Source organism: Sphingobium sp. CR2-8 (assembly GCF_035818615.1).
Classification (GTDB): Bacteria; Pseudomonadota; Alphaproteobacteria; order Sphingomonadales; family Sphingomonadaceae; genus Sphingobium.
The window spans coordinates 503,008-560,678 of the sequence record NZ_JAYKZY010000001.1 but is presented as its reverse complement, the minus strand read 5'-3'; the positions used below and the strand labels follow the sequence as shown (position 1 = coordinate 560,678).

Below are 57,671 nucleotides of genomic sequence, written 5' to 3'. Positions count from 1 at the left end.
GAAATTGACCTGATATCTTCGCGCAATCGCAATGCACGAAGGGGCTGGCGGACATATCCGCCAGCCCCTTCGTGTCTGGACCTCAAATCAGGTCAGGCACGGATAAAATGATAGTCGCCCGACCCTATTTCGATATGCACGATATCCGCATGCGGTCGCGATACGCTGAAGTCAGGATGGCCTTCCACTCTGTGCCCTGCTTCGGTCCACTGTCCAGCGGGCAGCTCGACCAACGCCGTGCAATTGGCCGGGATGGTGACGGTCAGGCTGGATAGACCTGCCGCATCGCCTTCGACCTTCGTCGCGATAAGGCCCGTGATCGCTTCATACCGCGCCGACACATCGCCCGCCTCCTTAAACCACAGGGGTTTGATATCGACCCGCCTAAATCCCGGCGCGGCAGGCGCAATGCCCGCGAGGCGGCGATAAAAGAAGCCGACCACCGCGCCGAATGCATAGTGATTATAGCTGTTCATCGACAGATCGCCGACATCCCCGTTCCAGCGCTCCCACACCGTGGTCGCGCCGACGCTGGGCATGTAGCCCCAGGACGGATAGGCGGTCTGGAGCAGAAGCCCAACGACCTCTTCCCATGCGCCTGCCTTCGCCAGCACGTCGAGCAGATAGGGCGTGCCCAGGAACCCGGTCGACAATGTCATGCCGCGATCGCGGATATCCTGCGCCAACAGGTGCGCTGCCGCCGCCCGCTGGCCTTGCGGCACCAGACCCATATAGAGAGCCAGCACCTGGCTGCACTGGCTGCCATTGCCCGCTTTCCCATCACCGTCGATGAGTTCGGCGGCAAAGGCTTTCCCAATCTCCGCGCGTAGCGCCTCGTACCGCGCGGCGTCTCCGTCACGGCCCGTCGCGCGCGCCATGTCGGCCATCAACTGCGCGCTATAGGCCCAATAGGCGGTCGCACACAGGATGCGCGGCGTCGTTTCGTCATCGGGCTGGATCGCATCGACGGACAACCAATCGCCCAGGTCCAGCCCCCGGTCATTCCGCCAGATATGATCGGGATTGTCCCGCGCGACGAACGCCATCCATCCTTCCATCGCATCCCAATTTTCATCGATGACGGCGGTATCGCCATAGCGCTGCCACAACCCATGGGGCAGGATGATGCCCGCCTCGCTCCATCCCGCCGTCACGACATCGGGGAAGGAAAGAGGTTGCGGTACGACGATGGGATAGGCGCCGTCGGGCCGCTGCGCTGCCCGCGCTTCCAGCAGGAAGCGACGGATGAAGGGATCGACCTCCATGTTGAACGCGGCGGCGTCCAGGAAAACCTGAATATCCCCCATCCACCCCATACGCTCGTCGCGCTGGGGACAGTCGGTGGGAACGGCAAAGAAATTGGACCGCTGGCTCCATAGCGCATTGTCCCAGATGCGCTGGAGGAGGGGCGAGGCGAAGTCCATCGTGCCGGTTTCGCGGCAGTCGCTATGGACGACGATGCCCTCGATATCGTCCAGCGTGGGTGTACCAGGATACCCCTCCACCTCGACATAGCGAAACCCATGATAGGTAAATTGCGGCGCGAACGTCTCGCCTGCCGCGTCGCCGCGCAGAATGACATGATCGGTGCATGCGGCCCTGCGCAGGTTGGACTGGTCGGCCGTACCATCGGGATTGAGCAGTTCGGCAAAGCGCAGGGTGATGCAGCGTCCCGCTTGCCCCTTGGCATATAGCTTCACCCATCCCGGCATATTCTGGCCGAAATCGAACACGAAGCGGCCAGGCGCAGGTTCGGTGACCGACAAAGCGCGCATGGTGCGGGTCGCGCGCAGCGGCGGCGCTGTCTGGGCGATCAACTGCGCCGGTGGCGTCGCACCGATACGGACTGTCCGCCACGCGCTGTCGTCGAAACCGGGCAGATCCCAGCCGGGCTGTTCCTGCCGCGCATCATATGTCTCGCCGCCATAGATGTCGGACTCCAGGATCGGACTACCGCCGATCCGCCAGTCGCTCCCGGTCTTGACCCAGTCGCTCGATCCGTCGGCATAATCGATGCGCAACTGCGCCAGCAACCGGCGCGGCGCAGGCCCGAATCCATAGCGCTCCATGCGCCAACCAAAAGCGCCAGCATAAAAGCCATCCGCCACGGTGAAGGCCAGCGCATTGAGGCCTTCCTGCAGCAGCGGCGTCACATCATGGCATTGGTAGAGGATATGGCTCTTGGCGACACTGATTTCTGGCGCCAGCACATGGTTCGATACCGGCTGCCCGTTGATCCGCGCTGCATACGTCCCCAGCGCCGTAGCATAAAGACGCGCCTCCACCACGGGACCGCGCGCATCGAATTCGGTGCGCAACCGGATCGCCGGTTCCTTGGGGCGTGGGTCGCCCTGCGCGTGCGAACCCGATGCCTGGGCAGCGTCCCAATCGGCAGCGTCATAGTCTGCGGTGGTCCAGTCTTCTGGCGGATCGGTCTTCACCCGCCATTGCGGCCCGCTCACCAGCCTCTCAATGTCACCATTGCCGCGATTTAGCCGGATCAGGGCGGCCATAGCCCCGCCATCGACGGGAAAGAAGCCGCTGGTGTCCGCCGACGCCAGCAGGCAGAGGCTGTTACGCCCGGGCCTTACCTGCCCCTCAGTCGGCAGCAGCGTCCCCCAATAGACAAGATCGGGAAGCGCGGCGGGTTCGCCGTTCAACCAGACGCCCAGCAGATTGTCCTTCGCGGCGATCAGTATCTCCGCGTCGATCAGGTCGGCGGGCGCATCGAAATCCAGCCGAAAGCCATGGAGCCGCGGATCGAGCGGATCGGCGCTCCATATCCATTGCAGCCCCGCCGCGCGATCGGCGGCCGCCCCCTCGTCCTCCGCCTCGATCCAGCTTGCCCGCCAATCCTCCGGAGCGATCAACCCGCCTTCGAACCAGCTGCGTTCCGATCGTGCCCGCCGACCCCGATTGTCGCTAATCTCGACATCCCACCAGATGCGCTGCATCGACTGGAGCGGGGGGGCGCCATAGGTGATGTCGAAACAGGCGTCGCTGTCCACAACGCCGCTGTCCCACAGCAGCGTTTCGCCATCGGCGTCGGCGCTCGCCCGAATGCGATAGCTCGCTTGCATGACGCCCCGGCCCTCGCTTTCCAGACGCCAGGACAGGCGCGGATGCCGAACCTCCATCCCCAAAGGTTCGACCAGATAATCCGCGCGCAGATCCAGGACATGCAAGGCATTGGGGGTGGTCATGCTGTGGCTTTCAATAGGATGTGAAGAGGGCGTCGCGGGCCAGCTTCATCGCGGCGACCGCATCCTGCCGATCCTGCGCCGCCTGCATCGCCTCGAAATCCAGCTTGTCGAGTGCGCGCTCGATGACCTTGAGGAAGCTGATGGCGGCATTGGCGGCTTCCACGCTGTCTTCGCGGAAAGGGAATTGATCCAGTTGCCAGACCCCATCCCATTTATTCTTGCGCAGTGTGTAGAAGAATTCGAACAGCTCGATCGGATGCACGGATCCGGCGATCATGTCATCGTCCCAGCTGCGGAAATTGTCGTTCACGTCCATCCCGAACAGGCGGCCATGATCGATCGCCAACTGCGCCGCATCCGCAGGGGATTCCCCGCCATAGAGCGAATGGCCGAAATCGAGCAGGATGCCGACATTGGGCAGGCCGATCTTCTCGATACCCAGCAACGTGCGCGCCACGCTGTCATAGCTCATATGATTGCGCGGTTCGCGCGGCTTATACTCGATGACGAACTTGAGGTCCGGATTCTGGCTCGCCAGTTCGCCGACGCCGTCCATGCTCATCTGCCACAATTTGCGGTGGTCGCACTGGAAGGGATAGTCCCAGCCATCCTGCCCCGGCCACAGCTTCACATAGTCGGCGCCGAAATGGCGCACCACATTGGCCGCGTCGTTGACCATCTCGTTCGCCAGGCGGCGGACGCCGGGATCGGGATTGGTGAAAGCGCCTTTGGCGAACTGTCGCGTGTAGATTTCAGGGGTGATACCGATCACGGACAGGCCGTTACGCTTCAACGCGTCGCCCACCGTATCCAGCGACAGGCTGGGATCGACGAAGGGATAGTTGATATCGACCACCGTCAGATCCTGAACCTGCCCGGCCAGGTCGATCATCTCGATCAATGACCGTGGCGGGCCGTAGCCGTCGGTGGCGTAGCGATCCACATAGGTGGCGAAATGCCAGATCCCGGCGCCATATTTTTGCGTGCTCATAGCCTGCTCCTCATCTTATGATTGTCGCTGTCACGCCGATCGGCGCCGATGCCCGCCCCTGATCGGGGTCAGGCGATGATGATTTTCACGCCGATAGCTTCGATGGCCTTGCGGTCCTGATCGCGGATGCCGTCGTCGGTGATGAGGACATGAACCAGGTCCAGCCCCCCCAGCGATGAAAAGGACCGCTGGCCGATCTTGCTGCTGTCTGCGACCAGGCAGACCTGATCCGCCGCGCCGATCATCGCGCGCTTGACGGCGATGTCCGACAAGGCGGGATAGGTCAGGCCATTATCGATATCGATCGCCGCCGTCGCCAGGAACAGGCGCTGGACGTAAAGGCCCTTGAAATAGTCCGCCGACCTTTCGCCCGACAGCGACAATGTCGGCGCCTTGAAATGGCCGCCGGTCATATGGACTTCGAACCCCGGCTCCGCACCCAGCATCAGCGCGATGTTGAGCGCATTGGTGATGACCGTCAGGTCACGCCGACCCAGCAGATGCGTGGCGACGGCCGTGGTGGTCGACCCGCTGTCCAATATGACCGTCTCGCCATTGCCGACCAGCGCGGCGGCGGCGCGACCGATACGGTCCTTTGCATCCAGATGGCTTTGATGCTGCAATGCCATGGATCGCACCTGTTGCGGCACGGATTTCAGGAACGCGCCACCATGTTCGCGCTCGATATGGCCCTCGGCCTCCAGTTTCTCCAAATCTTGGCGGACAGTGACTTCCGACACGCCGAAGGCCTCGGCCAGCGTGCGAACCCGCGCGCTGCCTTCTTCCTGCAACCATTCCAATATCTTGAGCCGACGCGTCTCGCCGAGAAGCCGGGTTTGCGCGCTATCCTTCATCGCCCTATTCTCCAGATCATGGAAAGGGACGGTTCAGACACGATACTCTCCCAACACCGCCGCACGCTTGCGGCCTTTGTGCACCACTAATCCAGTTTCTCGACGCTTGTCAATTTCTAGCAAAATTTGCTGAAACGAAAGAAAACGAAAGTTAAAAGCTTGCGTATTTTTTTACATATCGGTACGAACCACCGCAGGGAGAGTTTGCCAGATGACAATGATGTCCGTTCACGCGGCTGGGGAAAAGGGCGTTCAAAGCCCCCAAGCGCGCGCCGATCATGTGCGGGAGCGTGCGAACTGGATGCGCCGCCGCCTGCTCAAGATGATCGTCGACGCGGGGCAGGGGCATCCGGGTGGCGATCTTTCGGCCACGGACATCATCGCTACGCTTTATTTCGATATTTTGCGCTTTGATCCGTCGGAACCAGCGGCGCCGGGTCGCGATCGCTTCGTGATGAGCAAGGGGCATTGCACCGGCGCGCTCTATAGTGCGCTAGCCGCGGCCGGCTACTTTCCCGAAGCGGAGCTGGACACCTATCTGAAGCCGGAATCGCGGCTGAACGGCCATCCCAACCGCACCTATCTGCCGGGCGTTGAAACCAACACCGGGCCGTTGGGCCATGGCCTGCCGGTCGCGGTCGGCATCGCCGTCGCGGCGCAGATCGACAAGGCCGACTATCGCGTCTTCGCGTTGACCGGCGATGGAGAATTGCAGGAAGGATCGATGTGGGAGGCGGCGATGTTCGCTGGCCACCGGGGGCTTGGGCAACTGACGGTCATCGTCGATCGCAACCGGCTGCAACAGGGCGCGGGGACCGAGGACACCAATGCCCTGGAGCCGCTGGCCGATAAATGGCGGGCTTTCGGGTGGGAGGTGGCGGAGGTGGACGGGCACGACCATGCCGCATTATTGTCGGCGTTCGACGCAGCCTGCCTGCCTCGTTCGAAGCCGCTCTGCATCATCGCCAATACGCAAAAGGGGCATGGCGTCAGCTTCATGGAAAATCAGGCCGGATGGCATCATGGCGTGCCCAATGCGGATCAATATGCGCAGGCCCTTGCCGAACTGGAAGCGGAGATCGTCGCATGAGCGCCGCTGCCGCACCCGCTGGCCTGTTCGATTGCCGCGACGCTTATGTCCGCGCTGTCGAGGAACTGGCGATGGCCGACGATCGCATCGTCGCCGTCGTCAATGATTCGGTGGGGTCTTCCAAACTCGGCAAATTCCGGGATCGCTTCCCCGAACGGCTGGTCAATGTCGGTATCGCCGAACAGAATATGGTCGGCGTCGGTGCAGGTCTGGCCAATGGCGGCAAGATTCCCTTCGTCAGCGGAGCATCCTGTTTCCTCAGTGCCCGTGCGCTCGAACAGATCAAAGCGGATTGCGCCTATAGCCACGCCAATGTGAAACTGTGCGGCATTTCCAGCGGTGTCGCCTATGGCGAACTGGGCGCGACCCATCATAGTATCGAGGATATTGCCTGGCTGCGCGCCATCGATCGCCTGACCGTCATCGTGCCCGCCGACCCATGGGAAACGGCCGAAGCGATCAAGGCGGCCGCCGCCTATGACGGCCCGGTCTATATCCGCATCAGCCGCATGCCGGTCCCGGAACTGGCCCGCGACCATGCGCACTTCCGGATCGGTAAGGCGGAGCAACTGAGGGCAGGAAACGACATCGCGATCATCGCCAACGGCACACTGGTTCATCGCGCCCTCGCGGCCGCGCAAGCCTTGGCTGCGGATGGCATTTCCGCCCGTGTCATCAACATGGCGACCGTGTCTCCGATCGATACCGACATGTTGGCGCAAGCCGCCGAAACCGGCGCCATCATCACGGCGGAGGAGGGGCTGGCCCATGGCGGGCTGGGCGGAGCCGTGGCGGAATATTGCGCGATCAACAGGCCGGTGCCAATGCGCATGATCGGCTTCCCGGGTTTCCTGCCGACCGGATCGGCCGCATGGCTGATGGATCGCTTCGGCCTTAGTGCCGATGGCATCGCTGCTGCCGCGCGTGATCTGCTCAAGGTTAAGGCACGCTGATGCGCAGCCCGGTCATCCTGGCGATCGATCAGGGCACGACCAATACCAAGGCCCTGCTCGTCTCCCCGGCGGGCGAGATCGTTCGGTCCGCATCACGCGCCATGCAGATCGCGCATCCCCATCCGGGCTGGGCCGAACAGTCGGCGACCGACATCTGGGATGCGGTGACGGCGTTGATCGCGGAACTCGTCGCGGCCGAACCGACGGCAGAAATCGCCGCACTGGCGTTGTCCAACCAGCGGGAAACGATCCTGCTGTGGGATGCTCGCACCGGGGAGCCACTGGCGCCCGCGATCCTCTGGCAATGCCGCCGATCGGAAGCGCGCTGCGCTGCGCTGCGCGATGGAGGGCATGAGGATAATATCATCGCGCGCAGCGGCCTCGGCATTGATCCGCTTTTCCCTGCGGCAAAGATTGGCTGGCTGCTCGACAATCTGCCCGATGCCCGCACACGTGCGGCGCGGGGCGAATTGCGGTGCGGTACGATCGACAACTGGCTGTTGTGGAAACTGACCAATGGTGCGGTGCACGCCACCGACTATAGCAATGCGTCCCGCACGCAGTTGTTCAATATCGACACGCTGTGCTGGGATCCTGCGCTCGCCGCCCTGTTCGACGTGCCGATGAACCTTCTCCCGCATGTGCGCGGATCGGACAGCCGCTTCGGCACCGTCGCCGCCGGTCTGACGCCGCTCGCCGCCGATACGCCCATCCACGCCATGTTGGGCGACAGCCATGCCGCACTGTTCCACCACGGTGCGACGCAAGCGGGTGCGACGAAGGTGACGATCGGCACCGGCAGTTCGATCATGACGGCCACGCCCGAAGCCGTTCGGTCCGCCCATGGCCTTTCCAGCACGATCGCCTGGCATCGGGGCGGCGCCGCCCAATATGCGCTGGAAGGCAATATCTCCATTTCCGGTCAGGCGGCCGCCTTCGCTTCCAATCTGTTGGGCTTGGCGGACGAGGACGCTCTCACCACGCTGGCCGCCAGCGTTCCCGACAATGGCGGCGTCGTCTTTCTGCCTGCACTGGTCGGGCTGGGCGCGCCGCACTGGTGCAGCGAAGCGCGGGGCGCGATTTCCGGCCTGTCGCTTGGCACCAGGCCCGCGCATATCGCCCGCGCCACGCTGGAGGCGATCGCCCTCCAGATCGCCGATGTCGTCGCCGCGATGGAGGCGGACCTTGCCTTGGACATGCCGCAGATTGCGGTAGATGGCGGCGCAACGCGCAATGCGCTGTTGATGCAGTTGCTCGCCGACCTCACCGATCGCCCGGTCCTGCGCCCGCATGTCGCCGAGGCCAGCGCCCTGGGCGTCGCACACCTTGCCGCCGAAGCGATCGGCCTGGCGACGCCACGCCTGCACGGCACGCAGACCGACCGCTTCATGCCGGCCATGTCGAGGGAAGAGCGACAGCGGATCAAGGCGCAATGGCGGACCGCTTTGGCCAGCGCAGTGCGTGTGGCGAAGACGACACCAGCCGATCAAGAGATGCCGACATTCAGGGAAGCCAAGGCGGGGTGATGACCTGATCTGCCAAGACGGACTGCCGCCAAGATAAAGAAATCAGCGGTTTATCATTACAAAGGAGGGGATTGACCATGACAATTCATGCTATCAGCCGTCAACGTAGCCAGGCGCTGCGCGCCATCTGGCTAGGTGGTTCGGGCATAGTCGCTTTGCTTGCGACACCGGCCTACGCGCAAATCGCGCCGCAGGAAGCACAGGACGGCAGCAGTGCCAGCGCAGCGGACATCGTCGTCACCGGCAGCCGTATCGCATCGCCCGCCCTGACTTCGCCCAGTCCGCTTCAGGTGCTGACATCCGAAACGCTGGAAAATAACGGCATCGTCAACGTCCAGGACGCCTTGCAGCAGAATCCGGCGATCGGCCTTCCCGGTTTCAGCCGGACCACGACCGGCAACACCACCAATCCCGGCCTCGCCACCGTCAATCTGCGTAACCTGGGTGCGGATCGCACCTTGGTGCTGATCGACGGGCGGCGTTCGGTCGCCGGCGTGCCCGGCACGGCGCAGGTCGATCTGTCGATGATTCCCACGCCCTTCGTCGATCGGGTCGACGTGCTGACCGGCGGCGCATCCGCCGTCTATGGGTCCGATGCCGTCGCCGGCGTCGTCAACTTCATCTACAAGAAGAAGTTCGAGGGTCTGCAACTCAATGCCCAGGGCGGCATTTCGGAGCGCGGCGATGATCGCCAGATCGCGCTCAACGCGACCTATGGCCATAATTTCGCCGACGGTCGCGGCAATTTCATGATCTATGGTGGCTATGTCAACGAAGGCCCGGTGGATGCGCGCGGTCGCGACTTTTCGCGCTTCGACTATACCAGCCTCGGCACCATTCAGCGCGCCGCAGGCAATAACGACGCAAACCTGACCGCCGCGCAGAATATCTTCACGCGTTTCTACAATCCTTCCAACGTCGGCCCGGGCGGCATCTTCGTCATCGGGTCGCAGACGAACCGGGTCATCCTGCCCGATGGCAGCTTCCGCGCCTATAATGCGGCGACCGACGGCTTCAACCGTGCGGAATGGGGCCTGCTGGCCTCGCCGTCCGAACGCTTCACCTTTGCCGGACGCTTCAATTTCGACGTCAGCGACAGCGTCAATGTCTTTACCGAGGTCACCTACTCCAATGTCGTGACCCAGGGGCGAATGGAAGCATCGCCGATGCGCACCGACGGCGCGCTGGGTGCTTTCACCGGGACCAACGGTTTCTATCCCATACAGTCCCGCGTTCTGGTGCCGGGCGGCAATGGCGCGACCGTGCTGGTCAACAATCCCTTCGTACCGCAGGCTGTCCTGAACGCCGCGACCGATCGCACCGGCGATGGCCTGAAGGATCTGAGCTTTCTTCTGCGCACCACGGCCTTTGCGCCGGGCACGCGCACCATCCCGACCGAGCGCGACAATTTCCGCGCCGTGCTGGGCACGACCGTGGATTTGAGCAGCAACTGGAAGTTCGACGCCTATTATCAATATGGCTTTACCAAGCAGAAGCAGTCGATGTCGGGCCTCGCCAACCTCTACAACCTGGCGGACGGGTTGCAGGTCATCACCGATGTCTACGACTTCGACCGCGACGGCAGCACGACCGATGCGGTGTGCGCCAATGCCGACGCACGGGCACGCGGTTGCGTACCGGTCAACGTCTATGGTGAGGGCAAGCTGACACAGCAGATGGTCGACTATCTCAAGGTCAGCCTGCAACGCGATTCCAAACAAACGATGCATGTTCTGGCCGCTAACCTGACCGGAACGCTCTTCACTCTGCCGGGCGGCCCCGTACAGGTCGCCGTGGGCGGCGAATATCGCAAGGAAGAAAGCCGCGACATCTTCGATCCGCTGACCAATGCGGCGCGCAATGGCTATGTCCAGTTGACCGATACGGCGGGCAGCTTCGACGTCAAGGAAGCCTATGGCGAACTGGTCGTGCCGATCCTGTCGGACACGCCCTTCTTCCACAGCCTGTCGCTGCGCGGTGCGGCGCGCATGTCGGATTATTCGACCGTGGGCACTTTCTATGCCTGGAACGCCGGCGTGGAATGGGCGCCGGTCGAGGATATCCGGTTCCGCGCCGTTTACGCCCATGCGGTGCGTGCGCCCAATATCGGCGAACTCTTCGCGGCGCCTGCGGCGGGTATCGTCACCATTACCGATCCGTGCCAGGGCATCACCCTGACGACGCCGGGGGCGATCGCCGACAATTGTCGTGCAGTGCCAGGCATCCTCGGCAACATCCAGCAAAACGGGTCGTTCGTCCTGACCCAGGCCGATCTGTCCGGCGTGGGCGGGGTGACGGCCGCCAATCCCGGCATTCGGGAAGAAACCGGAAAGACGTTGACACTGGGCCTGGTCATCAACCCGAAGTCGATCTCAGCGCTGCGCAACCTGACCTTCACCGCCGACTATTTCGATATCAAGCTGGAAGACGCCATCAGCCGCGTACCTGCGGCGACCGTGCTCAACAAATGCTATCGCGAAGGCCTGTCGGACTTCTGTCAGTTCGTCACCCGGCGCACCGTTGCTTCGGGCGCCTATAGCCTGGGTTCGGTCGAACAGGTCGTGCGCGGCCTTATCAACAGCGGCGGCTCTTTCTCGCGCGGGCTGGATTTCACGTTGAACTATAGCCACGAAATGCTGGGCGGCCGCGCCAACGTCTCGGCGGCATGGACCCATCTGCTCAAGAACGGGTTCCGGGCGCTGACCGGCGACGCCTATGACAATACCAAGGGCGAACTGGGTACGCCCAAGGATTCGGTGAATGTCGGCGTCAACTGGGCCAATGATGCGTTCGGCATCACGATCAACAATGAATATATGGGGCCGCAGGTTCTGGATTATGAGAATTTCCAGACGCTCTATCGCCTGGCCGATGGATCGGTGCCGGATTCCAAATATTTCCGCATCAAACCGAAAATCTATACCGACATGCAGATTCGCTTCACATCGATCGCGAACTTCGAATTTTACATCGGCGCGAAGAATATGTTCGACGTAAAGCGTCCGCCCGTCTGGGGCGGGCTGCCTGGCAACGTCAATGGCACCTATGACGTGCTGGGCCGCCGCTTCTACACCGGCGTGCGCGTCAAGCTCTGAACCTTATAGGTCGGGCGGCGCCGATAACGCCGCCCGACCCTCTTTCGGATCATATAAGATCAGACGTCGGCGAGATGCCGTGCCCGCATGAGCGCACCGGGATCGGGCGCGCGGCCCAGAAAGGCCTGGAAGGATTCCATCGGATCGCGACTGTCGCCTGGCGCTAATATCTCCGTGCGGAAACGCGCAGCCAGCGCGGAATCGAAAATATCCCCGCTTGCCACGAACGCCTCGAAAGCGTCAGCGTCCAGCGCCTCGGACCAGGCATAGCTGTAATAGGCGCTGGCATAGCCGCCGTCGAAAATATGTGTGAAATAGGGGAAACGGTGGCGCAACCCGATCTCGGGCGGCATGCCCAGCCGCTCCAGTTCGGCTTCGACAAAGACCTGCGGATCGGCACCCGCCGCCGCCGCGCGATGCAGTGCCAGATCGACCAGCGCGCAACTGATCAGTTCCACCGTGGCGAAACCCTGACCATAGGCGTCCGCGTTCCGAATGGCATCGATCAGACTATCGGGCACGCCAAAGCCCGACAGCACCTCGCGACTGACGATCCAGTTTTCCATGAATTTACTGGGAAATTCGACAAAGTCCCGCGCGACCGCCGTGCCCGATTGGCTGGGATAGGTCACGTGCGACAGCAGGCCGTGCAACGCATGCCCGAATTCATGGAACAGCGTGCGCGCTTCGTCGATCGACAGATGCGTGGCAGCCGTATCGGGCGGCGGCGCGGCGGCGAAATTGGCGACCAGATAAACGACGGGTCGCACGTCCCCGTCCATCGCCTCCTGCACACGCAGGCTGCCCATCCACGCGCCGCCATGCTTTTCCGGCCGCGCCAGATAATCGGTGAACAACAGGCCAACCGGCCCACCCTGTGCGTCCGTCACTTCCCATGCCCGGACATCGGGATGATAGCCCGCAATGTCGTCACGCCGCGTGAAGACCAAACCATAGAGCTTTGTCGCCGTGTCGAACGCTGCCTGCCGCACCGCGTCCAGCCGCAGATGCTGCGCCACCGCCGCGCCATCCAGCGCATAGCGGGCGCGACGCACCTTTTCCGCATAGAAGCGCCAATCCCATGGCGCGAGCGCGAAGCCGCCGCCTTCCGCGTCGATCAGTGCCTGCAACTCCGTGGCTTCCTCTGAGGCCCGGCGTTTGCCCGGCTCCCACAGGCGCGCGAGCAGATTGGCAGCGGCGGCAGGATCGTGCGCCATGCTGTCTTCCAACGCATAATGAGCATGGTCGGCATAGCCCAGCAAAGCCGCCCGCTCCTGCCGCAGTGCCAGCGTCTCCGCGATGATCGGCCAATTGTCGTGCGGACCATCGTCGCAGCGGTCGGTAAAGGCCCGCCAAAGCGCCTCGCGCAGATCACGCCGCGTCGAGAAGGTCAGGAAGCTCTCATAATCGCTGCGATCCAGCGTTACATGATAGCGGCCTGTCTTTCCTTTGGCCGCCGCGCGCCCGGCAGCGGCGTCGCACAAAGCCGGCGGCAGGCCTGCCAGATCGTCCGCGCCGATATCCAGCACCCAGTCCGCCGTCGCGGCCAACACATGATGGCCGAACGCTACCGACAATGCCGCCAGCCTCGCATCGATGGCCGCGAAGCGCGCTTTCTGCTCGGGGTTCAGTTCCGCCCCACCGCGCCGAAATCCGGCATGGCTGCTTTCCACCAACCGGATCTGATCGGGCGTCAGTCCGGCATCGTGCCGGTCGGCATGTACCGCCGCCACCCGCACGGCCAGCGCGCTGTCATGGCTGATCGCCGTCCCATGGGCGCTTAGCATCGCGGACACATCGCCCTCTATCGCACGGATGCCGGGCGTCGACTGCGCGGACGACAAAGTCCAGAACAGGCGACGCACCCGCGCCAGCGCCTCGCCGGACCGTTCAAGCGCGGCGATCACATTGTCAAAGGTCGGGGAGGCGCCCTCCGCCGTGATCGCTGCAATTTCCTGCTGATGCCACACGATCGCCGTTTCGAACGCAGGCAAGAAATCGTCTTCTCGCACCTGCGCGAAGGGCGGTGCGCCCAGCGGCCCATCCCAGGGTTGCAGCAATGGATTGGTGTTACGATCAGTCAATGGATGGAACCTCGTCGGTATGCACTTCGAACCGCACCAAATTCGCCGGGCCGAAGGCCGTGGTCAAGGCGACATCGGTCGCATCGCGCCCGCGCGCCATCAGGATGCGGCCGATCCTGGGCTTATTGTGGCGCGCATCATAGGTGTACCATTCGCCGTCGATATAGACGTCGAACCACGCGCTGAAATCCATCGGCGCATCCACCGGCGGGATGCCGATATCGCCCAGATAGCCGGTGCAATATCGCGCGGGTATGTTCATGCACCGGCACAGGGTGATGGCGAGATGGGCGAAATCACGGCACACACCTTGTCGTTCCTGATAGCCGTTCCAGGCCGTCTTGTCCGACCGGGCGTGGTGATAGCCGAACTCGATATGGTTGTGGACGAAATCCACGATGGCATCTACCCGCGCCCGTGCCGTGCCATGATGCGCGAAATTGGCCCATGCCACGTCCATCAGCCGATCCGTCTCGCAATAACGGCTGCCCAGTAGGAAAGGCATCACAGCATCGGGCAGATCCTCCACCGCCGTCTGCGGCGCGTCGGGCGCGCGCGCATCGGCCAGGCCGCTATCCTCGATCACGAAATCGCATGACAGCGTAACGCCGCCGACTGGAATGGTCAGGCGGGTCGCGACATTCCCGAAGCCGTCTTCGAAATGATAGAGTGGGATGTCGGGGCTGGCCATCAGTCGCTGGGGCGTCTGCAAATCATGATGTCGCGACGGATGCAGGCTCAGCATCGCCATCATGGCGGTCCGGCTATCGGTCTCGAACCGTATGTCATATCCGCAACGGATCAGCATGCACGTCACTTTCCTGCAGCGCCGACGGATCGGCTGTTGATGGCGCCATGGGTCGTGGCCGGGAACAGACTGGGATCGGTGCGCCGCACATCGACGGTCACATCCATCCCCAGGAAGCTGGCGGGCAGGCCAAACCAACTGCCCGACAAAGGCAGCGCCTGATAGGGATCGCGCGCGACGGCGACGCGGATCAGTCCGCGATTGCCGATGATGCCATTGGTCGGATCGAACTCCACCCAGCCCGACCCCGGCAGAAATATGCGCACCCAGGCATGGGTGTTCCCGCCGCCGACCACATCTTCGGACCGTGAGGGGTTGTAGACATAGCCCGATACGAAGCGCGCCGCAAAGCCCAACGCCCGCACCGCCTCGATCATCAGAACGGCGAAGTCGCGGCAGGTGCCCTGGCGCTTCTTCAGCGTTTCTATCGGCGGCTGGGTGCCTTTTTCATGACGCGGCACATAGGTGAAGTCGCGCTGGATGCCCGTCGCCATACGGGTCAGCAGGTCTACCGTCCCGGTGTCGCCATGATTGCTGACGAACGCGCGCGCCCAATTGTCGACGATCCGTTCGGGGTCGTGATAGGCCCGCTCGATCGACCGCAGCAGGTCGGGCATGTCTTCCGACGAATAGGTAAAGGGGAACAGCCGGGCATAGGCTTCAACATCCACCTGCCGCTGCGCCAGCGGCGCATGTTCCAGCATCGCTTCGCTGGTCACGACCAGATGGGATGCGCGCCGCGTGAACGAAGCGATCGCTACCGAATTGCCGAATACGTCGTGCAGCCAGCGCAGTTCGCTCGGCACAGGATCGATATCGAGCCGGGCGGACAAGAGGCGCTGGTCAAATGCCTCGCGCGGGCGCATCATGATCCGATGTTCACCCAGCGACACCGGCTGCTGATAGCGATAGCTGGTCACATGATGGATTGTCAGCAACGGCATGAGGGAAAGTCCTGATGGCCGGTGGCGCGGCGGATGATCTTCTGGGTCCGGACGATCCGGTGCCGTTCGGGCTATTCAACGCGACAGGACGATCCTCGTTCCTGCTGATCGGCGATCATGCCGGATCGGCGATCCCGAAGGCGTTGGGCGACCTGGGCCTGGCCGCGACCGATCGCGCTCGCCACATCGCTGTCGATATCGGGACGTACGGCCTGGGGCGGACCTTAGCCACCTTGCTCGACGCGCCTTTCCTGCATCAGGTCTATTCACGCCTCGTCATCGATTGCAACCGGGACATGGATCACCCGACCGCCATCCCGACCGTGTCGGACGGCAGCCGGGTCGAGGGTAATGAGGCCCTGGACGTCGCCGACCGCGCCAGGCGCATAGCGGCGATCCACACGCCCTATCATGCAGCGATCGCCGCGACGATCGCTGCCCGACAGGCGGCTGGGCGGGAGACGATTCTGCTCTCGCTGCACAGCTTCACGCCGGTGATGGACGGGATTGCACGTCCCTGGGACGTAGGCGTGCTTCACTGGGACGGACGCACGGATTTCGCACTGGCGCTATTGGAAGCGCTCAAGCAGGAAGCGGATCTGACCGTGGGAGACAACCAACCCTATCAGATGGACGCCACCGACTACACGGTGCCGCTGCATGCGTTTGCGCAAAGCCTGCCTTATGCAGAAATCGAGGTGCGACAGGATCTCATCGACGGCCTGGAAGGCCAGACCGTCTGGGCAGGCCGCTTGCATCACGTCGCGGAGGCGGCGCGCCGTCGGCTTATCTAATGCTCACCTGATATAGAGCGATCCGACAATCTGCTTAACTCGCGCGCGCCCTTGCGCCGCAACCGTCGCGCGTTCGCCATCGCCTTGCGATGCACCGGCGCCAAACTATCCGAACCCAGGTTGGCACCCGCTTCGATGGATTCCAGCGTAAGGGAGGCGGTACGGCTGCCAAGATCGGCCAGTTCGGTAAGCGTTGGCGCCCGGCCCCGCATCGCCATCGACCCGATATGCTGCATCTGTCCCATCCATGCGACCTGCATCGACCATAATGCCGCGACGGTGACGGACCCGGCCTGGCTGAAGGCGTCGACCTTTTCAGGCACCATCCGGCCAAGCTCGGCCAGATCCCCTGTCAAGGGCGACTGCATCGCCGACCCAATAACCTGCGATCGTTTGGCGATGACCTCGTTGGAAGCGTTGATCGTTTCATAGGCGCGCATGCCCGTCTGCGCCATCGAATAGCCAGAAGCCATCAGGCGGGTCCATCCGGACAAAATGTCATACGTCATCTTGGGGATCTTTCCTGGATATCTGTTGCTCGGCCATGTCGGCGGCGTAAATCAGGCTGCTGCCCGTCTGTCTTGCAGCATCCACGGTCATCGTGATCGCGACCCCATTGGGACCATCCAGCACAACAAGCCCGTCTTCCGCGCTGGCGACCCCGGGCTGGGTCTGGGGCTGGGGGGTGTTGGGCGATATAGTCATGACGGGGGCCTTTGGCGCGAGGACGAAGCTTCGGCGGTTTGGAGGTCGATGTAAAGATAGGCTGGATGAAACTGCCCGCGAACGGCCAATTGCTCCGGCTCCAATATGTCGACGAGGGACGAGCGGAAGACGCACAGCTTCTCCTCGCGAAGCTGCCGCAACACCCGGTTGATATGGACGTTGGTCAGGCCGCAGATTTCTGCCAGGTCCGACTGGATCAGCCCCAGCGCGAACCGCCGACCGTCGCTCAGGCCCGCCGACATCAAACGCACGTTGGTTTCGCTGATGAAATGCGCGACCCGCCCGACGGCGTCGAGCCGACCGAGGCGGAACAGCCAGGCGCGATGGATGGCCGCATCGATCAGGGTGGAGAACCAGAGCTTGCGCATCATGTCGGGATGGTCGCGTGAGATCGCATCGATTTCATCATGCGGCACGATGGCCACGGTTGCGGCTGTCATCGTTGCGACGTCATGATCCAGCACCTTGAGCGGAAAGGCGTGGAGATCGACGAAATCGCCGGGCACATGGACGGCGACCAGCTGCCGCAACCCATTGCGATCATCGATGTAGCGCGACATGAAGCCTTCGAGCAGCAAGAGACTCTGGTCGAGCCGATCTCCCGCCATCACGATATTCGTGCGCGGCGGCAGGGTCTTGATTTCGCTGATCGCCGATTCCAGCCGCGCGCGTTCCCCGCTTTCCAGATGAGCGCCGCGCCTGTGCCTGAGAAATCGCTCGGTGAACATGAAATATATCGGTCTCGCAAATGGGCAAGTGCGCATCAGCGGGAAGAGTCTGTGCGGGACTATAACGGGTCGCCTACAGGGTCGTTGCCTGCCGCACTGCGATAATCGTTATGACCCAGGTTAATTGGGATCGGCGGCCATCTGTCAGGCATCACGAAGGCAATGGCGTCACGGCCAGCGTCAGGCTTTCCTCCGCATTGGCGGCGATCTGGAGCGTGTAGCGACCCGGCTCCAGCCTGTAGTCGACCATCTTGCGTATGCCTGTGCAATCCGGCCCATGACCGTGGGCGATCGATGTCGCGGCCCTGCCATCCTTCACGAAATCGACCCATGCGCCCGATCCCAACGCCACGCGCCATGTCCCCGCTCGCGCGACCGTGAAGCTTGCAAGGCCGCCATAGCTGACAGAGCCGCCGGTTTTTTCGGGACGGACAGCGTAGGAGAGGGCCGACGTCCGCAGCAAAGCCAGGGTGACGGTCCGCCCCGGCGTCATCGCGGCGCGGACGCTCGCCTTGTTGTCGGCACCCGCCTTCAACGCGACGGGGCTTCGCCAGGACGCCAGGGATGCAGGCAAGGGTGCGGGCGCGCTGCATTGTACCTGACCATGGTCCATCTGCGCAAAGGCGGGATGGGAAAGCATAGCCGCCACAAGGACAGACAGGCGTTTGACGCGGCGCAAAGACATGCAGGGCTTCCTTCCCGGATTCAAACCTATATATGCCGCGATATAGCGAGTCGGACGACCGGCAAAGGGGAATTTCATGCGTATCGCACTGGCCGCCATATCGCTGGCGGGCACCATCTTCACGGCACCGGCGCATGCACAGGCCGAGGCCGCGCCCTTGGCCGACCAGTCCGATCGTTTCTCGCTGGGCCAGATCATCGTGACCGCCCCCCGCACGCACGGAATTGAGATCGACAGCCATACCCTGTCGTCCGATGCCATCTACACATTCGGTCGCAATGCGCTGGACGACGCCGTCAACCTTATGCCCGGCGTCGCGGCCGGCAACAGCGGCGGTACGCGTAACGAGCGCCTCGTCTTCGTGCGCGGTTTCGACCGGTTCCAGGTGCCGCTTTCCATCGACGGCATCCGCGTCTACCTGCCAGCCGACAATCGGCTCGATTATGGCCGCTTCCTGACCACCGACATTGCCGAAGTGCAGGTGGCCAAGGGCTATGCCTCCGTACTGGACGGGCCAGGCGCGATGGGCGGCGCGATCAACCTCGTCACCCGCAAGCCGACCAAGGCGCTCGACATCGACGTGCGCGGCACGGTCAATTTCGACAATGACACCGATTATGCCGGTTACTCGACGTCCGCCATGGTCGGTACGCGGCAGGACAGATGGTATGCGCAGGCCAGCTACGCGCGCAGCTTCACCGATCATTGGAATTTGCCCAAGGATTTTACCCCGCCTAATCCCGTGTTGGAAGATGGCGGAGAGCGGGACTTTTCGCGGACGCGCGACTGGCGCGTCAATGCAAAGGTCGGGTTCACGCCCAACGCCACCGACGAATATGCGCTCAGCTACACCTATCAGGAAGGGGCGAAGAACGCGCCGCTGCATATCAGCGACACGGTGACGACGCCGCGTTTCTGGGACTGGCCGGAATGGAACATCTCCAGCGTCTATTTCCTGTCGACCACCGCACTGGGTGACCGGGCCACGCTCAAGACCCGCGCCTATTACAACCAGTTCGATTCCATCCTGCGCTCGTTCAACGATCGCACCCAAACGACGCAGAGTCGTCCTTTCGCGTTCGATAGCCCCTATGAGGACCGTGCCTGGGGCGGATCGGCTCAGCTGGACTTCCGCGCAAGCGAAGCCGATACGCTGCGCCTGGCCTTCCACTACCGCCATGACAAGCATGTCGAGTTCCAGACCAGCTTCTCAACTGCGGGTGTGCCGACCACCGAACCGCGCCAGACCCAGACGGAGGAAAGCTTCTCCGCCGCGCTGGAGAATGAATTGCAACTCAGCCCCAACCTCCGTTTCACGCTGGGTGGCAGCGTCGACTGGCGCAACCTTATCAAGGCGCAGGAATTTGGCGCGCCGCTCGGCACGTCGGGCGCTTCGGTGCTTTACAGTTATCCGCGGCGCGACGCCGACACCTGGAACCTCCAAGGCCGTTTCGACTGGCAGGCCAGCAACGCGCTGAACCTGCACGCCAGCCTTTCGTCGCGCGCCCGCTTCCCGACCATCTTTGAACGGTTCAGTCAGCGCTTCAACACCGCCATTCCCAATCCGGATCTGAAGGCGGAGCGCGCCACCAATGCGGAAATCGGCGGTAGTTGGACCAGCGGCCCGCTGCGCGTCGAAAGCGCCCTTTTCTATAGCTGGGTCAGGGATGCCATATTCAGCGTTCCGACACCTGCCTATCCCTGCACCGCATCGACCACGCCGCCAGCGGTGCCGCGCCCCGGTTGCGCGCTCACCAACTTGTCGCAAAGCCGCAACGTGGGCAAAGGCCATTATTACGGCGTGGAACTGTCGGTCTCGGCGACGGTGATGCCGGGCCTCGACATCGGCCTCAATTATAGCGGCACAAAGCGCGATCTCGATTATGTCGCCAACCCGCTGTTCCGCGCGACCGGGGTGCCGACGCACAAGGGGTTCGCCTATGTCGACTGGGCGCCGGTCGACCGGTTGCACATCGTCCCCAGCATCGACCTGGCCTCCAACCGCTGGACGCTGTTCACGGCGCGCACGGCTGCACAGTCGCAGCTCTATTACCGTACCGGCGCTTATGCGAATGCGGGATTGCGGGTTGACTATGCCCTGACCGACACCGTCGAAATCGGCATAGGCGGCCGCAACCTGTTCGACGATTATTATGTGCTGACCGATGGGTTCCCGGAGTCTGGCCGGACCCTGTTCGCCAGCATCCACGCCCGTTATTGACGGCATCGTCGGCCCTGATGCGCTTGCGCATCGCGACCGACGATCCACCATCTGACATCAGAACTTCTTGCGGATCGTCCCGAATATCTGGCGCGGCGAACCGGCCTGCATCGTGTTGTTGAGCGATGTCGCATTGTTGAAGAACTGGCCGGAGCCAAGCGCGGCGATATAGTCCTTGTTGAGCAGGTTCACCGCGTTCACCTGAAGCTCAACCCCGCCCAATACGCCGCCCGCCGGAAAGCGATAGCCGATGGCGGCGTCGAACAGGACATAAGCCTTGACCGTCAGGTCGCCGGTATAGGTCAGGTTGCGCTGGGACGTGTAGGCACCCGACAGGTTGCCGAAGAAGGCGCCGTCATCATAATTGACTTCGCCCTTCGCCAGATGCGCGGGCGTGTCGACGGTGCGGACGCCTTTGGTCGGGACCGACGCGGTGCCGTTGACCGTATCGTCGTCATAGCTGCTGTCATTGTAGGAATAGGATCCGATCAACGACAGGGCCGGAGTAAGGCGATAAGTCGCCCCGATTTCGACGCCCCGGCTGGTCACGCTGCCCACATTTTGCAGGATGCTGGGATTGCCCAGGATGTTCGCGCCGCTGAACGCCGCCAGCAGGCGGTTTTCGAACTTCACGTCATACAATGTCACGACGCCGCGCAACTTGCCCGCGTCGAACCGCCAACCCGCTTCGATCGTGCGCGACGTTTCCGGCTTCAACGTGCCCCGGATCGCTTCGAACCCGGCCTGCGTCGTGCCGAACGGTCCCCGGAAGGAGCTGATATAGGCGCGCATATTCTCCGCATAATTGGCGAAGAATTCCTGACGCCCGGCCTTGTAGGTCGCGCCGATCTGCGGCTGGAACCAATCCTTCGCGGCGATCTTGCCGTTGATGAACGGGGTGCCGGCGTTGGTCGTGATGCCATTTTCCACCCGCGCGCCCTTGAACCCGCCCGCGATCGTCAGCGCATCGCCCAGCTGCCAGCTGTCGCTCACATGGAACTGGTTCGTGACGGTGGTCAGGTCGGTCAGGAAGTCGCTAGCGAACGGGTTCTTCAGGAAATCGGTAACGTCCGGCCGGTTGGTCTGGCTGACCGCATAATAGTTGCGATCGGTGATCGCGTCATTATCCTCATGCCAATAGCCGATCTGGAACGTGTGATTGCCCAGGCGCGCGGTGGCGTTGGCGATGCCGCCATCGCGGTTGATGCCATATTCGGTGGTCCGCACCGACAGCGGGAACCCGTCCGGGCTGAACTTGGCGGGCGTGTAGATGCCGCCGCTACCCTTGTCATAATGATGATAATAGGTGGCCGACAGATCCAGCCAGTCGCTGACAGGCACGTCCAGCGTCACCGCGCCCAGAACGTCTTCGCGTACCCCTCCGCTGTCATAATAGGTGTCGTTGACATTGGTGTAGGGCGCCGGGAAGCTGGTGCCTGCCGTGGGGAAGGGCAGGGCGCGCCCTGCGGCGGCGGCCGTGCGGTTGGCGTTCACCTGCGACATGCGCACCGCCGTGTCGAAGTCCGGCGCCAGGAAATCCAGATCATAGCCGATCCGGTTGAGCGTGGCGGGCGACAGGTCCGCATAATTGCGTTCCTTGTGCAGCGAATAATTGACCCAGCCAGTCAGCGTCGCGTCGCCGATCTTCTGTACGACCTTGCCATTGACCTTGCGATCGGTCTGCTTGCCGAAACCCTTCCACTTGTCGGCGTCATGATAGACGCCCGACAGCGAAATCAGCGTGCCGCTTGGCAGTTCGCCGCTTTCCAGACGCGCATAGATATGGGCGGTATCGTACATGCCGTAGGTGGCGGCGATTTCCCCGCCCATCTCCTGCGACGGCGCACGCGACACGAATTCCAGATTGCCGCCCAGATTGCTGGTCGACGCGATGCCCAGCGCGCCAGCGCCCTGCGACACATCCACCCGCGCAATATTTTCCGCCGCGATCGCGCGGCTGACATGCAGGCCGTTATGGCCGTTGTAGAACATGTCGCCCAGCGGCACGCCATCCAGCGTATAGCCCATCTGGCTCTGGTTGAAGCCGCGGACCGACAGGCGCGTGCCCAGTTCATAGGAACCGAACGGATCGGAACTCTGCAACGCCACGCCGGGCAGGCGCGCGACAGCCTTCAGCGGTGAACTACCCGGCGCGAGTATCTCGATCGCCTTGGCCGACACCGTCTGTTCCTGCCGCACCTTGCCCTGGCCATAGACCACGATTTCGTCCTGCGCCGCGTCGCCCTCTGCCGGGGTGGCTGCGGGCGCATTGCCCTCTCCTGAAGACGTCTGGGCCTGCGCCGCTGCGTTCAACAGCAGGATGCAGGTCGCGGACGTCGACAGAATTGTCCTGAACTTCATGCTAAATTTCCCCCCGATCTGGATGATCGGTGGTGCGCCGCTACGCGCACGGCGCGACAGTGACGCTACGGTTTGGTTGCAATTTGAAGACAGGACTCCGAAACGTCATGGAGCAGTCACGAACCGCCGGTAGAGGCTACCACCATGTCCTCCCCGATATTCTCTGGCACCGCCGCGCCCTTATGCAGGCCATGGCGGCTTTTGCCGTCGCTGCGCCATTGTCCTTCGATGCGCATGCGCGCAGTCTTGCCGATCCTTTCGCTCTGGGCGTGGCGTCGGGTGATCCGGACAGGGATGGATTCGTCCTCTGGACTCGCCTCGTTGGCGTCGATGCCGCGCGGCTCGCGGGCCATGCAGTGGCGATCCGCTATGAAATCGCGTCGGACGAGGGCTTTCGCAACATCGTGAAGGCAGGGCAGGGGCTGGCCCGGCCCGAGCGCGCCCATGCCGTGCATGTCGAGGTGACGGGGCTGTCCCCCGGACGCCCCTATTGGTATCGCTTCCACGCCCTGGGCGCGACAAGTCCCGTCGGCCGGGCCGTCACCGTGCCGCGCCAGGCCGATCGGCTGCGCCTAGCGCTGACCTCGTGCCAGCATTGGGAACAGGCCCGCTTCGGCGCCTATCGCGATATCGTCGCGGCCCAGCCCGACCTGATCCTGCAAGTGGGCGACTATATCTACGAACAAAGCTATGCCGGACAGGCGAAGGTCCGCGATTTCGGCGTGCCCGAACCGCGCGATCTGGCCAGCTATCGCCTGCGCCATGCGCTCTACAAGACCGATCCCGATTTGCAGGCGGCCCATCGCGCCGCGCCGTGGATCGTCACATGGGACGATCATGAAGTCCTGAACGATTACGCCAACCTCGCCAACCGGGAAGGCTTGCCGCCCGAACAATTCGCGCCCCGGCGCGCAGCAGCCTATCAGGCCTATTTCGAACATATGCCGATCCGCCCCAGCCTCTGGCTCGGCAGACGCGCGCCTCGCCTCTATCGCGCCGTCGATTGGGCCGAACTTGCGTCCTTGTCGATACTGGACACGCGCCAATATCGCAGCACGCCGCCCTGCGCGCCCGCCAATGTCGCACGCAATGGAGAACTGACTAATTGCGCGGAGGCGTCGGCGCCAAACCGCACGATCATGGGCACCGCGCAGGAGTCCTGGCTGGCGGGACGCCTGACGCGCGAGCAACGCCCCTGGACCATAATCGCGCAACAGGTCTTCTTCGCCCCGCTCTGGCTGGATGGCGGACATCGCAGCAGTTTCAGCGACCAGTGGGACGGCTATGCGGCCAATCGCGACCGCCTGCTCGGCGGCCTGGCTCAGCCTGCGGTGCGCAATGCCGTGGTGCTGAGCGGAGATGTTCACAGCTTCTGGTGCAACGACCTGAACGATGGGTCCGGCAAAGCAGTGGGCACGGAAATCGTCACATCGGCAATCGCCGCCGCCTCGCCGCCACCCGGCCGGTTCGGCGACGTCAAAGCCCATAATCCGCATATCCGCTTCAGCGATACCCGCCATGCCGGTTATGTCCTGATCGACATCAGCCGCCATGCGCTCGACGCGGATTTCCGGGCGATCGCGGATCTGACCCGGGTGGACAGTCCGCCGTCCTCGCTGGCGCAATTTAGGATAGAGGCGGGCAGCCGCATATCCCGGAAACTATAGGTGCGCGGCCGACTGGGTCAGTCGGTCGCGCACCCCTTATTTACATCTGCCCCAATAACCGGGAAGCAGCCAATCCGACCTTAGAAGGCGTAGCGTACGCCCAGATTGAACTGACGGCCGCTATGCGTCAGCACGCTCAGGCGGTTGGTTTCGTCAACGAACTGATCGTTCTTCGTGTCGGTCAGGTTGATGCCTTCGATGCTCAGCTTCAGCTTTTCGGTCACATTATAGCTGGCCTGCGCATCGACGTTGATAGTGCGGTTGGTGCCGTTATAGGCATTGCCCTCTGTCCCCGGCACAGCGGTCAGATATTTGGATCGATAAGCCACCGAACCACGGATCGCGAACTTCTTGGTCTCGTAATAGACCGTCGCGTTGGCGGCATGCCTCGAAAGCCCGACCAGCGGCGCGGTCACCGATGCGCTGCCGTCGGCAACGGTCAGATACTCGATATCCGACTTCACGAACGTATAGTTGGCCAGCACGCCGAAGTTGGACAGCCAACCGGGCAGGAAGCTGAGCGGCTGCTGGATATTGACCTCGAACCCTTTCAGGATGCCGCCCGACGAATTGACTGGCTGGCTGACGATGAAGATATCGCTCGGCGACGCCGTCGTGCCGACCAGCAGCGAATCCGGCAAGCCAAGATTTGCATAGGGCACGCCCACGCTCAACGTCTGGACGAACGTGCCGATATCCTTGCGGAACGCCGCCAGGGCATAGATCGCGCCCTGCGTCGGATACCATTCGATCGACACGTCCAAATTCTTGGACGATGTCGGTTTCAGGTCCGGGTTGCCGGACGAGAAGCTGCGATTGCCACCCGACACGTTCAGGTTACCGCCCGGCGTCAGCGAAGAAATGCCGGCGCGGGCCAGCGTCTTGGCGGCGGCGAAGCGGACCTGAAGGTCGTCGGTGATGTTGCCAACCAGATTGATCGAAGGCAGCCAGCGCTTGTAGGTGCGATCCGCCGTGACCAGGTCGACCCGCGACCCCTGGCTGCGATAGCCGGTCGAAAACTGGTCGGTCTTGACATAGCGCAGGCCGATATCACCGCGGATCGGCACCCCGGCGTCGGCCAGGTTGAACTGGGCCATGCCCCATGCGCCCAGATCCTTTTCCGTCACGGTGATGAAGGAACCGCGCGCGGTCGCATTTTCGATTCCGCCAGTGGCGTAGGTCGGGTTGCTATATATGCCGCCCTGACTGATGAAGGCGTCGAGATCGGGGATGATCCATGCGGTCGGCGTGCCGGTGGGGATGTTCAGCCCCTTGCCGAAGCCGTCGAACAGGGTCGTGCTGCCCGCAAGCTGCGCCGATGTCAGCGGTACGACCACGGTTTCGCCCGACAGGCGGCGGCGTTCGGTCGAGGAATATTCGAATTTGCGCCAGTCCGCCCCGGCTTTCAGGGTCACCATGTCATTGGCTTCCCATTCGACGAAGCCCTTGGCCGTGGTGAACGTGTTGTCGACGGTCTGGGGCCGTATGCGCACTTCCGACGTGCCGTTGATGAAGCTCCATGTGGATGGATTGGCGACATCGACGCCCGGCGAAATATTCGGGAACCGGCTCGTGAAATCATATTGGAAATTGCCGGTATTGGCCGCGTCGATCGTTACCGTGGTCTGGATTGGGTTGCGGAATTCCGACTTGGCGCGACCGCCCATCACGTTGATCTTCACCCGGTCGCCCAGTTGCTGGTCGATCGATCCGTTGACCTGGTAGAATTCGGTCTTCAGCACGTCGTAGCGCGCCTGAGAGCGCAGATCGACATTGTCGAACCGGCCGCTGATGATGTTGTTATTCTCGTCCACCACGCCGTCGCGGATGATGGTCTGCGGCTTGCCGGTGCCCGACCGGCTGAAGCTGATCGCCTGCAACTGCGCTTCCTTGCGGGTGCCGTCCAGACGCGAATAGAGGCTGTCGATCGAAATGGTGGTGCGATCGGTCGGCTTGAACTGGATCGATCCCGCCGCACCCAACCGCTTCTGCCCGATGTCGTAGCTGACAAGGCCAGGGATACGCGGGTGGAACAGGGCGGTATTGGGATTGGGATCGTTGATTTGCCCAATCGTCTTGCCGGGCAGGGTGGACGCAGCGTTGAACCCGTTGTTGAACCCGCCATAGGTCCAGCGGGTGATGTTCGCGCCTTCCTCGATGATCCGGCGTTCCTCATAGGCGACTGACAGCAGCACGCCGAAACGGCCATCGTCCGTCTGCGTCGCGACCAGCCCCGACAGGCGCGGCGTCGTCTTGCCGCTCAGGTCGTTATAGCTCGCCGCCGCCGAAAGGACCGCCGTGGGCTTGCGATAATCGAGCGGACGCGCGGTTTGCAGATCCACGACGCCGCCCAGCGATCCTTCCTCGACATCCGCCGTCGCAGTCTTGCGCACCGAAAGGTTGCTGAACAGGTCGGACGAGAAGATGTTGAAATCGAAGCCGCGACCGCGATTGACGCCGCCCGAATTGTCGGTGCCGCCGGTCGTGCCGATCGCTTCCATCCCATTGATGCGGACGCGAGTATATTCAGGGCCAAGGCCACGGACCGTCACGTTGCGACCTTCACCGTTCACGCGGCTGATGGCGACGCCGGGAATGCGTTGCAACGATTCGGCCAGGTTCAGGTCGGGAAATTCGGCGATATCCTCCGCCTTGATCGCGTCGATCGATGCGGTTTCGTTGCGCTTGACGTTCAGCGCGCTGTTCAGGCTGGCACGAAAGCCGGTCACGACGATATCGGCCACAACATTGCCGTCCTGCGCAACGGTGGCGGGCGGCGACGCAGCGTCGGCATCGGTCTGCGCCAGGCTGATGGGCGCCAAGGCGATCGTGGTGATCGCGCTCGACACGCTCAATATGGTTTTGAATCTACGGGTGGCGTTCATGGCCTTATCACTCCCCTAATGCATGCGCGGTGCGCTATCGTTGCCCGCCCTTGACGCCGGGTCGGTCCTTAATCGATAGACCCGGATATCATGCATATGCCATTCCCAATCCGGCATGGATCGATGCGCGACATGCACTAATGGCCGATTGCGATGCTTATCCCTGCCCCAATCATGCCAGGAAATGGCTGGATCATGCCTCATTTGGACTTGGACCATATGGGATCGCGACGCTAGCCTGATCCATCAGCGCATCGACCGCCCCGTCAGACGGGCAGCGACCATAAGGAGAGCCTTCTTTGACCCAAACTGTCGTTGCCGACGCCGTGCCAGCCGCAACGCCGATCGAGCGTCCGACCCATGTGCGCTACAGGATCATCGCGCTGATCTTCCTCATCACCGCGATCAACTATGCCGATCGGTCAACCTTCTCCATCGCGGGCAACGCCGCCGCCGGAGAGTTGGGGATTTCGCCGGTGCAGACAGGCTTCATCCTGTCCGCCTTCGCATGGGCCTATGTGCTGGGGCAGATACCGGGCGGCCTGCTGCTCGACCGTTTCGGCACGAAGCGTATCTATGCCGGGGCCATCGCCATCTGGTCCATCTTCACGGCGGTGCAGGGCACGATCGGCCTGATCGTCGGCCTGCCGGTCGTCGCGACATTGTTTGCGCTGCGCTTCATGGTCGGCGTGGCCGAAGCCCCGTCCTTTCCCGGCAATGCGCGGCTGGTCGCCGCCTGGTTTCCCGGCGCGGAACGCGGCACGGCCTCGGCGATCTTCAACAGTGCGCAATATTTCTCGCTCGTGGCCTTCGCGCCGCTCATGGGCTGGCTGGTCCATGATTTCGGCTGGCGCGCGGTGTTCTGGGTCATGGGCGCGCTGGGCCTGCTCGCCACCGCCATGTTCATCCGCTTCATTCACAGCCCCGCCCGTCATCCGGCCATCAACGCGGCCGAACTGGCCCATATCGAAGCGGGCGGGGGCCTCATCCATATGGAGGATGGCGCAGGGCAGGCGGCCAAGGCTTCGACCTTCACCTGGAACAACGTCCGCCAACTGCTTGCCAACCGCATGATGCTGGGCATTTATCTTGGCCAATATTGCATCAATGTGTTGACCTATTTCTTCGTCACCTGGTTTCCCATCTATCTGGTCAAGGAACGCGGCCTTAATATCATGGAGGCTGGCTTCGCAGCGGCGGCCCCGGCCTTGTGCGGTTTCGCCGGCGGCCTGCTGGGCGGTTTCGCGTCGGACCGCATCTTGAAGCGCACCGGCAATCTGGATCTGGCGCGCAAGGTGCCACTGGTGTTCGGCATGTTGCTCGCCACCGCGATCATCGCCTGCGTCTGGGTGGAGGCAGAATGGCTCGTCGTCACGCTGATGGCGGTCGCCTTCTTCGGCAAGGGGATCGCGTCGCTCGGCTGGGCGATCATGGCCGACGTCGCGCCCAAATCGCTGGCGGGGCTGTCGGGCGGGGTCTTCAACATGTTCGGCAATGTCGCGGGCATCGTGACCCCGATCGTCGTGGGCTATATTGTCGCCGTGACCGGATCGTTCGACCTGGCGCTGGTGTTCGTGGGCGCGCATTGCCTGCTCACCATCTTTTCCTTCCTCGTCATCACCGGGCCGATCCGGCGGCTGGAAATCGCCTGATGCGGATCGACCGGCGGCGTTTCCTGGCGACGGGCGCGGCGGCGATCGCAGCGCCCGCCCAGGCGCGCGATACCCGCCCGCAACTGGTGGCGACGACACCGATGGCCCCGCCGACTTGGGCCGTCATGCAGCGCCAATTGCTCGACGCCAATGTGCAGGCATGCGAGGCCTTCTACGCCCAATATGTGGACGACCGCGATCGGCTGAAAGTCTTCGAACGCTGGGGCGCCAATGACGGGCCGGACGATGCGGCGGAAGCCACCAACGACTGGTTCCTGCTCCATGCGCTGGGCGCAAGCGACCGGATCGCGACGCTCGCCTCACGCTTTTGGGAAGGGCATATCCAGCAATTTACCGCCGCGCACACGGTCGACGTCCCGATCGCGCGTAAAGGCATGTATTATCGCGAATTTCCCGTCCAGATGGACTGGCAGCACAATGCAGAGGGGCTGACCAGCTTCAACGTCATGGGCCTGTCCCGCCCGCGCGACACAAAGCTGCTGGATCGCACACGCCGCTACGCCGATTTCTATACCGGGCGCGACCCGACCGTGCGAAACTATGACCCCGCTCGCCGGATGATGCGCAGCCTGCTGAACGGCAGTCGCGGACCGATGCTGCGGCAGGCGACGCCGCTGGACTGGGCCGGCGACCCCTTCGATCCCAAACCCTTCCACATGGAGCATGGCGAAACCAGCTACCGGGAAACGCTCGATCATTATGCCGAATATGGCGACGTGATCGGCGACAATCCGCTCAACCTGCAATCCACGACGCTGGGCCTCAACGCCTATGCGCTGGGCGGCGGGGACGCCTATCGGCGCTGGGCGCTCGACTATCTGGACGCATGGGTCGAACGCGCGGCCAGGAATGGCGATATCCTGCCCAGCTTCGTGCGACCCGACGGCACGGTCGGCGAAGATTGGTGGAAGGGCACCTATGGCTGGGGCTTCTCTCCCCTCGTCCCACAAACCGGGGTGCGGGAAGATCGCAATCGCGTGCCCCGGTCGATCACGGCTTTCATGGGTGCGGTCGTGATGACCGGCGACCTTGGCTATATAGACCTGTGGCGGCGGCAGAATGCGCGCATCAATGCGCAGGCGCGCGCGACGGATGGGGTTTCGTCCGTGCCAACCATGTATGGCGCACAGGGTTGGTATGGCTGGAAACCCGGCCCCTATCGCGTCAATGGTTTCGAAATCTGGTACATGTCGCAGCGCCCGGACGATCGGGCCGCAGCGGGCGATCATCCGTGGCTGGATTATCTGGAGGGACGCAATCCCGCCTATCCGCAGCAGGCTCTTGCGAAGGATCTCGCGCGCGTGGCCGAACGCGTAAAGGCGCGCGAAATGGACACCACCACGCCGCAGACGCGGCTGGCGGACTGGCCGATCGGCATCAACCCCGCCAGCGTCACCAGCCTGGTGCAGCTCATGACGGGCGGCCTGCATATCGCCCGTCCGCCCTGGTCCAAGACGTCGCCACCGCAGGGGGGCGTACCGCTCCATTGCCGTCTGCGCTATTTCGATCCGGTGGCGCGCCGCGCTGGCGTGCCGTCCGATGTGGCGGCCCTGGTGCAGGCGATGGACGACCGCTCGACGCGCGTCGCTCTGGTGAACCTCAACCCCCGCGAAGCGCGCAGCGTGACCATCCAGGGCGGGGCCTATGCCGAACATCGGATCGACAGCATAACTCTGGACGGGTGCACCGTCATGACAGGCGGGCGCGATGTCACGATCCGGCTGGACCCTGGCTGCGGCGCGCAGCTGACGCTGGCGATGACGCGCTACGCCAACCGCCCGACGCTCGATTTCCCCTGGAACCGGGTCTGACCGATCAGCCGCCCGGCTTGATATAGGGCGCGACCGCGAACAGCAGCCGCTCCTCCCGGCGCGGATCATCCTCGATCCGCAGCCTACGGTCGAAGATCATGGTCGATCGCCGGGTCAGGTCATAATGCGGCCATGCCGGGCGACCACCGCCATTGGGATCGCCGGTCCGGCCCAGGGCGATGAAGGCGTCGGCCATCTGCCCGGCCAGCCGCCGCGCATCGGCGCTGACACCCGTCCGCGATCCGCGCGCATCGACATTGTCGAACACCAGCGGAATGTCGAGCGTGTGGAAAGCGCCCAACAGGCCGCCCGCCTCGGGACAGGGGAAATCCAGTTGATACATCCATGTCGGCGCACCGATCTTCGCGCGCTCTTCCGCCTGGATCAGATGTCCCGGCCAGGATCGCCCGGCCGTGGTCGCCGCCAGCAATATCTGCCCCGGCGTCCGGTCGGGATAGAGGGCGCGATAGCGCGCGATCACATGGTCGGGCGCCATGTCCTTGGTCGTTTCCCGCGCATAGCGTTCGGGCAGATTATCCCATGTCGTGTCGCCCGCGCGCAGCATCTTTTCGATCCACAGCGCGGTTTCGTCACGCGTGTTGCCCACGATCAGGGGAATGTGCGCCGCCTCGCGCGGCGCGTCCGGCACGAAGGGGTGGCGCGGTAGCACGCCATGATCCAGCGTGGAGGTAAAGCTGATCTCCCCCTTATTCTCCAACGGATCGACCATGGTCATGGCCTCGACCAGTCGCTCCACCGGCAGTGTCATCAGCGTGGCCAAGTCTGGCGCGCCGGCCTTGGCCATCCATGCTCGCGCCCGCGTTGTGGCGTGCATAGGTCCGGCGGCGGTGACATGCTGGCCGCTCATCGTGGCGGCGGCGTGGAACAGCGGGCGCGCCTCCGGCATCGCCATCAGCGTCACGACCTTCGCCCCGCCGCCCGACTGTCCGAACAGCATGACCCGGTTCGGGTCGCCGCCGAACCCGGCGATATTGTCGCGCACCCACCGGAGCGCCAGCACGATGTCGAGATTGCCGACATTGCCCGATTCCGCCGGACCACCCAGACCCGCCAGATAGGCATAGCCCAACCCCGCTAGCCGGTGGTTGAGTGTCACCACCACGACGTCGCCCCGCCGAACGAGGTTGCCGCCATCATAGAGCGGATCGCTGCCCGACCCATGGGCATGCGCCCCGCCGTGCAGATAGACCATGACCGGGCGCTTCCCCGCATCCAGCGCGGGCGTCCAGACATTGAGGAACAGGCAATCCTCGCTCGTCGGTTCATCGGCCTTCGTCTGCGGTGCGGCTGCGCCATAGCGCGTGGCGTCGGCAATCCCCGTCCAGGGTTGCGGGGGCAGGGCGCGGCGAAACCGGCGCGGCGCGGTATCGGCGCCATAGCGCACCCCGCGAAACACCAGGACATCCTTCTCGATGGTCCCGCGCACCTTGCCGAAGCGGGTCGATGCAACCGGACTGGCCCGGCCTTTCGCATAAACCTGTGTCGGCAGCGCCGCCGCCGCCAGCCCGGCCAGAAGCACGCGCCGATCCATGTCCGTCATCCCACCGCGCTTTCCGAACAGAGCTGCCGCATCGTCGGCAGCGCCGGATTATGATTGTCGCGCCGCCACGCCATATGCAGTTCCACCGGTCGCTCCTGCGGCATCATCAACCGCCGGAACTGCACGTCCATCATATGCAGGCCGGTCGCACTTTCCGGCACGATCGCGGCGGCGAGTCCCGCATGCACCAGCCCCAGCATCGAATGAATCTGGGTCACATGCTGGACATAGAGCGGCGCGACCTCCGCCTCTTCGAACAAATTGACCAGCATGTTGTGAAAATAGCTGGCCCCCTGCCGCGAATACATGATGAGCGTTTGGCCGTCGAAATCGGCGGGCGTCAACACCGCCTTGGACTGGCGCGGATCGCCGGGGGGCAGGGCGGCGATCAGCGGTTCCTTCAACACGCAGCTCGTTTCGAACTCGTGTCGGTCGACCGGGGGCCGTACGAAACCGATGTCGATCAGCCCGGTCAGAAGCGCATCGACCTGCTCGGTCGACACCATTTCACGCAATTCCAGCTGGATATTGGGCAGGGACGCCCGCGCCTGCGCCACGATACGGGGCACGACATTATAACCCGACACCGCCGTAAAGCCGATCGCGACTCGCCCGGCATCGCCCTTCGCCACGCGCCGCGCCGACAGCGCGGCGCTATCCGCCAACCGGACGATCCGTCGCGCTTCGATCAGGAAGACACTGCCGGCAGGCGTCAGGCTGACCTGCCGACTGGTCCGTTCCAGCAATTGCACATCCAATATCCGCTCCAGCAGCTGTATCTGGCGACTGAGCGGGGACTGGGTCATGTTGAGGCGCTGGGCGGCGCGACCGAAATGCAATTCTTCGGCGGCGGCGACGAAGCAACGGAGCTGGCTGAGTTCGAACATCATGCCAGACTATCCGCGCCCGTCGCCCAAGTCACCTTCCATGCATCACGCCGCTGCGGACAGAAGTTCCGGTGACGCCTTTTCGATCAGCACGCGCAGTTCGGCTTCCTCGGCCGCCGACAGGTCGGTGAGGGGCGAGCGGACCGGGCCTGCGTCACGACCGATGATCTTCATGCCCGACTTCACGATCGACACGGCATAGCCCTGTCCTTTGTTGCGCAAGGCGATATAGGGCAGCACGAACTGGCGCAGCTGCTCCATCACATGGACCTGGTCGCCCGCGCGCACCGCCTTGTAGAAGGCCAATGCCCATTCGGGCATGAAGTTGAAGATCGCCGACGAATAGGTCGTGACGCCCATGGTCAGATACGGCGTGGCGAACGTCTCGGCCGTCGGCAATCCACCGATATAGGTCAGCCTGTCGCCCATGCGGGCATAGATGCGGGTCATCAGTTCGATGTCCCCCACGCCGTCCTTGAAACCGACCAGATTGGGGTTGCGATCACATAGGCGCGCCAGCGTCTCGTCGTTCACGATGGCGTTGTCGCGGTTATAGACGATCACGCCCAGACCCGTCGCGCGGCAGACCGCTTCGATATGGGCGGCCAAGCCTTCCTGCTTGGCATGCATCAGATAGGGGGGCAGCAACAGCAGGCCGTCCGCGCCCGCCTTCTCTGCGTCGCGGGCGATGCCGGTGGCGATAGCCGTGCCATAACCACAGCCTGAAATGACGGGAATCTTGCCTGCCGTCTCGGCGACCGCAGCCGCAACGACCGTGGCGACCTCATCGGGCGTCAGCGAAAAGAACTCGCCCGTTCCCCCGGCTGCGAACAGGCCCGTCAGCTCATGTTCCAGCATCCAGGCGCAATGGGCGCGATAGGGCGCCTCCTGAAAAACGCCATCGGCATCGAAATGCGTCACGGGAAACGACAAAAGCCCTTGGCCCAACTGCCGTGCCATATCATTAGGGCTAAAGTGGGTCATTGCGAATAATCTCCTCTCCGGGTCGGAATGGTCCGGCCTTCCTGTTCGAGGTCGGAGATAACCGGCCATGGCGGGAGGGTCCAAACCAAAGGCGCGCACGATCGATGCGCGCCTTGGCTAGATCGCCGCGTTTCTCAGCATCCCGATGGGCAGCGGGGCGCATTTCGTCATGCACGCCATTGCGGGGGATATTCTATGTCGGCAGCCGTGCGACGGACGTCGTGGGTCTGCCCCGGAAGGAAAGACGCGCGCTCATCAAATATCTGGTCGAATTTGCGGCCCGACCGGAATATATCTTGGGCATCGCCTATCAACCGGCGACATCGTGATTTGGGATAATCTGGCGACCATGCACCCCGACTTCGACATCTGCAAAGAACGGCGCGACATGCGCCGGACGACCGTGCGTAAAGGCGAACCGCCCGAGCATGCCGGCGATCCGCTCATCGCCTGTTTCGCCGCTTCGGCGCCCATCGGCTGAGGCGGATACATGACCGGAAAACCCCGAATTTTGGTGACGCGCAAATGGCCCGAGCGGGTCGAGGCCCTGATCGCGGAGCGGTACGACGCGACGTTCAACGCTGACGACACGCCCCTGACGGAAGCGGCTTTGGCCGCGGCGATGCGAGATTATGACGCCATCTGCTCCACCATTACCGATAAACTACATGCCGCTATATTGGGTGTGGAGGGTCGCCGGGCGAAGATCATCGCCAATTACGGCGCGGGCGTCGATCATATCGATCTGGCGGCGGCGCGCGGCGCGGATATCATCGTGACCAATACGCCGGGCGTCCTAACCGACGCGACCGCTGACATCGCCATCACCCTGATGCTGATGACCGCGCGCCGCGCGGGCGAGGGCGAGCGCGAGTTGCGCGCCGGACAATGGACCGGCTGGCGGCCGACCCATCTGCTCGGCACCAGCCTGCGCGGCAAGACGCTGGGGCTGGTGGGTTTCGGCCGGATCGCGCAGGCCATGGCGGAACGCGCGCGCTTCGGCTTTGGCATGGACATCGTCTATTTCTCCCGCCGACCCGGCCCGCCGGACGATGAACAGCGCCTGGGCGCCCGCTACGTGCCTTCGCTGCCGCAGATGGTGGCGCAATGCGATGTCGTGTCGCTGCATATTCCCGGCGGCACGGACACCCGCAACATGATCGATGCACCAATATTATCGCACATGGCGTCGCATGCGATCCTCATCAACACCGCGCGCGGCGATGTGGTCGACGAAGCGGCCCTGGTCGATGCCCTGGAAAGGGGGCGGATCGGCGGCGCGGGCCTGGATGTCTTCGCGGGCGAACCGCATGTCTCGCAACGGTTGCGTGACGCGCCGAACACGGTCCTCTTGCCGCATCTGGGCAGCGCGACACGGGAAACGCGCGAGGCTATGGGTCTGCGCGCCCTTGCCAATCTGGATGACTGGCATGAAGGCCGCACACCGCGAGACAGGCTATAGTGCGAACGACGATCGACGCCCTTATCGCGCAAGAGCGGCTCCCGGCCTCCTATGCAGCGACGGTCGATCGCTGGTGGCGGCCGCTGGCCCGACGGATCGCGCAATGGCATGCGTCGGCGGGGCGCGCCATCATCGTAGGCGTCAACGGCGCGCAAGGCAGCGGCAAGTCCACGGTCTGCCGTTTTCTCCAGGCGGCGCTGCTGCCCGAACAGGGATTGTCGGCCATCGTCGTTTCGCTGGACGATCTCTATTTGCCATTGGCGGCGCGCGATCGGCTCGCGCGCGACATGCACCCGCTGTTTCGCACGCGCGGGGTGCCCGGAACGCATGATGTCGATACAGGCATCGCTCTGCTGGACGCTCTTGCAGCGGGACGGGATGCGTCGATCCCACGCTTCAGCAAGGCGCTGGACGACCAATTGCCGCAGGCCGACTGGACCCGCCATGTCGGCCCGGTCGACGTCATCCTGTTCGAAGGCTGGTGCGTCGGCGCGCGACCGCAGGACGCCGCGAGCCTCACGTCCCCGATCAATAGGCTAGAAATGCAGGAGGATCCGGACGGCATCTGGCGCAATCATGTGAACCTTGCGCTGGGAACATCCTATAGGCGCTGGTTTTCCGTCATCGATCATCTGCTGATGTTGAAGCCGCCCTCTTTCGAGCATGTCCTCGATAACCGCCTGCTTCAGGAACAGAAGCTGCGCCGGATCGCGCCGGATGCACCCGGCATCATGGACGATCAGGCCGTGGCCCGTTTCGTCAGTCATTATGAGCGCGTCACGCGCCACATGTTCGCTGATCTACCGGATCGAGTGGACATGCTGTTTCAACTCGACGCTAAACAAGCCGTGATATCCGCCAAAGGCCTGCATCATCACGACTGGAAGCTCGGGTAACATCCCTCGGACATCGTCCGCACCTCGTGCGATTGCCATGCCGGACGCCTTTCCCGGCAGACTGGCACCATTCGAAAAATTCATTCCGCAACATGCGCGCCACAATAGTGTCATAGCAACATCCTAACCGCACCCCATTGGCGCAAAGCCGAACGGGGAGATCACCACATGTCACGCACTTCGCGCCTGTTTTGCGCACCGCTTCCGCTCGCCATTTTTGCAATGGCGCAGCCCGTTTTCGCGCAATCCCAGCTGCCTGCCGACGAACAGGCGTCCGACGCGATCGTCGTGACCGGCACCTATGCCCGCAGCCTGGCCGCAGCGACGGAAACCAAGCGCAAGGCGGCCTATGGCGTGGACTCGATCAATTCCACCGACATCGGCAAATTCCCGACCCAGAATGTCGCCGAAGCTTTGCAGCTGGTCACGGGCGTCGCCATTACCCGCCCCCGGGGCGAGGGGCTGTATGTCAGCGTTAGGGGCCTTGGCCCGCAATTTCAGAGCACGCTCGTCAACGGCCGCACGGTGGCGATCAACGACCTGATCGAAAATGGTGGGGCAGCAGGGCGTCAGTTCCGTTTCGAAATGCTGCCCGCCGAATTCGTCTCGCAGATCGACGTCATCAAGACGCCGACCGCCGACATGACGGAAGGCGCCCTGGGCGGCAATATCGACGTCAAGACCTTCCACCCGCTCGACGTCGGCAACAAGACCACGCTCAACCTGCGCGGCACCTACACGACGATGACCGAGAAGGTGAAGCCCAACGCCACGGTTCTGAGCAGCTTCAAGACGCAGGACGACCAGTTCGGCTTCCTCATCGGCGCACAATATTGGGGCAAGTCGGTACGCAACGATCGCTTCTACAATACCGGTTGGAACCTCATCCCCCGCTTCGCCAGCACCGTGGGCGGCCGCTTCTACACGCCGACGCGGACCCGTCCCACCGTGGAAACCGAAGATCGCAAGCGCCTGTCGGGCATCCTGTCGGCGCAGTGGCGTCCGTCGCCCGAACTGGAAACGACGCTCGACGTGTCGCTGACGCGCCTCGACGTCGAATATGATGAATTCGGCCTCGACATCTATCCCGACGATCCGGGCACCAGCATCGTTCCGGGATCGTTCACCGTCGTCGGCGACACCGTCACCCGCGCGACCATCAACAATGTCCGCTTCATGGCGTCGCGGGAATATAGCCTCAACCGCCACGACCTGATCAATGTCGGCCTCAAGCAAGTGTGGAACCCGGACGACTGGCATGTGTCGGCCAATGTGAACTGGTCCTACGCCCACAGCTTCCATCCCAGCTATGCGCAAGGAACGGTGCGCAGCCGCATGCAGATTATCGCGCCGCTCACCTATGATGCGTCGGGCGGATACAAGGTCGCGCCGACCATCACCACGCCTGCGGATGTGACCAACCCTGCCAACTATATCTTTTATCCGTTCAACATCGCGCCCAAGAACAGCAAGGACTGGGACACTTACGCCCGACTGGACGTGGGTCGCGATCTGGACGGCATCATCACCAAAGTCCAGGCGGGTGGCGAATATCACTGGCGCAAGCGCGACTATCGCCGTCGCGACTTCAACGTGAACGTCGCCGGCAATCCGCCCATATCGCAGGTCGTGCCGGGCGGTTATGAAGCGCTGCCCTTCGACGATTTCCTCTCTGGCGTGTCCGGCAACATCCCCCGCAACTGGGCGGTGCCCATCACCAGCGCCTTCTACGACCGACTGTTCACCGACGCGATCGCCAATGCGCCGCTCAGCGCCGGCGACCTGCGTGCATCCTATATCGTCACGGAAAAGATATTCGGTGGCTATGTGCGCGCCGACTATGCCTTCCCGATCGGCGGGATCGACATCAGCGGCAATTTCGGGGTGCGCTACGTGCACACCGATCAGGTGGCGAGCGGAACGCTCACTTTGGGCACGACGCCGACGCCAGCCAGCTTCCCGCAGAAGTTCAACAATTGGCTGCCAAGCTTCAACCTGCGCGCGGAACTGACGCCGACCCTCATCGGCCGTCTGGCCGCCAGCCGCGTGCTGACCCGCCCGAACATGACGCAGACCGCGCCGCAGATCAGCGTATCCACCGACGCGCCGACCGCCAGCGGCGGCAACCCCGACTTGAAGCCGTTCCTCGCGACCCAGTTCGACGGCTCGCTCGAATGGTATTTCCGTCCGTCCGCTTCGTTGACGGGCGCGGTCTTCTACAAGAAGATGGACGACTATATCACCGCCCAGAACGTCAATATCGACATTCCGGGGCGCGGCACCGTGTTGCTGAGCACCCAGGTCAACGGCGGCGATGCCAAGGTCTATGGTATCGAGGCCGCCTATCATCAGGTGTTCGACTTCCTGCCCGAACCCTTCGACGGTCTGGGCTTCCAGGCGTCCTACACGCACACATCGGTCCGCTCCAACTATACGGCGGGCGCGCGCCCGATCGTCAACCAGCTGATCGGCCTGTCGAAAAACAGCTACAATCTGGTCGGCTTCTACGACAAGGGGCCTGTTTCAGCGCGACTGTCCTATGTCTGGCGTGGCCGCTATCTGTCGAGCAACGGCAGCACCACCCAGACGGAGGCCTATGTCGCGCCGTTCGGCTCGCTGGATGGCAATCTGTCCTTCCGCATCCTGCCCAGGACGTTGCTAAGCCTCGAAGGGATCAACCTCGCAGGCGCGAAGGCCTATTCCTATAACGGGATCAAGGCGCGCTATAACGAGATACAATATTATGGCCGTACCATCCTGTTCGGCGTCCGGACCGAATTCTGATGCGCAGGATCCTTCTCGCTACCGCCATCGCCACCGCCGCGCTGACCCTGGTCGGCGCGGCGGACCCGGCGTCCCGGCCCCGCGCGATGAACGACATCCAGGTCATAGGATCGCACAACAGCTTCAAGGCCCGTATTCCCGCCGCCGTCATGGCTAGGATCCGGGCGATGGAGCCGAAGCTGGCCGATGGTCTCGATTATTATCATCTGCCGCTGACGCAGCAGCTGGACGCTGGCGTCCGCCAGCTTGAACTGGATATCTTCGCCGATCCGCAGGGCGGGCGCTATGCCGACCCGAAGGGCGAGACATGGGCGCGCGCCGCGGGCGAACAGACCGGCTTCGATCGCGCGGCGATGATGAAGCCCGGCTTCAAGACCTTTCACATTCCCGATGTCGATTATCTCAGCAGTTGCGCGACATTGGTGCGATGCCTGCGTGCCGTCGACACATGGTCGCGCGCGCATCCCCGACATCTGCCGATCATGATCACGCTCAATGCTGCGGATACGCCGTCGAACCGGCCTGGCATCACCGATCCGCTCCCCTTGGACGACCAGGGCCTGCTCGATGCCCTGGATGCGGAGATCCGCTCCGTCCTGCCGGGCAAGCGGTTGATTACGCCGGATGAGGTTCGGGGCAGGGCGACGACCTTGCGCGACGCGGTACGCGGCCAGGGCTGGCCCAGCCTGGAGCGCGCGTGCGGACGCATCTACATCCTGCTCGACGTGCGGCGCGCCGTCTCCGATGCCTATCGCGCAGGCCATCCCTCGCTCGCCGGGCGACCGATGTTCGGCTGGTATCCCGATGGCGACCCGGAATCCGCCATCCAGATCGTGCAGGACCCTTTGACAGACGGCGAGAAAATTCGCGACTGGGTAGAGCAGGGCGTGATCGTGCGCACCCGTACGGACGCCAATACGGTCGAAGCTCGGACTCAGGACTATAGCAAGGCGAAAGCGGCCATGGCGAGCGGGGCGCAGGCCGTCAGCACCGACTATTATCCCGGCGCGCCCGATCCCCTGAAACTGGGCTTCTCCGTCACATTGCCCGACGCCGCCATGGCGCGATGCAGCCCGGTCCGTATCAAGGCAGGATGTCGATTGCGGCCTTGAGCCGTTCCTCAAGCGGCGCCCTCACGGAATGAGGCGATCCTGCCGCAATTGTTCGAACAGGGCGAAAAAGGCCTGATCCGTCGGCTGATAGGCCGTGAACCCAAGCTGGCGGCTTTTGGACATGTCGGTCACGACCTCGATCGGCCGCCCCAGATCCGCGTCGCTATGCCAGGGTGAGGCGAGCCGATCGATATCGGCCTCCGCCAGCCCTTCGCGCTCGGCGATGGCGCGCCAGATCGGTCCGTCATCCGCCATCTGTTGCTCCAGGGGCTGGATGTCGCCGTCGAACGGGGCAGGCTCCAGGCCGAACCAGTCGGCAATTCTGCCCCACATCCAGCTCCAGCGGAAGATGTCGCCATTGACCACATTAAACGCTTCGTTCCGGGCTGCCGGGGTCTCCGCAGCCCACAGCAAATGCCGAGCAAGCTGCCGCGCATCGGTCATGTCGGTCAGGCCATGCCACTGGGCCGGTGAGCCGGGAAAGCGGAACGGTCGCCCCGTTTCCCTACAAAGCGTCGCATAGACCGCAAGGGTGGTCCCCATATTCATGGCATTGCCCACGGCCTTGCCGATCACCGTATGCGGGCGATGGACGCTCCAGCTAAAGCCGTCGCGCTCGGCGGCGGCGAACAGCGCGTCTTCCTGCGCATAATAGAAATTCTCGACATCCAGCCGACCCTGTTCTTCGCGAAAGGGCGTCTGCGGCAGCACGCCCTTCCCATAGGCCTCGAACGGCCCCAGATAATGTTTAAGGCCAGTCACCAGCGCGACATGGCGCGGTCCGGCATCATCGCGGCGCAGACCGTCCAGCAGATTGCGGACCATGGCGGCATTGACGCGGATATTCTCCGCCTCGCTATCCTGCCGCAGCCAGGTCGTGATGAACACGGCATCGGGGTTCAGCCCCGCCAGCGCGGCCGCCGTTGCGGCAGCATCCTGCAAGTCGACGGCGATCGGTCCGACCCCGCGCTGCTCGACGGGGCGGCGGGCCATGCCCGTGACCGTCCAACCCTGTTCCAAAAGCAGCGCTGCCGTCGCGCTGCCGACGATGCCGCTCGCACCCACTACCAATGCCGTTCCGGCCATATCGAAAACTCCTGCTGTTCGCCCTTAGCTAGGCAGCGGCAGGCGATGCTGCTAGACGGCACCAATTGGGGACATAGGCACCATTGGGTAACCACTTGGCATGGACAAGATCGCTATCGACGACCACTGGCGGGAGGATTGCGCACCGCGCCGCGTGCTCGAACTGTTCGCAACGAAATGGACGAGCATGATCCTGCATGTCCTGCACGCACGGCTGGATGGCGTGGCCCGCACGGGCGTATTGCACCGCAGCCTGCCCGGCATTTCCAAGAAGATGCTGACCCAGACGTTGCGGGACATGGAAGCTGTCGGGCTTGTCACGCGCCACGTCCACGGCACGATACCGCCTGCGGTCGAATATCGCCTGACGCCGCTGGGCCTGCGCTTCGTCGAGCCGATCGAATGGCTCTATGCCTGGGGACGTGAAAATGCCGACGCGCTGGATCAACTGGGCAGTCGGCCGACGTCGCGGCGTCCCGCCTGATCAGCGCTGCTTCTTGGCTATGGGGGCCGTAAAGTCGGGGTCCTTGTTCGCCACCCAATCCACGAATTTGCGGACATTGGGGTGGGCCAGAAGGCCCTCGACATCCATGCCATGCCGCTGCAATTCGGAATTGGTGAAATTGCCGATCAGCGTTTGTTGACAGATGGGATGCATGGGTACGACATCGCGCCCGCCGCGACTCTTTGGCACCGGGTGATGCCACAGGATCGTCTTTCCCGTAGGTCGGCCGCACAGCCAGCAATCGGGCACCACGGCAGGGGCCTCGTCCTCGCCCTGCGGCTCTTCATAGGGACCATGTCTTGAATGTTTGCGCGCCATGCGATTGCCTGATTGAGCGGGAATGTCGTGGCTCCTCTATGGCAATGCGATCAGCAACGCTACTGTTGCCTTGCTATACTATAATGCGATGATGCTGACCCATAAGGCGGTTCCTCGGCGAAGGCCGGGGTCCAGTTCTGAGCGCGGGACTGGACCCCGGAATACGCTGGGGAAGAACTGGCCAATGCAACTTGGTCTTACGCCTGGATAAAGCCCTGTCCCAATCGCCTCAATGTAAGTTCGATAATATATCTTATGTTAAATAGTGCGGAATGCGAAAAATGCTCACAACTGTCCAACTCGCTGTCTCTTTCGCGCTGGTATGTCCTAGGAAAGCCCCAAAATCCGCCGCGCCTGCACCAGATGCGGCCGATCGATCATCCGACCATTATGGAGCAGCGCACCCGCCTCCGGTGCGCCATCGAAGGCGTCGATAATGGCGCGCGCTTCTGCCATGTCCGCCGCTGTCGGCGTGAAGCCGTCGTTGATGATCGCCACCTGCCTGGGATGGATGGCCATCATCCCGACGAAGCCGTCCCGCCGGGCGCGCGCGACATAGGCGGCCAGTCCGTCGGCATCGTCGACCTTGGGATAGACGGTTTCGATCGCCAGCGTTCCGGCCGCATGCGCGGCAAATAATGTCAGCGATCGCACCATCTCATAGGGCGGCGTGTAGCGGCCGTCCGTTTCCCTGGCCGTCGACGCGCCGATCGCGGCGGGCAGGTCTTCGGCCCCCCATGTCAGTCCCGCCAGCCGATCCCCGACCGCGCCATAGCTCCCTAGTTCAAAGATCGCCGCCGGCGTCTCCGTCGCGATCGGCAGCACGGGTGTCGATGCCCCGCCCATCAGCGCCATCAGCGCTCGTACGCTAGCCGCGCCTTCGGCCTTGGGCAGCATGATGCCATCGGGCTGCCCCGGCATCACGGCCTGAAGGTCGTCGGCCGTCCATTCGCTGCCCAGGTGGTTCACCCGAACAAAGGTGGTGATGTGTCGGTCCGCCGCCAGCCACCGCGCCACTGCCTCGCGCCCCGCCGCCTTCCGATCCGGCACGACCGAATCCTCCAGGTCCAGGATCAGCGCGTCGGCGCCGCTGGCCGCAGCCTTGGTGAACCGCTCGGGCCGATCGGCGGGCATGAAAAGCAGCGAACGCAACCGCATCAGCCCGCCTTCTTCAACAACGCCATGCGCAGGCACCGGCACACCACCTCGTCCCGCTGGTTCAGCAGTTCGTGCGCAAAGGTGACGATCCCCGCATTGGGTCGAGACCTGGATTCCTTGAGGTCCGCGACCACCGTCGTGCCGCGCATCGTATCGCCGATCGCGACAGGCTTGGGATGCACCAGCTTGTCATAGCCCAGATTGGCGATCAGCGTGCCCAGCGTCGTGTCCGTGATGGAAAGCCCGATCATCAGTGCGAAAGTGAAGGTGCCGTTGACCAGTATCTGCCCGAACTCCGACGCCTTCGCCGCCTCCGCGTCCAGATGGAGCGGCTGGCTGTTATGGGTCATCACCGTGAACAGCAGATTGTCCGTCTCCGTCACCGTCCGCCTGATGTCATGCTCGATGCGGTCGCCCACCTGCCACTGGTCGAAATATCGTCCTGCCATATCGTCTCGCACCCTTTTCCATCCACGCGCGTCAATCGACGGCGGCTTCGATCTTGACCAGCAGCGCGCCTTCGCTCACCTGCCCGCCCTCCTGCGCGTTGAGTTCCGCGATGGTGCCATCAAAGGGCGCGACTAGGCTATGCTCCATCTTCATGGCTTCCAGCGTCAGCAGCTTCTGGCCTTTAAGCACCGTCTCACCTGCGGCGACCGCGACCGCAATGATCCGCCCCGGCATGGGCGAAAGGATCGCGCCATCGGCGGCCGCCCCGCCGCCCTCGCCTGAAACGCGGCACGGCTCGATCCGCCAGGTCTGGCCGTTTTCCGTCCACCACAACGCTTCGGGCGCGTCGAACCGCCCGGCAAGCGCCTTCTGCTCGACATAGTCGTAGATCGGCATATGGGCCGCCATCGCCTGCCCATTGACGGTCAGCATGATATCCTGCTGCGGCACCGCATTCAGCCGGAAACCGGCGAGGGCCTGACGCCCAAATTGCGCGGCTGCATCCGACAGCAAATCATCCGACGGGAGCGGCGATGGCATCAGCGTGTCGCCCGCTCGCGCGATCAGGCCGGTGTCAACCGATCCCGCCACGAAATCGGGGTGGTCCAGCAGGTTCATGAGGAAGGCGGCGTTGGTGCGGACCGGCCAGATGACGCTCCTGTCCAGCGCGTGGACCAGATCTGCGCGCGCGGCTTCCCGATCGCTCGCATGCGCGATCATCTTGGCGATCATCGGGTCGTAATAGGGCGATATGCGCGCGCCCTGATACACGCCCTTGTCGATGCGGACGCTGCCATCCAGTTCGAACTGTTCAAGCCGACCGATCGACGGCAGGAAGCCCTTGGCGGGGTCTTCCGCATAAAGCCGCACCTCCATCGCATGGCCGTTGATCGACAATTCATGCTGTTGCTTGGGCAAGGGTTCGCCGGCTGCGATCCGCAATTGCCATTCGACCAGATCGACGCCTGTGATCTCCTCGGTCACCGGATGCTCGACCTGAAGCCGCGTGTTCATTTCCATGAACCATATGCGGTCGGGACTGACATAGCCGGCCGATCCGTCGGCGATGAATTCGATCGTCCCTGCCCCGACATAGTTGACCGCTTTCGCTGCCCGCACCGCCGCGTCGCAGATGGCGGCGCGCGTGCAATCGGTCATGCCGGGGGCCGGCGCTTCCTCGATCACCTTCTGGTGGCGTCGCTGTAGCGAACAATCGCGCTCGAACAGATGGACGATATGGCCATGCTTGTCACCGAACACCTGCACTTCAATATGGCGCGGGCGCTGGATGTATTTCTCGATCAGCACATGCGCATTGCCGAAGGAGGACGCCGCCTCCCGCTGGCAGGATGCCAGGGCATCGGCGAAATCGGCCGAAGCCTCAACCAGCCGCATCCCCTTGCCACCGCCGCCCGCCACCGCCTTGATGAGGACGGGATAGCCGATCGCGTCGGCTTGCGCCTTCAGATGCTCGGTCGTCTGGATTTCGCCCATATAGCCGGGCGTCACCGGCACGCCGGCCTTCGCCATCAGTGTCTTGGCTGCATCTTTCAACCCCATCGCCAATATGCTGGCGGGGTCGGGCCCGACCCAGATCAGCCCTGCGTCGATGACCGCCTGAGCAAATTCGGCATTTTCCGAGAGGAAGCCATAACCGGGATGGATCGCCTCCGCTCCCGTCTCCAGCGCAGCGGCGATGATCCGATCGCCCAGCAGATAGCTCTCGCGCACCGGCGAAGGACCGATATGCACGGCGACGTCCGCATCGCGTACATGCAGCGCGTCGGCGTCGGCGTCCGAATAGACGGCGACGGTGCGGATGCCCATGCGCCGCGCCGTGCGGATGACGCGGCAGGCGATTTCGCCGCGATTGGCGATCAGAAGGGATTGGATCATCGCGATTACATCCTGAACACGCCGAACTGCGCCCGATCGGCGATCGGTGCGTTCAGCGTTGCGGCAAAGGCCAGCCCCAGCACGTCGCGGGTCTGGGCCGGGTCGATAATGCCATCGTCCCACAGGCGCGCGGTGGCGTAATAGGGATTGCCTTCATCCTCATATGTCTGCCGGATCGGCGCCTTGAAGGCTTCGGCCTCTTCCACCGTCCATTTGGCGGCGTCGCGATGAACTGTCGCCAGCACGCTCGCCGCCTGCTCCCCTCCCATGACGGAGATGCGGGCGTTGGGCCAAGTAAACAGGAAGCGCGGCTGATAGGCGCGCCCGCACATGCCATAATTGCCCGCGCCGAAACTGCCGCCGATCAGCACAGTCACTTTGGGGACCGAAGCCGTCGCGACAGCCGTGACCAGCTTCGCCCCATTCTTGGCAATCCCTTCCGCCTCATATTTGCCGCCCACCATGAAGCCGGAAATATTCTGGAGGAACAGCAGGGGTATGCGCCGCTGGCATGCCAGTTCGATGAAATGCGCCCCCTTGATCGCGCTTTCGCTGAACAGGACGCCATTATTCGCCAGGATGGCGACGGGCATGCCATGAATATGCGCAAAGCCGCAGACCAGCGTCGTGCCATAGAGCGCCTTGAACTCATGCAATGCGCTGCCGTCCACGATCCGCGCGATCACTTCGCGCACGTCATAGGGCGCGCGGACGTCTTGTGGAATGATGCCATAGAGTTCGGCGGGATCATATTGGGGTGGGACCGGCGCGCGCAGATTGCCGTCCGCTATCCGATCCGGCTGCAACGTCGCCACGATATCCCGCACGATCGTCAGCGCATGTTCGTCATTGTCCGCGACATGATCGACAACACCCGACTTGCGGCCATGCAAATCGCCGCCGCCCAGATCCTCCGCGCTGATGATCTCACCCGTCGCCGCCTGCACCAGTGGTGGCCCCGCCAGGAAGATCGTCCCCTGGTTCCGCACGATCACGCTTTCATCGGACATCGCAGGCACATAGGCGCCACCTGCGGTGCAACTGCCCATCACGCAAGCGATCTGCGGAATAGCCTGCGCGCTCATATTGGCTTGGTTGAAGAATATGCGGCCGAAATGATCGCGGTCGGGGAAGACGTCGGCCTGGTTGGGCAGGTTCGCCCCGCCGCTGTCGACTAGATAGATGCAGGGCAGCCGGTTTTCCGCCGCGATTTCCTGCGCGCGCAGATGCTTCTTCACCGTCAGCGGATAATAGGTGCCACCCTTCACGGTAGCGTCGTTGCAGGCGATCATCACCTGTCGCCCCGACACCCGGCCGATCCCGGCGATGATGCCCGCTCCCGGCACTTCGTCGCCATACAGGCCGTTCGCGGCCAACTGACCGATCTCCAGGAAAGGCGATCCGGGATCGAGCAACCGTTCCACCCGGTCGCGGGGCAGCAGCTTGCCCCGCGCGACATGCTTGTTCCGCGCAGCCTCCGATCCGCCTAAGGCCGATTTCGCCACCTTGGCGCGCAACTCGCCTGCCAAAGCGCGATTATGCGCCGCGTTGGCGCGAAATGCCGCACTGTCGGTGAACAGCTTGCTGTCGATGACGGGCGCGCTCATACCCCGATCAACTCCCGCCCGATCAGCATCCGCCGCACCTCGTTGGTGCCCGCCCCGATATCGAGCAGCTTGGCGTCGCGCATGAAGCGCTCGACGGGCCAATCCCTGGTATAGCCCGCCCCGCCCAGCGCCTGCACCGCCTCCAGCGCGACCTTCATCGCATTTTCCGACGCCAGAAGGATCGCGCCTGCAGCATCGAAGCGCGTCGTCCGGCCAGCGTCGCAGGCCCGCGCGACGGCATAGACATAGGCCCGCGCCGAATTCAGCGCGACATACATGTCCGCGATCTTCGCTTGCATCAACTGGAACGCGCCGATCGGCTTGCCGAACTGCTTGCGCTCCCGAACATAGGGCAGCACAACGTCCAGGCATGCCTGCATGATGCCCAGTTGAATGCCCGACAATACCGTGCGCTCATAGTCCAGCCCCGACATCAAGATGCCCACGCCACCGTTCAGCGGTCCCATCACATTGTCTTGCGGCACTTCGCAATCGTCGAACACCAGTTCCGCCGTGGGCGAACCGCGCATGCCCATCTTGTCGATCTTCTGCCCGATCGAAAAACCCTTCATCCCCTTCTCGATCAGGAAGGTCGTGATGCCGCGCGATCCTTCCCCGGTCTTGGCATAAACCACCAGCGTGTCGGCATAGGCCGCGTTGGTGATCCAGAACTTCGTACCGTTCAGGACATAGCGGTCGCCCTTCTTGTCCGCTCTCAGCTTCATCGACACGACGTCGGAACCGGCCCCGGCTTCGGACATGGCGAGCGAACCGACATGCTCGCCGGAAATCAACTTGGGCAGATATTTCGCCTTCTGCTGCGGACTTGCCCAGCGACGGATCTGATTGACGCAAAGATTGGAGTGCGCGCCATAGCTCAAACCAATGGACGCGGATGCGCGCGCGACTTCCTCCTGCGCCACGACATGCTCCAGATAGCCCAGGCCAAGCCCGCCATATTCCTCTTCGATGGTGATGCCATGCAGGCCCAACGCCCCCATTTCGGGCCAAAGTTCCACCGGGAACCAGTCCTTCGCATCGATCTCGGCCGCAAGCGGCGCGATCCGATCGGATGCGAACCGACTGGCGCTGTCGCGGATCATGTCGGCATTGTCGCCAAGGGCAAAATCGAAATCGCTCATAATCATCCTCTTCCTACCCTCTGCTTACCGCAATCGATCGGGATAGAAAAATTGAACTGCGGCTAAGGATGGCATAGATGACGTCTATGCTCCAGCCGGTGGAGCCTTGACGGTTCATCAGGCCATGCTCGATCGATATCTGCTCCGCTACTTTCTGGCTGTCGTGGACCAAGGCAATTTCTCGCGCGCGGCGCTGCACTGCCATGTGTCCCAGCCTACCTTGTCGGTCGGCATCGCCAAGCTGGAACGGACGCTTCAACTCCAACTCTTCATCCGTTCCAGCCAGCGCGTGGAGCTGACGAATGCCGGCGCGCGCTTCCTGGTCCACGCCCGGCGGATCGAGCGGGAGTTCAACAACGCGCTCCAATCCATGTCCGGCGGCGACATGGAGCATCCCAATCTGCGCATCGGCATCCTGTCCAGCATACCCGCAGATGTCATCGCCGACTGCATCGCGCAAACCCGTCCGACGGACGGCTATCGGTTCGAACTTCTGTTCGGCAGCGAGCGGGAACTGACCGGCCATCTGGCGAAGGGACGGATCGACTGCGCGCTTACGCTTGTGGGGCGTGGCGGCGACCGTTTCATGGAGCGCGCGGTCATGACCGAAGGCTATGGCCTGGCCCTGTCAGCCAACCACCCGCTTGCAGCAGAGCGGGAGATCGCGCCGGAACGATTGGCGCAGGACGTGATGATCGTACGACGTCATTGCGAGGCGTTGTCCGACACCAGCCGGTTTTTCACAGAAAGAGGCATACGCCCCCATTTCGCCTTCCGCTCCACCAACGACGAACGGGTGTTGCATATGGTCGCGGCAGGCCTGGGCTTGACGGTCATGCCCGCCTGCTATCGCGCCCCGGGCGTCGTCAGGCCGCGACTGGCCGGCTTCTCGATCGAACGCACGATCGGCTGGGCGGGCACCGCCGACGCCGAATATCTGCTCAACGACATGCCGCCCTTGCTTCGTGCGATAGAGGAGCGCCTTTCCAACCTTCGCTGAACCACGGCTGCCTCTACCGCAAAACATCACGATGACACGGACAGGGAAATTGCGAGGAAGCGTGATGGACGTGAAAAGCTTCACTCATCGGGAGCGACTGGAAGCCGAAAGCATCCATATCCTGCGGGAAGCCGTCGCGGTCGCGGAAGGGATGAACGCGGCGCTGGTGTCCATGGGATCGGCAGGCGCGAAGGCGATGGCGATCATCCTGGGGCAGGCCGATATCTATCTCCATTCGGGTGGCCAGTATGAATGGGATTCGATGGCACCCGTTGCTGTCGCACAGGCGCATGGCCTGCATTGTGCGCGGATCGACGGGTCGCCGCTGGTCTATAATCGCGCCGACGTCTATCTCCCAGACCTGCTGATCTGTCGGCCCGAACATGCGGGCACGGTGCTGGACCTGGTGGCCGACCTCTATCGGGCCTAAAGTTGATCGCGCAGGGTCCGCATGAGCTCGTCCATAAAATCGACCACCGCCCGGACCCTTGGCAAGCCCTCCAGATCGGCGTGCATCACCAGCCAATAGCTGCGCTGCACCACCATGTCGTCGGGCAGAATCCGGACCAGCCGCTCGTCCTGCGCCGACGCAAAGACATGCAGCATGCCCAGTCCCACACCGGCTGCCACCGCCGCATGCTGGGCGGCGCTGGAACTGGCGCGGAAACATATGTCGGCACCCGGCAACAACTCATCCAAGGCGATCATTTCAGGGAAACCGGCCAGATCCTCGATATAGGACACGAAGCCATGGCGGGCGAGGTCGGCACGGGTGGTCGGTTCCCCTTCCCGTTCGAGATAGTCCCGCGATCCATAGAGAGCCAGCCGATAGTCCGCCAGCTTGCGGGTCACCAGCCGCCCTTTGGGCGGTGGATTGAGCATGATCGCAATGTCCGCCTCGCGCTTGGACAGGCTGGCCGCACGGCTTTCGGACGCCAGTTCCAGCGTCAATCGGGGATGACGGGCGCGCAATGCGGCGACATGGGGAGCAATCAGATGCGCAGCACAGGCTTCGGGTGTGGCCAACCGCACCGTTCCTTCGACATCGCGATCGCGCCCCTCCACGCTGCCGATCGCTGCCAGCAATTCGCTCTCGATCCGTTCGGCATGACCGACCAGCGCATGGGCGGCAGGCGTGGGCATCACGCCGCGCGGCGATCGGTCGAACAGCCGCGCCCCCAGCGTACGTTCCATCTGGGTCATGCGCCGCGCGACCGTACTATGGTCCACGCCGACGCGACGGGCAGCCGCCAGCATATTGCCTTCGCGCATCACCGCCAGGAACAGGCGCAGGTCGTCGGAATTCAGCATAGGCAAATCTGCACAATCATTGTGTTATCGCCTCTGTATATCTGCAAAGCGTACGGGTCTATAGCATCGGAACCAAAACGCTCGGAGAGGACCAACAGCCATGCGTTCCATCAGCCATTTCATCCATGGGAAAAGCGTATCCTTTCCCGGCGCACGCCTGTCCGACGTGCTGGACCCGTCCATCGGCACGGTCCAGGCGCAGGTCGAACTTGCCACGCCATCGGGTCTGCAAAAAGCCATGGACTCGGCGCTGTCGGCGCAGCCCGACTGGGCCGCGACCAACCCGCAGCGGCGCGCCCGCGTGATGTTCCGGTTCAAGGAACTGATCGAGGCCAATCTGGAGGATCTGGCCCGCACCCTGTCGTCCGAACATGGTAAGGTGATCGCGGACGCAAAAGGGGACATCCAGCGCGGCCTGGAGGTCGTGGAGTTCGCCTGCGGCATTCCCCATCTGCTCAAGGGCGACTATACCGAAGGCGCAGGCCCCGGCATCGACGTCTATTCGATCCGCCAGCCGCTTGGTATCGTCGCAGGCATCACGCCGTTCAACTTCCCCGCCATGATCCCCTTGTGGATGAGCGCGATGGCGATCACCTGCGGCAACGCCTTCATCCTCAAACCCTCCGAGCGCGACCCGTCGGTTCCGGTGCGTCTGGCTGAACTGGCGCTGGAGGCTGGACTTCCTGAAGGCATCCTCAACGTCGTTCATGGCGACAAGGAAATCGTCGACGCCATCCTCGACCATCCCGATATCAAGGCGGTCAGCTTCGTGGGATCGTCCGACATCGCCAACTATGTCTATCAACGCGCCGCCGCCAACGGCAAGCGCGCGCAGTGCATGGGCGGAGCTAAGAATCACGGCATCATCCTGCCCGACGCGGACATGGACCAAGCGGTCGCGGACATCGTCGGCGCGGCCTATGGATCGGCCGGCGAACGTTGCATGGCGTTGCCGGTCGTGACGCCGGTGGGCGAAGCGACGGCCGAAGCCTTCCGCGCCAAGCTGCTGACCGCGATCGAAACACTGTGTCCCGGCATCCCGACCGATCCGGACGCGCAATATGGCCCGCTCGTCACCGGCCAGCATAAGGCGCGGGTCGAATCCTATATTCAGATGGCAGCCGACGAAGGCGCGGAGATCGTGGTCGATGGTCGCGGTTTCCAGCTACAGGGCTATGAGGACGGCTTCTACCTTGCGCCCACGCTGATCGATCGGGTCACGCCGGACATGAAAAGCTATCAGGACGAGATTTTCGGTCCCGTGCTCCAGATTTTGCGTGCCGAAACGTTCGAGGAGGCGCTGAGCTATCCGAGCAAGCATCAATATGGCAATGGCGTCGCCATCTTCACCCGCAACGGCGACTATGCCCGCAAGTTCGCCGCGCAGGTGGAAGTCGGCATGGTCGGCATCAACGTGCCGATCCCTGTGCCGGTCGCTTATCACAGCTTCGGCGGCTGGAAGCGGTCGGGCTTCGGCGATCTCGATCAATATGGCGAGGATGGCGTGCGTTTCTACACCCGGACGAAGAAGGTCACACAGCGTTGGCCCACCGGCGGCGCGGTAGTGGACCAGAGCTTCGTCATCCCGACGATGAAATAAGGGACGGACGCCCATAGCGCAGGAAAGTCACGCAGCGCAAATAAACGGCGGCTATCAACTTTCCTTTACGGGAGAAGCAGGCGCCTTAACTTCGCACATTTCCCGCCAATTGCGACATTATCGAACAAAAATAGGACATAATAGGATTGGCGTTAAACACGGATGGCAGGCCAGCGGCGCTGCCATCTGATGTAGCAGGGAGGCGTAGCGTAGGACAGACGGGCCGCCGGATACCGTCTTTCGCGAAAGCCATATCCTACAGAATCGCCGCGTCCGATACCAAGGCCTCGGCCGTTGGGAGGCGGACCTGGAAGACGCTGCCTTCGCCGGGAATGCTCTGCTTGAGCGACAGCGCGCCGCCATGCAACGCGACCAGTTGCCGGACGAGCGCCAGCCCGATGCCAAGCCCTTCCTGCGGATCGCCGGTCGGGTTCTTCACCTGCGCGAACAGGTCGAAAATGCGGGCCTGCATGTCGGGTGCGATGCCGATGCCGGTGTCGGCGACCTCGATCTCCGCCCAGCCATCGACCACCCGCGCGGTCAGTCGAATGTCGCCGCCCGGCGGCGTATATTTCGCCGCATTGTTGAGCAGGTTGCTGGTGATCTGGACGACGCGGGCATAGTCGGCGTCGAGGAAGACGGGTTCCTCGACGATGTCGAGGACGAGCCGGTGTTGCGCGGCCTCGATCGTAGGTTGGCTGGCCTCCACCGCGAAGGATAGGACCTCCTGCAGCGAGATGCGTTGCGTCTTAAGCGAAATCTTGCCCTGATCGATGCGGGCGATGTCCAATATGTCTTCGACCAGACGGGAGAGATGCTGGACATGGCGGTCCATGCGCCCGCGAATGTCGCGCGCCGCGTCCGTCCCTTCGCGTCGCTCCAGCAGGTGCAGCCCCGCGCCCAGCGCCGCGATCGGATTGCGCAGTTCATGGCCGAGGATCGCGAGAAATTCGTTCTTGCGCTGGTCCGCTGCCTTCAAGGCGGCGGCGAGCATCGCTAATTCGTCGCGCTGGGCGATGATCTGACGCCGCTGATCGTAGAGATGGAAGAAGATGTCGGCCTTCGACCGCAGGATGTCGGCTTCGATCGGCTTCTGGATGAAGTCCACCGCGCCGGCTTCATACCCGCGGAACCGCCGTTGCCGATCGGCGCTGCCTGCGGTCACGAAGATGATGGGGACATGTCGGGCGCGTTCGTTGCCGCGCATGAATTCGGCCAGTTCGAACCCGTCCATGCCGGGCATCTGGACGTCGAGCAAAGCGAGGGCGACGTCATGGACGAGCAACAGTTCAAGCGCTTCCTCGCCTGATCGCGCTTTCAGGCAGACAAGGCCGTCGCGTCGCAGCAACGCTTCGAGCGCGAGCAGATTCTCCTCAAGGTCGTCGACCAGCAGGCAATGGATGGGTTGCGTTTCGATCGTCATAGGGTCGCCAGCTTTTGAAGATGGAGGATGATGGCGTCCAGCGTCATCATATGGGCGGCCGGACAGGCCGCAAGAGCCGCTTGGGGCATGGTGGGCACTTGCGCTTCGGCGAAATCCTGCACGATGGCGGCGCCACCGGCCGCCGCGACCGCCGCCAGGCCCGCCGCGCCGTCATGATTGGCGCCGGTCAGGACGATGCCGGTCAAGGCCGGACCAAAGGCATCCGCCGCCGTTTCCAGCAATATGTCGATCGCCGGGCGGCTGTGGTTCACCGGCTCGTCCCAGGACAGGGCGAGTGCATGATCGGCCTCGACCAGCAGATGATAGTCCGATGGCGCGAAATAGACGGTGCCGCCGACGATGCGCTCCTTATCCTCCGCCTCCTTGACGGGCAACGGACATTTGGATTGGAACAGCGACACCAGCGCATTGCCGCGATCGGGCGGGACATGCACGACGATGAGCACCGCCAGGGGAAAATCGGCGGGGAGCGCCGGCAATATCCGAAGGAGCGCCTGGACCGCGCCTGCCGACGCGCCGATGGCGATGGCTTGAAGGGGATGCGCCGTCATGGCTGCTGCCTCTGGTAGATTTTTTCTTCGCGCACGAAGTCCGCAAAGGCGGCGGCGTGGTTCGAAAAGCGCAGGCTTTCCTTCGACCCCAGGCCCAGGAATCCCTTGCGCGCGAGCAACTCGCTGAACAGGCCGAGCGCCCGGTCCTGAAGGTCGCGGTCGAAATAGATGAGGACGTTGCGACAGGAAATGAGATGCATTTCCGCGAACACCGCATCGGTCACGAGACTATGATCGGAAAAGACGACCTGTGCGCGCAAACTCTTGTCGAACACGGCGCGGCCATAATCGGCGGTATAATAGTCCGACAGCGACGAGCGTGCGCCCGACTTCTGGTGGTTTTCGGTGAATTTGCGGATCTGGTCCAGCGGATAGACCCCGGCCTCCGCCGCTCGCAGGGCATTGGGGTTGATGTCCGTCGCGTAGAAAAGCGTGCGCTGGTCCAGCCCCTCCTCGCGAAAGAGGATGGAGAGGGAATAAAGTTCCTCGCCATTGCTGCATCCGGCGACCCAGACCTTGAGCGAGGGATAGGTGCGCAGGTGCGGAATCACCTTTTCCCGCAAGGCGCGGAAATAGGATGGATCGCGAAACATCTCGCTGACCTGTACGGTCAGATAGTTGAGCAGGCGCGGCAGCGTCGCGGGATCGTGCAGCAGATGATCCTGCATCGCCGAGAAGCTGGTGAAACCCAGCTGCCCGCGCGCCTGCAACAGTCGACGCTTGATCGAGGCGCGCGCATAATGGCGGAAGTCATAATGATAGCGCTGGTACAGTGCCTCCAGCAGCAGCTGAATCTCTATATCCTCCACGCCGTTCTGCACCTGGTCTTGCACTAGCGTGGCATCCATACGCGCACCAGCGAGAGGAGTTTGTCGACGTCGATGGGCTTTGCCATATAGTCGTTGGCGCCCGCCTCCAGACAACGCTGCTGATCGTCGGGCATCGCCTTGGCCGTCAGCATCAGGATCGGCAGATTCGCCCAGCGCATATCGTCGCGGATCGCGCGGGTGGCAGTGAGGCCGTCCATCACCGGCATCATCACGTCCATCAGCACCAGGTCGATGGCCTGCGCCGGATCGTCCGCCGACGCCGCCAGCGCATCGATCGCTTCCTGCCCGTTGCGCGCAATCTGCACGGACGCCCCGCGCGGTTCGAGGACGCTGGTCAACGAATAGACGTTGCGGACATCGTCTTCCACGATGAGGATGCGGCGGCCCTCCAGCGCGGCGTCGCGGTTACGTGCCTTCTGGATCATCTTGCGCTGCTCAGGCGGCAGTTCGGACACCACCTGGTGCAGGAACAGCGATACTTCGTCCAGCAGCCGCTCGGGCGATTTCGCGCCCTTGATGATGATGGAGCTGGAATAGCGGCGCAGGCGCTGCTCGTCGTCGGGCGACAGGTCGTGGCCGGTATAGACGATGACCGGCGGGAAGCCATGATCCCCCTCCTCGCTCAGCGTCTCCAGCAGCGCGAAACCGGACGTGTCGGGCAGCGTCAGGTCCAACACCATGCAGTCGAACGTCTGCTGGCGCAGCTGTTCGAGGCATTCCGCCGCCGTGCCGACGCCGACCGTCTCAACCTCGTCGGTCAGCAGCAGCCGGGCGACGGCGTCGCGCTGCACCGGATCATCCTCCACGATCAGCACGCGGCGCACCCGCGTCGCCAGCTTGGCATGCAGGCTTTCCAGCACTTCGGCCAATTGTTCGCGCTTCACCGGCTTCACCAGATAGCCCACCGCGCCCAGCGACAGGGCGGCCTGGCTATGGTCGGACGCAGACACGACATGGATCGGGATGTGCCGCGTGGCGTCGTCATGCTTCAACCGGTCGAGGACGGTGAGGCCCGACTGGTCGGGCAGGCCGAGGTCGAGCACGACCGCGCTGGGCTTGTAATCGCGCGCCAGCTTCACCGCTTCTTCCGCCGTGCCCGCGACGATGCACTGGAAGCCCATGTCGCGCGACAGGTCGCACACGATCGAGGCGAACACCTGGTCATCCTCGATCACCAACAGCAGGCGGCGACCCTCCGCAAGCGTGGCGCGATCATCCTCCATGACCCAATCGGGTTGCGGCGCCCTGCGGGACGGCACGGCGCTGGACGGTGGCGCAGGAGCGACGGCGGGTTCGGCGCGGGCCGGTGGCGCAGCGTCGTGCGGCGCGACCCCTGCGGGATCATAGACAAGCGGCACGGTCAGGGTGAAGGCGCTGCCCTGGCCCGGCTCGCTCTCCAGCGTGATGGCGCCGCCCAGCAGGCGCGCGAGCTGGCGCGAAATCGACAGGCCAAGGCCCGTCCCGCCATAACGGCGGCTGATGGTCCCGTCGGCCTGATGGAACGCCTCGAAAATATGGCTCTGCTGTTCCTGGGACATGCCGATGCCGGTGTCGCGCACCGCGAGCGCCAGTCGGTCGTCGCCGACGCAAGACAGGGTCAGGCCGACGGTCCCCTGCTCGGTGAACTTGAACGCGTTGGACAGCAGGTTCTTGATGATCTGTTCGATCCGCACCCGGTCCGTTTCGATCGCGCGGGGGCAATCGGCCGCGATGGCGATGTCGAACGTCAGGCCCCGGCTTTCGGCGACAGGCTGGAACATCTGGCGGATATCGCCGGTCAGCCGTTGCAGGGGCACGGTTTCGGGCTGCATCTGGATATGCCCGGCCTCGATCTTCGACAGGTCGAGAATGTCGTTGATGAGGGTGAGAAGGTCATTGCCCGAGGATTCGATCGTGCGCGCGAACTTGACCTGATCGTGCGACAGGTTGCCGTCGGGATTGTCGCCCAGCAGCTTCGAGAGGATCAGCAGCGAATTGAGCGGCGTGCG

44 protein-coding genes and 2 pseudogenes (2 of these 46 only partly in view) are annotated in these 57,671 nt (G+C 63.2%); 19 read left to right on the top strand and 27 right to left on the bottom strand.

Annotated features, from left to right (window positions below):
- Positions 1-13, top strand: partial view of an NAD(P)(+) transhydrogenase (Re/Si-specific) subunit beta gene (locus U5A82_RS02405; protein WP_326288368.1) — the end only. 1,439 nt of this gene lie to the left of the window's left edge; 13 of the gene's 1,452 nt are visible here — the last part of the coding sequence; its start codon lies off the left edge, out of view; the stop codon is at positions 11-13.
- A 79-nt stretch (positions 14-92) separates the two neighbouring features.
- On the opposite strand, the gene U5A82_RS02400 is transcribed toward U5A82_RS02405, so the two are convergent.
- The 3 genes from U5A82_RS02400 to U5A82_RS02390 all read right to left on the bottom strand — a co-directional run bounded on the left by U5A82_RS02400 (position 93) and on the right by U5A82_RS02390 (position 5,048).
- Complete coding sequence (locus U5A82_RS02400) at positions 93-3,203, bottom strand: alpha-L-rhamnosidase (RefSeq protein ID WP_326288367.1); 3,111 nt, start codon at positions 3,201-3,203, stop codon at positions 93-95.
- A 10-nt stretch (positions 3,204-3,213) separates the two neighbouring features.
- A complete protein-coding gene (locus U5A82_RS02395) occupies positions 3,214-4,194 on the bottom strand; it encodes a sugar phosphate isomerase/epimerase family protein (protein ID WP_326288365.1) in 981 nt (326 codons plus the stop codon).
- Between the two features lie 68 nt (positions 4,195-4,262).
- A complete protein-coding gene (locus U5A82_RS02390) occupies positions 4,263-5,048 on the bottom strand; it encodes a DeoR/GlpR family DNA-binding transcription regulator (RefSeq protein ID WP_326288363.1) in 786 nt (261 codons plus the stop codon).
- A 211-nt stretch (positions 5,049-5,259) separates the two neighbouring features.
- On the opposite strand from U5A82_RS02390, the gene U5A82_RS02385 reads away from it, so the two are divergent.
- The 4 genes from U5A82_RS02385 to U5A82_RS02370 all read left to right on the top strand — a co-directional run bounded on the left by U5A82_RS02385 (position 5,260) and on the right by U5A82_RS02370 (position 11,712).
- Positions 5,260-6,138, top strand: a complete 879-nt coding sequence (locus tag U5A82_RS02385) for a transketolase (protein WP_326288361.1) — start codon at positions 5,260-5,262, stop codon at positions 6,136-6,138.
- Entirely contained in the window at positions 6,135-7,091 is a 957-nt protein-coding gene (locus U5A82_RS02380) for a transketolase family protein (protein ID WP_326288360.1), read from the top strand. The genes U5A82_RS02385 and U5A82_RS02380 overlap by 4 nt, the downstream gene beginning before the upstream one ends.
- Positions 7,091-8,617, top strand: coding sequence for an FGGY family carbohydrate kinase (locus tag U5A82_RS02375; protein ID WP_326288358.1), 1,527 nt, complete (start codon positions 7,091-7,093; stop codon positions 8,615-8,617). Before U5A82_RS02380 ends, U5A82_RS02375 begins: the two co-directional genes overlap by 1 nt.
- Before the next feature lie 77 nt (positions 8,618-8,694).
- Positions 8,695-11,712 (top strand): TonB-dependent receptor domain-containing protein, encoded by a 3,018-nt coding sequence (locus U5A82_RS02370; protein WP_326288356.1) that lies wholly within the window; start codon positions 8,695-8,697, stop codon positions 11,710-11,712.
- Between the two features lie 59 nt (positions 11,713-11,771).
- On the opposite strand, the gene U5A82_RS02365 is transcribed toward U5A82_RS02370, so the two are convergent.
- Genes U5A82_RS02365 through U5A82_RS02355 form a run of 3 tightly spaced genes read right to left on the bottom strand, consistent with a single transcriptional unit; the run spans position 11,772 to position 15,548 of the window.
- On the bottom strand, positions 11,772-13,796 hold the full coding sequence (locus U5A82_RS02365) for a M3 family metallopeptidase (RefSeq protein WP_326288353.1): 2,025 nt from the start codon (positions 13,794-13,796) through the stop codon (positions 11,772-11,774).
- Positions 13,789-14,604, bottom strand: coding sequence for a transglutaminase-like domain-containing protein (locus U5A82_RS02360; RefSeq protein WP_326288351.1), 816 nt, complete (start codon positions 14,602-14,604; stop codon positions 13,789-13,791). Before U5A82_RS02360 ends, U5A82_RS02365 begins: the two co-directional genes overlap by 8 nt.
- Before the next feature lie 5 nt (positions 14,605-14,609).
- Complete coding sequence (locus tag U5A82_RS02355; RefSeq protein WP_326288349.1) at positions 14,610-15,548, bottom strand: transglutaminase family protein; 939 nt, start codon at positions 15,546-15,548, stop codon at positions 14,610-14,612.
- A 14-nt stretch (positions 15,549-15,562) separates the two neighbouring features.
- On the opposite strand from U5A82_RS02355, the gene U5A82_RS02350 reads away from it, so the two are divergent.
- Complete coding sequence (locus tag U5A82_RS02350; protein ID WP_326288347.1) at positions 15,563-16,342, top strand: N-formylglutamate amidohydrolase; 780 nt, start codon at positions 15,563-15,565, stop codon at positions 16,340-16,342.
- Here U5A82_RS02350 and U5A82_RS02345 read toward each other — a convergent pair.
- The 4 genes from U5A82_RS02345 to U5A82_RS02330 form a co-directional block, all read right to left on the bottom strand.
- On the bottom strand, positions 16,339-16,851 hold the full coding sequence (locus U5A82_RS02345; protein WP_326288345.1) for a hypothetical protein: 513 nt from the start codon (positions 16,849-16,851) through the stop codon (positions 16,339-16,341). The genes U5A82_RS02350 and U5A82_RS02345 overlap by 4 nt on opposite strands.
- Positions 16,841-17,047 carry a hypothetical protein gene (locus tag U5A82_RS02340; protein WP_326288343.1) on the bottom strand — a complete coding sequence of 69 codons (207 nt, stop codon included), beginning with the start codon at positions 17,045-17,047 and terminating at the stop codon, positions 16,841-16,843. The genes U5A82_RS02345 and U5A82_RS02340 overlap by 11 nt, the downstream gene beginning before the upstream one ends.
- Positions 17,044-17,796, bottom strand: coding sequence for a Crp/Fnr family transcriptional regulator (locus U5A82_RS02335; protein WP_326288341.1), 753 nt, complete (start codon positions 17,794-17,796; stop codon positions 17,044-17,046). The genes U5A82_RS02340 and U5A82_RS02335 overlap by 4 nt, the downstream gene beginning before the upstream one ends.
- 151 nt (positions 17,797-17,947) lie before the next feature.
- On the bottom strand, positions 17,948-18,481 hold the full coding sequence (locus U5A82_RS02330; RefSeq protein WP_326288339.1) for a hypothetical protein: 534 nt from the start codon (positions 18,479-18,481) through the stop codon (positions 17,948-17,950).
- A gap of 76 nt (positions 18,482-18,557) precedes the next feature.
- Here U5A82_RS02330 and U5A82_RS02325 point away from each other — a divergent pair, with 76 nt between their 5' ends.
- Entirely contained in the window at positions 18,558-20,702 is a 2,145-nt protein-coding gene (locus U5A82_RS02325; protein WP_326288338.1) for a TonB-dependent receptor plug domain-containing protein, read from the top strand.
- 57 nt (positions 20,703-20,759) lie between these two features.
- Here the strand turns inward: U5A82_RS02325 and U5A82_RS02320 are convergent, their stop codons facing one another.
- Positions 20,760-23,063 (bottom strand): TonB-dependent receptor, encoded by a 2,304-nt coding sequence (locus U5A82_RS02320; protein ID WP_326288337.1) that lies wholly within the window; start codon positions 23,061-23,063, stop codon positions 20,760-20,762.
- A gap of 107 nt (positions 23,064-23,170) precedes the next feature.
- Here U5A82_RS02320 and U5A82_RS02315 point away from each other — a divergent pair, with 107 nt between their 5' ends.
- The gene (locus U5A82_RS02315) at positions 23,171-24,730 is read left to right on the top strand and encodes an alkaline phosphatase D family protein (protein ID WP_326288336.1); all 1,560 of its coding nucleotides are present in this window, start codon (positions 23,171-23,173) and stop codon (positions 24,728-24,730) included.
- A gap of 80 nt (positions 24,731-24,810) precedes the next feature.
- Here U5A82_RS02315 and U5A82_RS02310 read toward each other — a convergent pair whose 3' ends face one another.
- Positions 24,811-27,615: a TonB-dependent receptor gene (locus U5A82_RS02310; RefSeq protein ID WP_326288334.1), complete on the bottom strand. Its 2,805-nt coding sequence runs from the start codon at positions 27,613-27,615 to the stop codon at positions 24,811-24,813.
- Between the two features lie 299 nt (positions 27,616-27,914).
- On the opposite strand from U5A82_RS02310, the gene U5A82_RS02305 reads away from it, so the two are divergent.
- Together U5A82_RS02305 and U5A82_RS02300 are read left to right on the top strand one after the other, a co-directional pair.
- Complete coding sequence (locus U5A82_RS02305; protein WP_326288332.1) at positions 27,915-29,267, top strand: MFS transporter; 1,353 nt, start codon at positions 27,915-27,917, stop codon at positions 29,265-29,267.
- On the top strand, positions 29,267-31,099 hold the full coding sequence (locus U5A82_RS02300) for a DUF8034 domain-containing protein (protein ID WP_326288330.1): 1,833 nt from the start codon (positions 29,267-29,269) through the stop codon (positions 31,097-31,099). The genes U5A82_RS02305 and U5A82_RS02300 overlap by 1 nt, the downstream gene beginning before the upstream one ends.
- A gap of 4 nt (positions 31,100-31,103) precedes the next feature.
- Here the strand turns inward: U5A82_RS02300 and U5A82_RS02295 are convergent, their stop codons facing one another.
- From U5A82_RS02295 to kdgD, 3 genes are read right to left on the bottom strand one after another with little or no spacing between them, the layout of a single operon-like run.
- A complete protein-coding gene (locus tag U5A82_RS02295) occupies positions 31,104-32,660 on the bottom strand; it encodes a carboxylesterase/lipase family protein (RefSeq protein WP_326288328.1) in 1,557 nt (518 codons plus the stop codon).
- Positions 32,657-33,550, bottom strand: coding sequence for a LysR family transcriptional regulator (locus U5A82_RS02290; protein WP_326288327.1), 894 nt, complete (start codon positions 33,548-33,550; stop codon positions 32,657-32,659). Before U5A82_RS02290 ends, U5A82_RS02295 begins: the two co-directional genes overlap by 4 nt.
- A 42-nt stretch (positions 33,551-33,592) precedes the next feature.
- On the bottom strand, positions 33,593-34,531 hold the full coding sequence (kdgD, locus tag U5A82_RS02285) for a 5-dehydro-4-deoxyglucarate dehydratase (protein ID WP_326288326.1): 939 nt from the start codon (positions 34,529-34,531) through the stop codon (positions 33,593-33,595).
- 325 nt (positions 34,532-34,856) lie between these two features.
- Here kdgD and U5A82_RS02280 point away from each other — a divergent pair, with 325 nt between their 5' ends.
- From U5A82_RS02280 to U5A82_RS02260, 5 genes are all read left to right on the top strand, one after another.
- Complete coding sequence (locus tag U5A82_RS02280) at positions 34,857-35,012, top strand: hypothetical protein (RefSeq protein WP_326288325.1); 156 nt, start codon at positions 34,857-34,859, stop codon at positions 35,010-35,012.
- A 9-nt stretch (positions 35,013-35,021) separates the two neighbouring features.
- The gene (locus tag U5A82_RS02275; protein ID WP_326288323.1) at positions 35,022-35,993 is read left to right on the top strand and encodes a 2-hydroxyacid dehydrogenase; all 972 of its coding nucleotides are present in this window, start codon (positions 35,022-35,024) and stop codon (positions 35,991-35,993) included.
- Positions 35,993-36,889, top strand: coding sequence for a kinase (locus U5A82_RS02270; RefSeq protein WP_326288321.1), 897 nt, complete (start codon positions 35,993-35,995; stop codon positions 36,887-36,889). The genes U5A82_RS02275 and U5A82_RS02270 overlap by 1 nt, the downstream gene beginning before the upstream one ends.
- 168 nt (positions 36,890-37,057) lie before the next feature.
- Positions 37,058-39,673: a TonB-dependent receptor gene (locus U5A82_RS02265; RefSeq protein ID WP_326288319.1), complete on the top strand. Its 2,616-nt coding sequence runs from the start codon at positions 37,058-37,060 to the stop codon at positions 39,671-39,673.
- Positions 39,673-40,785 (top strand): Ca2+-dependent phosphoinositide-specific phospholipase C, encoded by a 1,113-nt coding sequence (locus U5A82_RS02260; protein ID WP_326288317.1) that lies wholly within the window; start codon positions 39,673-39,675, stop codon positions 40,783-40,785. The genes U5A82_RS02265 and U5A82_RS02260 overlap by 1 nt, the downstream gene beginning before the upstream one ends.
- Before the next feature lie 21 nt (positions 40,786-40,806).
- Here the strand turns inward: U5A82_RS02260 and U5A82_RS02255 are convergent, their stop codons facing one another.
- Complete coding sequence (locus tag U5A82_RS02255) at positions 40,807-41,871, bottom strand: SDR family oxidoreductase (protein ID WP_326288315.1); 1,065 nt, start codon at positions 41,869-41,871, stop codon at positions 40,807-40,809.
- A gap of 100 nt (positions 41,872-41,971) precedes the next feature.
- On the opposite strand from U5A82_RS02255, the gene U5A82_RS02250 reads away from it, so the two are divergent.
- Positions 41,972-42,355 (top strand): winged helix-turn-helix transcriptional regulator, encoded by a 384-nt coding sequence (locus U5A82_RS02250; RefSeq protein ID WP_326288313.1) that lies wholly within the window; start codon positions 41,972-41,974, stop codon positions 42,353-42,355.
- On the opposite strand, the gene U5A82_RS02245 is transcribed toward U5A82_RS02250, so the two are convergent.
- The 6 genes from U5A82_RS02245 to U5A82_RS02220 all read right to left on the bottom strand — a co-directional run bounded on the left by U5A82_RS02245 (position 42,356) and on the right by U5A82_RS02220 (position 48,947).
- Positions 42,356-42,694: a hypothetical protein gene (locus tag U5A82_RS02245; protein WP_326288311.1), complete on the bottom strand. Its 339-nt coding sequence runs from the start codon at positions 42,692-42,694 to the stop codon at positions 42,356-42,358.
- Positions 42,695-43,021: 327 nt separating this feature from the next.
- A complete protein-coding gene (locus tag U5A82_RS02240; RefSeq protein WP_326288309.1) occupies positions 43,022-43,852 on the bottom strand; it encodes an HpcH/HpaI aldolase/citrate lyase family protein in 831 nt (276 codons plus the stop codon).
- The gene (locus U5A82_RS02235) at positions 43,852-44,313 is read right to left on the bottom strand and encodes a MaoC family dehydratase (RefSeq protein ID WP_326288307.1); all 462 of its coding nucleotides are present in this window, start codon (positions 44,311-44,313) and stop codon (positions 43,852-43,854) included. Before U5A82_RS02235 ends, U5A82_RS02240 begins: the two co-directional genes overlap by 1 nt.
- 19 nt (positions 44,314-44,332) lie before the next feature.
- On the bottom strand, positions 44,333-46,198 hold the full coding sequence (locus tag U5A82_RS02230; protein WP_326288305.1) for an acetyl/propionyl/methylcrotonyl-CoA carboxylase subunit alpha: 1,866 nt from the start codon (positions 46,196-46,198) through the stop codon (positions 44,333-44,335).
- Between the two features lie 5 nt (positions 46,199-46,203).
- Positions 46,204-47,805, bottom strand: a complete 1,602-nt coding sequence (locus U5A82_RS02225; protein WP_326288303.1) for a carboxyl transferase domain-containing protein — start codon at positions 47,803-47,805, stop codon at positions 46,204-46,206.
- Positions 47,802-48,947: an isovaleryl-CoA dehydrogenase gene (locus U5A82_RS02220; RefSeq protein ID WP_326288301.1), complete on the bottom strand. Its 1,146-nt coding sequence runs from the start codon at positions 48,945-48,947 to the stop codon at positions 47,802-47,804. Before U5A82_RS02220 ends, U5A82_RS02225 begins: the two co-directional genes overlap by 4 nt.
- 124 nt (positions 48,948-49,071) lie before the next feature.
- Here U5A82_RS02220 and U5A82_RS02215 point away from each other — a divergent pair, with 124 nt between their 5' ends.
- Together U5A82_RS02215 and U5A82_RS02210 are read left to right on the top strand one after the other, a co-directional pair.
- Positions 49,072-49,947: a LysR family transcriptional regulator gene (locus U5A82_RS02215; RefSeq protein WP_326288779.1), complete on the top strand. Its 876-nt coding sequence runs from the start codon at positions 49,072-49,074 to the stop codon at positions 49,945-49,947.
- Positions 49,948-50,074: 127 nt separating this feature from the next.
- Positions 50,075-50,377: pseudogene (locus tag U5A82_RS02210) on the top strand (inositol monophosphatase family protein); the annotation flags it as partial.
- On the opposite strand, the gene U5A82_RS02205 reads toward U5A82_RS02210, so the two are convergent.
- Entirely contained in the window at positions 50,374-51,258 is an 885-nt protein-coding gene (locus U5A82_RS02205) for a LysR family transcriptional regulator (RefSeq protein ID WP_326288299.1), read from the bottom strand. The pseudogene U5A82_RS02210 and the gene U5A82_RS02205 overlap by 4 nt on opposite strands.
- Before the next feature lie 100 nt (positions 51,259-51,358).
- On the opposite strand from U5A82_RS02205, the gene U5A82_RS02200 reads away from it, so the two are divergent.
- Positions 51,359-52,858, top strand: coding sequence for a CoA-acylating methylmalonate-semialdehyde dehydrogenase (locus tag U5A82_RS02200; protein WP_326288297.1), 1,500 nt, complete (start codon positions 51,359-51,361; stop codon positions 52,856-52,858).
- Positions 52,859-53,114: 256 nt separating this feature from the next.
- Here the strand turns inward: U5A82_RS02200 and U5A82_RS02195 are convergent, their stop codons facing one another.
- From U5A82_RS02195 to U5A82_RS02180, 4 genes and pseudogenes are all read right to left on the bottom strand, one after another.
- Positions 53,115-54,281 (bottom strand): hybrid sensor histidine kinase/response regulator, encoded by a 1,167-nt coding sequence (locus U5A82_RS02195; RefSeq protein ID WP_326288295.1) that lies wholly within the window; start codon positions 54,279-54,281, stop codon positions 53,115-53,117.
- Complete coding sequence (locus tag U5A82_RS02190; RefSeq protein ID WP_326288293.1) at positions 54,278-54,853, bottom strand: chemotaxis protein CheB; 576 nt, start codon at positions 54,851-54,853, stop codon at positions 54,278-54,280. The genes U5A82_RS02195 and U5A82_RS02190 overlap by 4 nt, the downstream gene beginning before the upstream one ends.
- Positions 54,850-55,701 carry a CheR family methyltransferase gene (locus U5A82_RS02185; protein ID WP_326288292.1) on the bottom strand — a complete coding sequence of 284 codons (852 nt, stop codon included), beginning with the start codon at positions 55,699-55,701 and terminating at the stop codon, positions 54,850-54,852. Before U5A82_RS02185 ends, U5A82_RS02190 begins: the two co-directional genes overlap by 4 nt.
- Positions 55,686-57,671: pseudogene (locus U5A82_RS02180) on the bottom strand (response regulator) (it continues 1,448 nt past the right edge of the window). Before U5A82_RS02180 ends, U5A82_RS02185 begins: the two are co-directional and overlap by 16 nt.

Bases quoted from the DNA above. Each gene is read 5' to 3' on its own strand.
- U5A82_RS02195 (WP_326288295.1), bottom strand. From the start codon at position 54,281: ATGACGATCGAAACGCAACCCATCCATTGCCTGCTGGTCGACGACCTT.
- U5A82_RS02200 (WP_326288297.1), top strand. From the start codon at position 51,359: ATGCGTTCCATCAGCCATTTCATCCATGGGAAAAGCGTATCCTTTCCC.
- U5A82_RS02335 (WP_326288341.1), bottom strand. From the start codon at position 17,796: ATGTTCACCGAGCGATTTCTCAGGCACAGGCGCGGCGCTCATCTGGAA.
- U5A82_RS02320 (WP_326288337.1), bottom strand. From the start codon at position 23,063: ATGAAGTTCAGGACAATTCTGTCGACGTCCGCGACCTGCATCCTGCTG.
- U5A82_RS02230 (WP_326288305.1), bottom strand. From the start codon at position 46,198: ATGATCCAATCCCTTCTGATCGCCAATCGCGGCGAAATCGCCTGCCGC.
- U5A82_RS02390 (WP_326288363.1), bottom strand. From the start codon at position 5,048: ATGAAGGATAGCGCGCAAACCCGGCTTCTCGGCGAGACGCGTCGGCTC.
- U5A82_RS02240 (WP_326288309.1), bottom strand. From the start codon at position 43,852: ATGCGGTTGCGTTCGCTGCTTTTCATGCCCGCCGATCGGCCCGAGCGG.
- U5A82_RS02185 (WP_326288292.1), bottom strand. From the start codon at position 55,701: ATGGATGCCACGCTAGTGCAAGACCAGGTGCAGAACGGCGTGGAGGAT.
- U5A82_RS02315 (WP_326288336.1), top strand. From the start codon at position 23,171: ATGGAGCAGTCACGAACCGCCGGTAGAGGCTACCACCATGTCCTCCCC.
- U5A82_RS02325 (WP_326288338.1), top strand. From the start codon at position 18,558: ATGCGTATCGCACTGGCCGCCATATCGCTGGCGGGCACCATCTTCACG.
- U5A82_RS02260 (WP_326288317.1), top strand. From the start codon at position 39,673: ATGCGCAGGATCCTTCTCGCTACCGCCATCGCCACCGCCGCGCTGACC.
- kdgD (WP_326288326.1), bottom strand. From the start codon at position 34,531: ATGACCCACTTTAGCCCTAATGATATGGCACGGCAGTTGGGCCAAGGG.
- U5A82_RS02255 (WP_326288315.1), bottom strand. From the start codon at position 41,871: ATGGCCGGAACGGCATTGGTAGTGGGTGCGAGCGGCATCGTCGGCAGC.
- U5A82_RS02395 (WP_326288365.1), bottom strand. From the start codon at position 4,194: ATGAGCACGCAAAAATATGGCGCCGGGATCTGGCATTTCGCCACCTAT.
- U5A82_RS02290 (WP_326288327.1), bottom strand. From the start codon at position 33,550: ATGATGTTCGAACTCAGCCAGCTCCGTTGCTTCGTCGCCGCCGCCGAA.
- U5A82_RS02380 (WP_326288360.1), top strand. From the start codon at position 6,135: ATGAGCGCCGCTGCCGCACCCGCTGGCCTGTTCGATTGCCGCGACGCT.
- U5A82_RS02295 (WP_326288328.1), bottom strand. From the start codon at position 32,660: ATGACGGACATGGATCGGCGCGTGCTTCTGGCCGGGCTGGCGGCGGCG.
- U5A82_RS02300 (WP_326288330.1), top strand. From the start codon at position 29,267: ATGCGGATCGACCGGCGGCGTTTCCTGGCGACGGGCGCGGCGGCGATC.
- U5A82_RS02385 (WP_326288361.1), top strand. From the start codon at position 5,260: ATGACAATGATGTCCGTTCACGCGGCTGGGGAAAAGGGCGTTCAAAGC.
- U5A82_RS02245 (WP_326288311.1), bottom strand. From the start codon at position 42,694: ATGGCGCGCAAACATTCAAGACATGGTCCCTATGAAGAGCCGCAGGGC.
- U5A82_RS02220 (WP_326288301.1), bottom strand. From the start codon at position 48,947: ATGAGCGATTTCGATTTTGCCCTTGGCGACAATGCCGACATGATCCGC.
- U5A82_RS02355 (WP_326288349.1), bottom strand. From the start codon at position 15,548: ATGCCGTTGCTGACAATCCATCATGTGACCAGCTATCGCTATCAGCAG.
- U5A82_RS02350 (WP_326288347.1), top strand. From the start codon at position 15,563: ATGGCCGGTGGCGCGGCGGATGATCTTCTGGGTCCGGACGATCCGGTG.
- U5A82_RS02275 (WP_326288323.1), top strand. From the start codon at position 35,022: ATGACCGGAAAACCCCGAATTTTGGTGACGCGCAAATGGCCCGAGCGG.
- U5A82_RS02250 (WP_326288313.1), top strand. From the start codon at position 41,972: ATGGACAAGATCGCTATCGACGACCACTGGCGGGAGGATTGCGCACCG.
- U5A82_RS02330 (WP_326288339.1), bottom strand. From the start codon at position 18,481: ATGTCTTTGCGCCGCGTCAAACGCCTGTCTGTCCTTGTGGCGGCTATG.
- U5A82_RS02345 (WP_326288345.1), bottom strand. From the start codon at position 16,851: ATGACGTATGACATTTTGTCCGGATGGACCCGCCTGATGGCTTCTGGC.
- U5A82_RS02205 (WP_326288299.1), bottom strand. From the start codon at position 51,258: ATGCTGAATTCCGACGACCTGCGCCTGTTCCTGGCGGTGATGCGCGAA.
- U5A82_RS02340 (WP_326288343.1), bottom strand. From the start codon at position 17,047: ATGACTATATCGCCCAACACCCCCCAGCCCCAGACCCAGCCCGGGGTC.
- U5A82_RS02190 (WP_326288293.1), bottom strand. From the start codon at position 54,853: ATGACGGCGCATCCCCTTCAAGCCATCGCCATCGGCGCGTCGGCAGGC.
- U5A82_RS02375 (WP_326288358.1), top strand. From the start codon at position 7,091: ATGCGCAGCCCGGTCATCCTGGCGATCGATCAGGGCACGACCAATACC.
- U5A82_RS02400 (WP_326288367.1), bottom strand. From the start codon at position 3,203: ATGACCACCCCCAATGCCTTGCATGTCCTGGATCTGCGCGCGGATTAT.
- U5A82_RS02370 (WP_326288356.1), top strand. From the start codon at position 8,695: ATGACAATTCATGCTATCAGCCGTCAACGTAGCCAGGCGCTGCGCGCC.
- U5A82_RS02265 (WP_326288319.1), top strand. From the start codon at position 37,058: ATGTCACGCACTTCGCGCCTGTTTTGCGCACCGCTTCCGCTCGCCATT.
- U5A82_RS02225 (WP_326288303.1), bottom strand. From the start codon at position 47,805: ATGAGCGCGCCCGTCATCGACAGCAAGCTGTTCACCGACAGTGCGGCA.
- U5A82_RS02215 (WP_326288779.1), top strand. From the start codon at position 49,072: ATGCTCGATCGATATCTGCTCCGCTACTTTCTGGCTGTCGTGGACCAA.
- U5A82_RS02310 (WP_326288334.1), bottom strand. From the start codon at position 27,615: ATGAACGCCACCCGTAGATTCAAAACCATATTGAGCGTGTCGAGCGCG.
- U5A82_RS02360 (WP_326288351.1), bottom strand. From the start codon at position 14,604: ATGCTGATCCGTTGCGGATATGACATACGGTTCGAGACCGATAGCCGG.